Origin of the sequence: Amphritea sp., from assembly GCF_048266285.1 — a bacterium.
GTDB lineage: Bacteria > Pseudomonadota > Gammaproteobacteria > Pseudomonadales > Balneatricaceae > Amphritea.
This window is the reverse complement of the sequence record NZ_JBLWZV010000025.1, coordinates 1-55,597: the sequence shown is the minus strand read 5'-3', so window position 1 is coordinate 55,597 and position 55,597 is coordinate 1. Positions and strand designations below refer to the sequence as shown.

47 protein-coding genes and 1 pseudogene are annotated in these 55,597 nt (G+C 47.8%); 14 read left to right on the top strand and 34 right to left on the bottom strand.

Annotation, left to right across the window (positions count from 1 at the left end):
- Positions 1-111, top strand: a pseudogene (locus tag ACN0T0_RS18265) (IS5/IS1182 family transposase); the annotation flags it as partial.
- Positions 112-445: 334 nt separating this feature from the next.
- Here ACN0T0_RS18265 and ACN0T0_RS18260 read toward each other — a convergent pair.
- The gene (locus tag ACN0T0_RS18260; RefSeq protein WP_417228170.1) at positions 446-1,024 is read right to left on the bottom strand and encodes a DUF2179 domain-containing protein; all 579 of its coding nucleotides are present in this window, start codon (positions 1,022-1,024) and stop codon (positions 446-448) included.
- Between the two features lie 274 nt (positions 1,025-1,298).
- Entirely contained in the window at positions 1,299-2,186 is an 888-nt protein-coding gene (locus ACN0T0_RS18255) for a LysR family transcriptional regulator (protein WP_417228169.1), read from the bottom strand.
- Between the two features lie 121 nt (positions 2,187-2,307).
- Here ACN0T0_RS18255 and ACN0T0_RS18250 point away from each other — a divergent pair, with 121 nt between their 5' ends.
- Complete coding sequence (locus ACN0T0_RS18250; protein WP_417228168.1) at positions 2,308-3,876, top strand: carboxylesterase/lipase family protein; 1,569 nt, start codon at positions 2,308-2,310, stop codon at positions 3,874-3,876.
- 88 nt (positions 3,877-3,964) lie between these two features.
- Here the strand turns inward: ACN0T0_RS18250 and ACN0T0_RS18245 are convergent, their stop codons facing one another.
- From ACN0T0_RS18245 to ACN0T0_RS18210, 8 genes are all read right to left on the bottom strand, one after another.
- Entirely contained in the window at positions 3,965-4,495 is a 531-nt protein-coding gene (locus tag ACN0T0_RS18245; protein WP_417228167.1) for a DUF3299 domain-containing protein, read from the bottom strand.
- Positions 4,496-4,500: 5 nt separating this feature from the next.
- On the bottom strand, positions 4,501-5,760 hold the full coding sequence (locus ACN0T0_RS18240) for an ABC transporter permease (protein ID WP_417228166.1): 1,260 nt from the start codon (positions 5,758-5,760) through the stop codon (positions 4,501-4,503).
- Positions 5,757-6,452 (bottom strand): ABC transporter ATP-binding protein, encoded by a 696-nt coding sequence (locus tag ACN0T0_RS18235; protein ID WP_417228165.1) that lies wholly within the window; start codon positions 6,450-6,452, stop codon positions 5,757-5,759. Before ACN0T0_RS18235 ends, ACN0T0_RS18240 begins: the two co-directional genes overlap by 4 nt.
- A 19-nt stretch (positions 6,453-6,471) precedes the next feature.
- Positions 6,472-7,080, bottom strand: coding sequence for a DUF2796 domain-containing protein (locus ACN0T0_RS18230; RefSeq protein WP_417228164.1), 609 nt, complete (start codon positions 7,078-7,080; stop codon positions 6,472-6,474).
- A gap of 137 nt (positions 7,081-7,217) precedes the next feature.
- Entirely contained in the window at positions 7,218-8,225 is a 1,008-nt protein-coding gene (ansA, locus tag ACN0T0_RS18225) for an asparaginase (RefSeq protein ID WP_417228163.1), read from the bottom strand.
- 76 nt (positions 8,226-8,301) lie between these two features.
- Complete coding sequence (pyrC, locus tag ACN0T0_RS18220; RefSeq protein ID WP_417228162.1) at positions 8,302-9,336, bottom strand: dihydroorotase; 1,035 nt, start codon at positions 9,334-9,336, stop codon at positions 8,302-8,304.
- Positions 9,337-9,462: 126 nt separating this feature from the next.
- Positions 9,463-9,735: a GIY-YIG nuclease family protein gene (locus ACN0T0_RS18215; protein ID WP_417228161.1), complete on the bottom strand. Its 273-nt coding sequence runs from the start codon at positions 9,733-9,735 to the stop codon at positions 9,463-9,465.
- Positions 9,735-10,583, bottom strand: a complete 849-nt coding sequence (locus ACN0T0_RS18210) for an alpha/beta fold hydrolase (RefSeq protein WP_417228160.1) — start codon at positions 10,581-10,583, stop codon at positions 9,735-9,737. Before ACN0T0_RS18210 ends, ACN0T0_RS18215 begins: the two co-directional genes overlap by 1 nt.
- 520 nt (positions 10,584-11,103) lie before the next feature.
- Here ACN0T0_RS18210 and ACN0T0_RS18205 point away from each other — a divergent pair.
- A complete protein-coding gene (locus tag ACN0T0_RS18205) occupies positions 11,104-11,538 on the top strand; it encodes a hypothetical protein (RefSeq protein WP_417228159.1) in 435 nt (144 codons plus the stop codon).
- 55 nt (positions 11,539-11,593) lie between these two features.
- Here the strand turns inward: ACN0T0_RS18205 and ACN0T0_RS18200 are convergent, their stop codons facing one another.
- Complete coding sequence (locus tag ACN0T0_RS18200; protein ID WP_417228158.1) at positions 11,594-12,508, bottom strand: LysR family transcriptional regulator; 915 nt, start codon at positions 12,506-12,508, stop codon at positions 11,594-11,596.
- Between the two features lie 106 nt (positions 12,509-12,614).
- Here ACN0T0_RS18200 and ACN0T0_RS18195 point away from each other — a divergent pair, with 106 nt between their 5' ends.
- Positions 12,615-13,601: a zinc-dependent alcohol dehydrogenase family protein gene (locus ACN0T0_RS18195; RefSeq protein ID WP_417228157.1), complete on the top strand. Its 987-nt coding sequence runs from the start codon at positions 12,615-12,617 to the stop codon at positions 13,599-13,601.
- A gap of 70 nt (positions 13,602-13,671) precedes the next feature.
- Positions 13,672-15,033 (top strand): MATE family efflux transporter, encoded by a 1,362-nt coding sequence (locus tag ACN0T0_RS18190; protein WP_417228156.1) that lies wholly within the window; start codon positions 13,672-13,674, stop codon positions 15,031-15,033.
- 186 nt (positions 15,034-15,219) lie between these two features.
- On the opposite strand, the gene ACN0T0_RS18185 is transcribed toward ACN0T0_RS18190, so the two are convergent.
- On the bottom strand, positions 15,220-16,047 hold the full coding sequence (locus tag ACN0T0_RS18185; protein ID WP_417228155.1) for an SDR family NAD(P)-dependent oxidoreductase: 828 nt from the start codon (positions 16,045-16,047) through the stop codon (positions 15,220-15,222).
- 345 nt (positions 16,048-16,392) lie between these two features.
- On the opposite strand from ACN0T0_RS18185, the gene ACN0T0_RS18180 reads away from it, so the two are divergent.
- Positions 16,393-16,881 (top strand): acyl-CoA thioesterase, encoded by a 489-nt coding sequence (locus ACN0T0_RS18180; RefSeq protein ID WP_417228154.1) that lies wholly within the window; start codon positions 16,393-16,395, stop codon positions 16,879-16,881.
- Positions 16,882-16,955: 74 nt separating this feature from the next.
- Here ACN0T0_RS18180 and ACN0T0_RS18175 read toward each other — a convergent pair whose 3' ends face one another.
- Positions 16,956-17,885 carry a LysR family transcriptional regulator gene (locus ACN0T0_RS18175; protein ID WP_417228153.1) on the bottom strand — a complete coding sequence of 310 codons (930 nt, stop codon included), beginning with the start codon at positions 17,883-17,885 and terminating at the stop codon, positions 16,956-16,958.
- A gap of 118 nt (positions 17,886-18,003) precedes the next feature.
- Here ACN0T0_RS18175 and ACN0T0_RS18170 point away from each other — a divergent pair, with 118 nt between their 5' ends.
- The 3 genes from ACN0T0_RS18170 to glcF are packed head-to-tail and all read left to right on the top strand — an operon-like array spanning position 18,004 to position 21,793.
- Positions 18,004-19,485 carry an FAD-linked oxidase C-terminal domain-containing protein gene (locus ACN0T0_RS18170; protein WP_417228152.1) on the top strand — a complete coding sequence of 494 codons (1,482 nt, stop codon included), beginning with the start codon at positions 18,004-18,006 and terminating at the stop codon, positions 19,483-19,485.
- 1 nt (position 19,486) lies between these two features.
- Positions 19,487-20,548, top strand: a complete 1,062-nt coding sequence (gene glcE / locus ACN0T0_RS18165; protein WP_417228151.1) for a glycolate oxidase subunit GlcE — start codon at positions 19,487-19,489, stop codon at positions 20,546-20,548.
- Positions 20,549-20,572: 24 nt separating this feature from the next.
- The gene (gene glcF / locus ACN0T0_RS18160) at positions 20,573-21,793 is read left to right on the top strand and encodes a glycolate oxidase subunit GlcF (RefSeq protein ID WP_417228150.1); all 1,221 of its coding nucleotides are present in this window, start codon (positions 20,573-20,575) and stop codon (positions 21,791-21,793) included.
- 59 nt (positions 21,794-21,852) lie between these two features.
- Here glcF and ACN0T0_RS18155 read toward each other — a convergent pair whose 3' ends face one another.
- Positions 21,853-22,317 (bottom strand): Lrp/AsnC family transcriptional regulator, encoded by a 465-nt coding sequence (locus ACN0T0_RS18155; protein WP_417228149.1) that lies wholly within the window; start codon positions 22,315-22,317, stop codon positions 21,853-21,855.
- 162 nt (positions 22,318-22,479) lie between these two features.
- Between ACN0T0_RS18155 and ACN0T0_RS18150 the strand changes: the two genes are divergently transcribed.
- Together ACN0T0_RS18150 and ACN0T0_RS18145 are read left to right on the top strand one after the other, a co-directional pair.
- Positions 22,480-24,585 (top strand): alpha-ketoacid dehydrogenase subunit alpha/beta, encoded by a 2,106-nt coding sequence (locus ACN0T0_RS18150; RefSeq protein ID WP_417228148.1) that lies wholly within the window; start codon positions 22,480-22,482, stop codon positions 24,583-24,585.
- A gap of 13 nt (positions 24,586-24,598) precedes the next feature.
- The gene (locus tag ACN0T0_RS18145; protein WP_417228147.1) at positions 24,599-26,173 is read left to right on the top strand and encodes a 2-oxo acid dehydrogenase subunit E2; all 1,575 of its coding nucleotides are present in this window, start codon (positions 24,599-24,601) and stop codon (positions 26,171-26,173) included.
- Between the two features lie 71 nt (positions 26,174-26,244).
- Here ACN0T0_RS18145 and ACN0T0_RS18140 read toward each other — a convergent pair whose 3' ends face one another.
- Complete coding sequence (locus ACN0T0_RS18140) at positions 26,245-26,880, bottom strand: DsbA family protein (protein ID WP_417228146.1); 636 nt, start codon at positions 26,878-26,880, stop codon at positions 26,245-26,247.
- Positions 26,881-27,062: 182 nt separating this feature from the next.
- Positions 27,063-27,941: an MBL fold metallo-hydrolase gene (locus ACN0T0_RS18135; RefSeq protein ID WP_417228145.1), complete on the bottom strand. Its 879-nt coding sequence runs from the start codon at positions 27,939-27,941 to the stop codon at positions 27,063-27,065.
- 116 nt (positions 27,942-28,057) lie between these two features.
- Between ACN0T0_RS18135 and ACN0T0_RS18130 the strand changes: the two genes are divergently transcribed.
- Entirely contained in the window at positions 28,058-28,960 is a 903-nt protein-coding gene (locus ACN0T0_RS18130; protein WP_417228144.1) for a LysR family transcriptional regulator, read from the top strand.
- A gap of 7 nt (positions 28,961-28,967) precedes the next feature.
- On the opposite strand, the gene ACN0T0_RS18125 is transcribed toward ACN0T0_RS18130, so the two are convergent.
- From ACN0T0_RS18125 to ACN0T0_RS18115, 3 genes are all read right to left on the bottom strand, one after another.
- Positions 28,968-29,876 (bottom strand): helix-turn-helix domain-containing protein, encoded by a 909-nt coding sequence (locus ACN0T0_RS18125; RefSeq protein WP_417228143.1) that lies wholly within the window; start codon positions 29,874-29,876, stop codon positions 28,968-28,970.
- A 377-nt stretch (positions 29,877-30,253) separates the two neighbouring features.
- Positions 30,254-31,099, bottom strand: a complete 846-nt coding sequence (locus ACN0T0_RS18120; RefSeq protein ID WP_417228142.1) for a class III extradiol dioxygenase family protein — start codon at positions 31,097-31,099, stop codon at positions 30,254-30,256.
- Positions 31,092-31,493 carry a protocatechuate 3,4-dioxygenase gene (locus tag ACN0T0_RS18115; protein WP_417228141.1) on the bottom strand — a complete coding sequence of 134 codons (402 nt, stop codon included), beginning with the start codon at positions 31,491-31,493 and terminating at the stop codon, positions 31,092-31,094. The genes ACN0T0_RS18120 and ACN0T0_RS18115 overlap by 8 nt, the downstream gene beginning before the upstream one ends.
- 160 nt (positions 31,494-31,653) lie before the next feature.
- On the opposite strand from ACN0T0_RS18115, the gene ACN0T0_RS18110 reads away from it, so the two are divergent.
- On the top strand, positions 31,654-32,535 hold the full coding sequence (locus ACN0T0_RS18110) for a helix-turn-helix domain-containing protein (protein WP_417228140.1): 882 nt from the start codon (positions 31,654-31,656) through the stop codon (positions 32,533-32,535).
- A 90-nt stretch (positions 32,536-32,625) separates the two neighbouring features.
- On the opposite strand, the gene ACN0T0_RS18105 is transcribed toward ACN0T0_RS18110, so the two are convergent.
- The 10 genes from ACN0T0_RS18105 to ACN0T0_RS18060 all read right to left on the bottom strand — a co-directional run bounded on the left by ACN0T0_RS18105 (position 32,626) and on the right by ACN0T0_RS18060 (position 45,717).
- The gene (locus tag ACN0T0_RS18105) at positions 32,626-34,014 is read right to left on the bottom strand and encodes an efflux transporter outer membrane subunit (RefSeq protein ID WP_417228139.1); all 1,389 of its coding nucleotides are present in this window, start codon (positions 34,012-34,014) and stop codon (positions 32,626-32,628) included.
- Positions 34,015-34,030: 16 nt separating this feature from the next.
- Complete coding sequence (locus ACN0T0_RS18100; RefSeq protein WP_417228138.1) at positions 34,031-36,058, bottom strand: MacB family efflux pump subunit; 2,028 nt, start codon at positions 36,056-36,058, stop codon at positions 34,031-34,033.
- A gap of 5 nt (positions 36,059-36,063) precedes the next feature.
- Entirely contained in the window at positions 36,064-37,287 is a 1,224-nt protein-coding gene (locus ACN0T0_RS18095; protein WP_417228137.1) for an efflux RND transporter periplasmic adaptor subunit, read from the bottom strand.
- 88 nt (positions 37,288-37,375) lie between these two features.
- Positions 37,376-38,047 (bottom strand): YbhB/YbcL family Raf kinase inhibitor-like protein, encoded by a 672-nt coding sequence (locus tag ACN0T0_RS18090; protein ID WP_417228136.1) that lies wholly within the window; start codon positions 38,045-38,047, stop codon positions 37,376-37,378.
- A gap of 86 nt (positions 38,048-38,133) precedes the next feature.
- Positions 38,134-39,561 carry an ATP-binding protein gene (locus ACN0T0_RS18085; protein WP_417228135.1) on the bottom strand — a complete coding sequence of 476 codons (1,428 nt, stop codon included), beginning with the start codon at positions 39,559-39,561 and terminating at the stop codon, positions 38,134-38,136.
- A gap of 9 nt (positions 39,562-39,570) precedes the next feature.
- The gene (locus ACN0T0_RS18080) at positions 39,571-40,254 is read right to left on the bottom strand and encodes a response regulator transcription factor (protein WP_417228134.1); all 684 of its coding nucleotides are present in this window, start codon (positions 40,252-40,254) and stop codon (positions 39,571-39,573) included.
- A gap of 236 nt (positions 40,255-40,490) precedes the next feature.
- The gene (arsB, locus tag ACN0T0_RS18075) at positions 40,491-41,513 is read right to left on the bottom strand and encodes an ACR3 family arsenite efflux transporter (protein WP_417228133.1); all 1,023 of its coding nucleotides are present in this window, start codon (positions 41,511-41,513) and stop codon (positions 40,491-40,493) included.
- 669 nt (positions 41,514-42,182) lie between these two features.
- Entirely contained in the window at positions 42,183-43,052 is an 870-nt protein-coding gene (locus ACN0T0_RS18070) for an alpha/beta fold hydrolase (protein ID WP_417228132.1), read from the bottom strand.
- A 39-nt stretch (positions 43,053-43,091) separates the two neighbouring features.
- Positions 43,092-44,036 (bottom strand): 3-carboxyethylcatechol 2,3-dioxygenase, encoded by a 945-nt coding sequence (locus ACN0T0_RS18065; protein WP_417228131.1) that lies wholly within the window; start codon positions 44,034-44,036, stop codon positions 43,092-43,094.
- Between the two features lies 1 nt (position 44,037).
- Positions 44,038-45,717, bottom strand: a complete 1,680-nt coding sequence (locus ACN0T0_RS18060) for a bifunctional 3-(3-hydroxy-phenyl)propionate/3-hydroxycinnamic acid hydroxylase (RefSeq protein WP_417228130.1) — start codon at positions 45,715-45,717, stop codon at positions 44,038-44,040.
- A gap of 811 nt (positions 45,718-46,528) precedes the next feature.
- Here ACN0T0_RS18060 and ACN0T0_RS18055 point away from each other — a divergent pair.
- Positions 46,529-48,253, top strand: coding sequence for a sigma 54-interacting transcriptional regulator (locus tag ACN0T0_RS18055; protein WP_417228129.1), 1,725 nt, complete (start codon positions 46,529-46,531; stop codon positions 48,251-48,253).
- Between the two features lie 97 nt (positions 48,254-48,350).
- Here ACN0T0_RS18055 and ACN0T0_RS18050 read toward each other — a convergent pair whose 3' ends face one another.
- The 5 genes from ACN0T0_RS18050 to ACN0T0_RS18030 are packed head-to-tail and all read right to left on the bottom strand — an operon-like array spanning position 48,351 to position 55,417.
- Positions 48,351-48,908 carry a hypothetical protein gene (locus tag ACN0T0_RS18050; RefSeq protein WP_417228128.1) on the bottom strand — a complete coding sequence of 186 codons (558 nt, stop codon included), beginning with the start codon at positions 48,906-48,908 and terminating at the stop codon, positions 48,351-48,353.
- Between the two features lie 32 nt (positions 48,909-48,940).
- Positions 48,941-51,340, bottom strand: a complete 2,400-nt coding sequence (locus ACN0T0_RS18045; protein WP_417228127.1) for an efflux RND transporter permease subunit — start codon at positions 51,338-51,340, stop codon at positions 48,941-48,943.
- A 26-nt stretch (positions 51,341-51,366) separates the two neighbouring features.
- Positions 51,367-52,419 carry a WD40/YVTN/BNR-like repeat-containing protein gene (locus ACN0T0_RS18040; protein WP_417228126.1) on the bottom strand — a complete coding sequence of 351 codons (1,053 nt, stop codon included), beginning with the start codon at positions 52,417-52,419 and terminating at the stop codon, positions 51,367-51,369.
- 53 nt (positions 52,420-52,472) lie between these two features.
- Positions 52,473-53,825, bottom strand: coding sequence for a DUF1329 domain-containing protein (locus tag ACN0T0_RS18035; RefSeq protein WP_417228125.1), 1,353 nt, complete (start codon positions 53,823-53,825; stop codon positions 52,473-52,475).
- A gap of 14 nt (positions 53,826-53,839) precedes the next feature.
- Entirely contained in the window at positions 53,840-55,417 is a 1,578-nt protein-coding gene (locus ACN0T0_RS18030) for a DUF1302 domain-containing protein (protein ID WP_417228124.1), read from the bottom strand.
- Positions 55,418-55,597: the final 180 nt, after the last annotated feature.

Genomic DNA, 55,597 nt, shown 5'->3' with positions numbered 1-55,597 from the left:
AGGAAAGCCATCTATCGAGGACTGGCTAAAAACGATAACAAGTTGGCGATGCTGTTTGCCTTAGCCAATGTGTTTAGAATTGACCAGATGATACGAGCCGCAAGGGGTTAATTCGTTCAAAATCCACTAAACAAGGCTAAATAAGCTTGTTTAGTGATGAAAAGCATCAAAACAAGTAGCATCCTGTGCTTTTTTATTCGAAAGAGGGGTTGAGTGTTTTGCGACCTCTTAATCGCATCTTCCCTAAAGACGTTTGCGCCAAAAAGTAGTTAACTTATCAGTCGCCATAGGACGATAGCGATCATCTGTTTTTCGATGATGAAAGCCATCCTAGAGAGGGGGGAGGAATATTTAAAACCAAAGTTGCTAATGTTTAGGTTATGAAACAGTAACCTATTGCAGCACGTAGAAAATACAACCCATTGCTTTAATGAGTACCCGATGATTAACGACGCTTGCCTGACAGCATAAAAGCACTGCCTAAAAAGCTACGCCGCGGTAACAGGTCTGGGCCTTCATAAACACTTTTTACATCCGAAATAGAATAAACAGCCGTTTGATCAAGTGCTTTAATCAACTGTATCAGCGCCGGAATACGACGTCTTTTTTCGATAATAAGGAGCAGCTCAACCGGCACGTCTGAGCCCATATCACCATCGAATGACACCACCTTATAACCCTGATGGCGAATGCTATCCGCCAGTACATCACGATTAAATGAGACACATCGAACCATTTCATCGCCAATAGCAAAACGCGCTTCTATCGAAATACCCACATAATTACCCACCGCAAAACCACTGGCATAGGCCAATGCTAGATACCATTGATCGAGGTTTGTTAACACCTGAGCGGCGGCCATTAACCAGATCATGATTTCAAAAAAGCCGATAAATGAGGCAAGTAATTTGTGTCCACGAAAAACGACAATGGTGCGAAATGTACCTAACGAAACATCAGCAACCCGCGCCAGAAAGATCAGCGGTATTAACAAATATGGATATTCAATAATGAGTTCTGTCATGACGGTTCCTTGTTCACGATGATTGAAGGGTAATACTCTGCTAAGTACGCTCTGCGTCACTTACCGTTACCAGTTACCTTTCTGACAATGATCTCTCGATAACGCGGTGAAAAACATGCCTAGAGGCGTTTTCAAAAAGATGACAATCAACAGCAACAGCGACTGCCACACCCCACAATACAGTAGAAAACCGTTAGCCGCTGAACAAGCGGCCAAAACCAAGCGGTTTATTCAATCAGGCTGAAACCCATAAAGCGCCACTAGTAGTTAGTATTCACTCACTAGATTCACAATGATGAGCACACCCATGAATAATCGTCGCAAGTGAGTGTATTGCTGGGCTACAGTGGTCGTAATCCATATAGATCAAATATAACGGAATTTTTCTCACCAAACCGACTTTCAGGGCCAGTGGTTGTAAGGTTTGTTGCTGAAGCAATGGCTCGATTCGATGCTTAGGCAACCAGCCCAAGCACAGCTCACTGCATACCGCTTCTATCGCCGTTTCTACGGTGTTCACCATCCAACGTTTAGGTGGCAATTCCAGCTTCTCGCTGGCCTGTTTATCATTGTGATTAAGATAAACTTGGGTGTAGTGATTCAGATCACTTTCAGACAGTGCAGTTTTCGTTAATCGATGAATCGGATGGTTTACATGCGCCACCGCGAGTAGCTCAACATCAAACAGTTTTTGCGCCATGATTTTGCCGTTGAAAGGCAGCCCAATAGCTAAATCGCAGCGAGAAACCTGATTGGTGGGCGCCAAGCGGATGACCTCTTTTAACTCAATCTGGGTATGGGGATATTGCTCGACAAACACTTTCAATGCGCGAAACAACAGTGGTTTAGGATACAGACTATCAACTTCCAACTTAATTTTAGCTGGCGCTCCGGACACCAATGCCTGCGCTTTAGTCTCAAGACTATTAAACTCTTTTAACAGCGGCCGCACATCTTCTAAGAGAGTCGCCCCTAACGGGGTTAAGCTGACTTTTCGGCCTTCAATCGCGACCACCTGAGCCTTGAGCTGTTGCTGTAAATTTTTAATGGCATAACTCACCGATGACTGACTTCGATGTAACTGCTCCGCGGCCGCAGTGAAGCCCCCAGTATCGATAACCGTTTGTAAAACATACCACTGATCTAATGTGACTCTATGCATTTATCCATCTAATTATTAGATTGTATTAAGTTAAAATTAGCGTTTATCAATTCATTTTTCAAATGCTAAAGTAATCTTAATAAACATCGCCCCTCGCGGTATGCTTAACGGGAGAACTCACATGAAACAACGACAACCGATTAGAATGCTACTCAACGGCGCAATAACCCTCGCCCTGCTGATGAGTACTGCGTTATTTGCAACACCCACCATGAACCAAACTAACCTCACGATCACCTCATCTTTAGGTCAGATTAAAGGCCTGGTGAATGATGACATCGCCACTTTCTATGCCCTGCCCTACGCCAAAAACCCGTTTACCGAAGCGCGACGCTTTCAGGCACCCGAAGCGATCGAAAGCTGGCAAGGCGTGTTTGATAGCACCACCATGCAACCGCCGGTGCCACAACCTAGCCGCGGACAAACAACTGAATTAGTCGGTGCACCGGGCGATTTGACCCTCAACATATGGACACCCACGGCATCGATAACATCGGCGCAAAAGCTACCGGTCATGGTCTGGATTCCCGGTGGTGCCTTTATTCGTGAAGATGCCTCAGAAGCCGTTTATGATGGCAGTAGTTTCGCCCGCAACGACGTAGTGGTGGTAACCATTAATTATCGAGTTGGCGTCGATGGTTTTATGCATCTTCCCGGCGCACCGGATAACCGCGGCATTCTTGATCAAATAGCGGCATTAGAATGGGTAAAAGATAATATCGCTGAGTTTGGCGGAGATCCAGATCGAGTCACCCTGTTTGGTCAATCCGCCGGAGCCGAAAGTGTGGCGATTCTCTTAGGAACGGAGAAAGCCAATGGCTTATACCACCAAGCTATTATCCAAAGCCCACCCATGCAAGCGATGACCCAAACTGAAGCTGAGCGTGTCGCACAGGCCTTCGCTGCACAACTGAATGTACCTGCCACCATTGCCGGGATCGCCAGTGTCCCCTTTCCGCAACTGGTTGCAGCAGTAACTCAGATGGGCAATGCCATTCAGAATCACGACGACTGGGGCATGCTGTCCTGGGGTGGTACTGCCTTTCTACCAGTGATTGATCGTACACTCATTGAACAAACCCCAATGGCTAACTTGGCCAACAATGCCAACCCGGATATCCCCGTCATTGTCGGTAGCACCGCACAAGAAGCGAGGCTCTATTTGGTGCCAGGGGGGATTATCGACCGTATTGAAGCAAAACAGACAACACAATTTCTCGATGATTTAAAACTCAACGATTCAGCATTAACGGTTTATTCAAAAGCAAACACGGAACAATCTGAGGGCGATATTTATGCCGCCATTCAATCAGACTACACCTTTAGAATGCCCGCTGTTCATATTGCCGAGCAACTGGTTAAAAACGGCAATACCGTTTGGCAGTATAATTTTGCGTGGCAATCACCAGCCTTTGGTGGCCGACTCGGTGCGGCTCACTTCGTTGATGTACCCTTTACCTTTAATACCATCGACCGTGATGCCGCGACGGACTTTGTCGGCGACCAACCACCGGCGGCGCTAGCAACCGAAATACATAATCAATGGCTACACTTTGCCAAGCAGGGTAACGCGGATTGGAGCACTTACCAACCAAATAAACCGATCTCAATGCGCTTCGATATTGATAGTGCGGAAGTCAGTAATCCTGACGCTGACATCCGTAAACTATGGCAGCAATACCATTTTTAATCCGCACGGATGAGACTCAAAAAATTAACGGCGTGCTATTCACACGCCGTTATAACAACGAGATAAACCTCATCGACTGGCCGTTTACTTACTCTTCGGTATAGGGCTCGATCTTATAGGCTTCCATGGTGTATCCCGATGTCCCCAGTTCATGGGCAACAGTAGCCACCTTTAACTCGCCGCTAATCCACACCGCATCATAAAGATTTTCGACCTGAGTGCCCGGCTCAAAGGTAACATGAATCATCTGATTAGAGGGGGGTGGCGGCACATGGATACAGGCGCCAAAATAAGGCACGAGAAAGAATTCAGTAACGGCCATCCCCTCTTCCACCAGCGGCACGACAAAGCCGGGAATACGGATCATCTTGCCATCCATCTCCTGCACAACCGGCGCCGAACTTAGGGCCTCCATCATCGCTTTTAATTTTATCTCTGCCAACGGATCATAATCATCCAGACTGCCAAACTGAGTCGTATCAAAAATAGCATCAAGAGAGTAATCCGCTGGCATCAGACTATCCCATTCCGTGTCCTCCACGGTTTTACCATTGATAGTCGCAGCCTGAAGGAAGCCCGCTAATGTCAGCATGGTGATAAAAAGCATCAAACGTTTCATGGTATTCATATCCGTACAGTCATGCCATCGGCTAAGGAGTATCGATAAGCACGATAGCCCGGAATCAATCCGACCAGCGTGCCCGCTAGCAGCACCAGCAAGAGTAGTTTAAGTTCTGGTAGTTGAGGTAAGGTTAGGGCTAACTGCAGGCCGTAATGCTGTTCTAGCAAAGGCAACCCCAATGCCAAACCACTATACAGCAGCAGCATCCCTAACATGATTCCCAACACAGTAAGCAGAGCGGTTTCCAGCACTAGTAACAGCATAATCTGCCATGGCCGAGCGCCAACCGAACGAAGAATCGCCAATTCACGTCGTCGCTCGTTCAGCCCGGTTAGCAGTACCGTTAACATAGTAAATAATCCCGACAAGACAACACAAGCGGAAATCAGCAATAGGGCATTTTCAGCAATCCCGATCATCCCCCAAAGCTCTTGCAGCGCTACGCCTGGTAATACCGCTTGTAATGGCTCGGCGCGATACTGGCTGATATAACGCTGTAACTGGAAGGTCGCCATTTTCGACTTCAGCCCCAAGAGAAAAGCGGTTATCTGATCAGGCTGTAGGTCCCGCTCTTGCAGCGGTGTTTTGCCGCCTGAGCCGGGAATATAGGCGCCACTTTTCCAATCCACATGAATCGCTTCAATCGCTTCTAAACTCACATGTAAGGTGCGATCTACCGGCGTGCCTGTCGGGGCTAAAATACCCACGACCGTAAAGGGCTGATCCTCATGTTTGCTAAAGCTCGTGTTGCCCATCCCGTGAGCAATCACCACCTGATCACCGAGCTGATAACTGAGTTTTTTAGCAACTTCAGCCCCTAAGACAACATCATGCAACTGTTGAAACTGTGCCCCTTGGTTAAAGGTTAGCGGGCGCTTTTTACCATAGCGATAGTGTTCGAAATAAGCCTGCGAAGTACCTAATACTCGATAACCCCGATGAGAATCTCCCAGCGAAAAGGGAATAGACCAAGCCACTTTGGGGTTGGCGGCAATATCTTCATAGCTCTGCCAGCTAACATTATTAGTGGCGTTACCGATACGAAACACCGAATACAACAACAGCTGCACAGACCCCGAGCGAGCGCCAACAATCAGGTCTGTGCCGGCAATAGTGGAACTGAAGCTCTGTTTTGCACCGTGACGTACTTTTTCTACACCCAACAACAGTGCCACACTCACAGCAATCGAGCAGATAATCATCAACGCCGTCATTCGGCGATTAAACAAACTTTTATAAGCCAGACTCAGCATCAGTTTCATGCACTCACTCCGGCGACATTCAGTTGTTTCAGGTCGATAATACGAGAGAAATGGCCTGTCAGTTGGCGGTCGTGACTAACAAATAGCAGGGTAATACCATGTTGGTCACACTCTCGAATAAGTAATTGAATAAAGCCTTCCCGATTATCACTATCCAACGATGAAGTTGGCTCATCAGCAATCAAGATTTGTGGATTACCGATTAAAGCCCGCGCCGCAGCAACCCGTTGTTGCTGCCCAATACTAAGATCAGTGACGGGATGGTTCAGATAGTCGGCAAGCCCCAACTCTTGCAATAAAGCCTGTGCTGCGGCCTCTACCGAGCCGCTCTGCTGGCGAGCCTGCGCCGCTCTTAACGCAGAAAATTGGCAAGGCAACAACACATTTTGCAGTACTGAAAGGTAGGGTAGTAGATTAAACTGCTGAAAAATAAGACCGATATGATCCGCCCGAAACCGGTCTCGGGCGGCGGCGGATAGATCATTCAGATGACAGCCGTTCACTGAAATACACCCACTCACCGGCCGGTGAATACCGGCAATCAGGTTGAGCAGAGTAGACTTGCCACAGCCGGAAGGCCCATGCAAAAACAGCTTTTCACCGGCAAATATCTCCAAGTGGGGGATATCCAACACAGGCCTATCGGGCTGCCAGTGAAATGTAAGCTGCTGCAGTTCAATCAGTGAACTCATTTAGACAGATGTCCTGTGACTAGAATTTAAATAGCGGCTGAGTCGGGCTGAGATGTTGTACCCCCTGGCCTGAACCTGACTCAAGAGGGACAATATATTGTACTTCAAGTTCCTCTAGCAGCGGAAAATGGCTGAAAAGCTTAACATCCAATTGTTTCAATGCATCGATATTGCCACATTCAAAGGCGTAGCCCAGATCGAAATCACTATGCCCTTCCTCATGATCGGCATCACCTACGGATTCATCATGATCATCATGCTCGTGCTCACCTTCATGGTGATGATCAGCAGCGTCATGTTCGCCAGCCGCCTCATCTGGCAGCGAATTCTCAACCGATACCATCGTCACATGACACTGTGCCGCAGCGGGCAGCACAACCACATTATCTGGATTGCCTAATAGCGTTTCAGCGCTGTGCACCGCTTGATGCTGTGCCTCGCTGGTTGGCGCGTGCTCAAAACCCACAATATTCATCGCGGGGGTTTCAATCTGCAACTGCAGTGCATCCTCTTCAATCACCAGCCGCATGGTTGCAGCACCATGCTCATGGCTTTCATGTTGCCGCTCGTACGCCATAGCAGGCACCGCTATGGCTGTTGCCATTAACGCCAACCAATACTTATTCATAAATACAAACTCTCTAGGGATTATCAAAGATGTTATGTTATAACAAAATTTGGCAAGAAAGAAAGCCTACACTCATAAAAAAGCCCCAATCGTAAAACGACTAGGGCTAGTTGCAACATACTGGCAAACTCAACTCTTCATGCCATCTCACCGCACAAAGGCTTAACCATCAATGCCCCAATATGTGCTTGAGGCTCGGTGGCGATAAGGTAGTGTAACTTGGTAAAGGCCGCCTCCAATGTCAGATCACTACCGGCAATAACACCCAGACGATTCAGCGTTGCGCCGGTCGCATAAGCGCCCTGATTCACCTCCCCCTGCAGACACTGAGTAACATTAACGATGCTAACACCTCGCTTAATAGCCTCTTCTAATACCCGCATTAATTCGCTGTTAGCATCCGGTGGATTACCTGCGCCGTAGGTCTGCAAGACACAACCTTTAACCGCGTTATCATTGAGTATCGCCTTAGCTACGCTGGCGGACATGCCCGGATAGACCGGTAACACCACCACGGCATCAGGGTTTAACTCTGGAATATTGAAATTTGCACGACCCACCGCTAATAGTCGTTCGGCATGCAGGGTAATATTGATACCAGCCTGCCCCAAATGACCGTAATTTGGTGAATCAAACGCATCCAGCGCCGCACTCTTTAACTTGCGTGATCGGTTGCCTCGCAGTAAACGCCCATTAAAGCAGATACACACTTCGGGAATCGAATATTGTCCTGCAAATATCAGTGCCGTTAACAGGTTATCCAGCGCATCATTGCGTAACTCAGCTAAGGGAATCTGCGAGCCCGTCACAATCACCGGCTTATCGATGCCCTGCAGCATAAATGACAACATTGATGCGGTATAAGCCATCGTATCGGTGCCATGTAATAAGACAAAACCATCGTACTGCTGCCATCGCTGCTGGATAATACCAGCCAGCTCACACCAATGATGGGGTTGCAGATTCGAACTGTCGATCAATTGATCCAATTCCAGCATATCAAATGCCGGTAATTGAGCCGCCCGCTCATCGTTCAGTTGTTGACGCACCTGTCGTTCAAAACCGGCAACCGGCACATAACCCTGCGCCGATGCCTGCATGCCGATAGTGCCACCGGCATAGATAACCAAAATTTTTTGCTTCATAAACGGCTTAAGCTCTGCAAGGGAACGATCAAGAGAGTCCTAGACAGCAAATCAAACCGCCTAGGGACTCATCAAATTAGGCCTGAAGTTTCCAACTGACATTTTGGCCCGCAAAAAATGGCACGATGGGACGGCCATCCGGCAAGATAATCTCATTGGGTAGAGTCCACTCTTCTCGCACCAACGTAATCGTAGCTTCATTACGTGGCAGGCCATAAAAGTCGGCACCATGATCGCTGGCAAACCCTTCCAACTTATCCAGTGCTCCCAGTTCTTCAAAAACATGGGCGTACAACTCAATGGCACTCCAAGCACTGTAACAACCGGCGCAACCACAGGCATTTTCTTTCGCTTCTTTGGCGTGAGGTGCCGAATCAGTACCGAGGAAAAACTTAGGTGAGCCGGACTGCACCATCTGGCGCAGCACCGCTTGGTGCGTATTACGCTTTAACACGGGTAAACAAAAGTTATGTGGCCGCACCCCACCCACCAGCAAGTCATTACGGTTCAGCAACAGGTGTTGCGGGGTAATGGTGGCAGCGACATTATCGGAGGCCTCATTAACAAAGTGTGCCGCATCACTGGTGGTGATATGTTCAAAGACAACTTTAAGCTGCGGAAAAGCGGCAACAATTGTGCTCATCTTTTGATCGATAAAAACTTTTTCCCGATCAAAGATATCAATATGATGATCAGTCACTTCACCATGAACCAATAACAGCATCCCCTGCTCGGCCATCACCTCAAACACGGGATACATCGCCTCAAGGTCAGTCACTGCGGCGGCAGAGTTGGTTGTCGCCCCGGCAGGATAAAGCTTAGCCGCGACCACGCCCACCGCTTTAGCATCGATAATATCCTGACCGGTGGTGGCGTTAGTCAAATAGAGCGTCATCAGTGGCTCAAAGGTGGAGCCAGCCGGACGTGCCGCCAAAATTCGCTCTTTATACGCCAGCGCAAGGGTAGCATTTACCACCGGCGGTGCCAGATTCGGCATCACGATTGCCCGTTGAAAGCAGCGCGCCGTCGCCGGTACAGTCTCAGTCAGCATATCGCCATCACGAAAATGCAGGTGCCAATCATCGGGGGTACGGATGGTCAAAGTTGTCATAGAGAGGGAATCCTAAGCGCTGAGGTGATAACAAAAAAGTTGTCAAACATTATACAGATGCACAACCAGAGCGGGAAGCAAAGCCGAGAAGCAACGCGCATGCGCCGATTGAGCGTTACTAACTAGTTACTGATTGCAGCTTAATTGCAGTAGTTTTAATTTTGCCGGACGGGACATTTTTTTAATTTCAGCTTCCCGCTTACAAGCAGCGGAGCGATCGGCGCAGGCTTCTTGAAAAACCAAGTTTACAGGGCGCCGTGGACGGGTATATTTAGCCCCTAATCGATCATCAAAATTATGTTCATTCAAGCGCCGCACCGTATCGGTCGTCACGCCAGTATAGAGTGAGTCATCCGCACAGCGCACGATGTACACAAACCAAGGTAACGCCACAGACATCAGATCAAATCCAACTGACTCACATCAAGATCGACACCATCGGTAGCCGCCAAAAAATTAATCAGCAACGGGTTCACCTGGTCCGGCTGCTCTAATGTCACCATATGACCGGCATTTTTAATCACCGCCAGTTGGCTACCCGGCATCTGCCGGTGCATCTCTTCAATCTCTTGTTGCGGCCGAGGAATATCATGTTCACCGGCAATAATCAGTGTCGGGCAACGAATATTAGCCACTTGATCCAGCATCGAACGACGCCTGAATACCTGTTTGCCCAGCGCCATAATGCCGTTCACCTGTTCTGGTGTCAGGAACATCAGATCAAAACGGAAGGTTTCAGCCAAGGCGGGATTCGCCATTTGAGTCTCGGGGCTAAAAAGAATCTCGACGATAGAATCCACCACCCGCGTGGGCAATGTATCCAACTGCTCAACAATGTTCAGCAGTTCAAGGTAATCAACCTCACTCTCTTCGGTTTCACTGCCTAGATAGCAGGCGATCAGCGCCAAACTAGCGACTTCTTGAGGATACGTCATCGCCAACTTCGCGCCCCACAAGCCACCCGTCGACATCCCCAAAACACTGTAACGATCAATACCTAACTGCTGCATCAGCTGATGGTGATCTTCAGCCAGTTGCTCGATCCCCAGGTCACCCTCATTGATCGGCTGAGAACGCCCATGAGACCATAGGTCAGGAACGATGCAGCGAAAATGCTCCGACAAAAAGCGCAGTTGAGTATCCCACACCCGGCAATCCCACAGAAAACCATGTCCCAGCAAGAGAGGAAACCCCTCTCCCTGATCTAGGTAATGCATTTCCCGATCATTGATCATACAGCTGGGCATAATGTTCCTCTTAGGGATAAGCGTCAGTTAAAGTGAAATGTAAAAGTATGTAAAGCGCATACACTCAACCACTTTTTAAGTATATATTTAAACGTTCAAATATAGAGACACCTCACCCATAACAAAAGCATTGCCGCCATAAAAGAGCATATACACTACCCAAAACAGGTAATACAAAGCGCTATATAGGATAAAAAACGGTTGCACCTTTTTATCGCGATCATTTCAACTGGGCCAGTCTCTCATATACCCCCCCACCACCAAACATGCCTATTTATTAATGCTCACACTTATTTAACCGCCGACATGGCCAACAAACGCTACCAATTACAGCTAACAACCCCTTCTTGCCCGGTTGATAAGAAGTGATTGCCTTCGCCGTCTGTCGCGATAAACTGTACTAACAACACGATCTAGGTAGTAAGGCTATGTTTAAATGAGTGTCAGTTATTAACCGGCTAACACACTCATCATCCTACTAACCTTTATATCTATAACTATAGCAGGCCTTTGGATACCCATGAGAAGAATCAGCATACTCACCTGTGGTTTATTGGCCCTTCTGCTGACCGGCTGTGCGAGTTCTCAAGCCCCCGAGTTACCCGAATATCAAGGGGCTGGCGGTATGACTCAATGGGATATCCAACCTGAAGCCTATCTTTACCATTACAAACATGGCTTTACCGGCGTTGACTCACTAGGTTATAACCCCAAGCTACAAAAGGTCTGGTCCCGCTTAGGGGCAGCGATCACCTGCCGTATCAATTATGACAAAGCTCATATGATTCAATTATTAATACAACAATTTGGCAAGAAAGCGATTACCCATGAACTCAACGGCATCGGCTTCCATCACGTCCAAAGCCGTAAAGTCCCGCAATTCTGTAATTCATGGCGCGTCAACGAGATCAACGCAGCACTGCAGCGCTATCAACAAGGCCGGTTCAACTCATAGTGTGAAGCGGCTATCGATGCACGTCGACTGCCACTAGCGCTACATCTACAGCCGTCTACGATGCATCATCGCTAGCGCCCTTATCCCAATACAACGGCGCGCTGAAGCACTGAGAGTAGTAATCTATAAACGCCCTCACTTTGGGGGCCAGTAGGCGCGAACTGGGGTACACCGCCCAAACGGCAGTGTCGGACATTAATGGGTAGTCCTCCAATATCTGCACCAACTCGCCTTTTTGCAGTTGCTGATAGACACTCCAAGTCGAGCTGATCGCAATACCGATACCATTCGTACAGGCATCTCTGACGGCTTCGCCATTATCGGTACGAAAATGCCCCTGTACTTTAACGACTTGCTCGCCGCTCGGGCCTTTAAAACGCCAATGTTCTAAGCCCAATAAACTGATACAGCGATGATTGATTAAGTCTTGTGGTGATGTGGGTTCACCATACTGCTTAATGTAGTCGGGCGAGGCACAAATAATGCGGTTGTCAGGGGCCAGCTTACGAGCTACCAAGGTTGAATCTTTCAACTCGGCAATACGGATCGCAATATCAAAGCCTCCTTCCACCATATCAATAATGGAGTCGGATAAACGTAGATCGACATTGAGATCAGGATAACTGGACAGAAAACCTTTCAACGCAGGCACTAGATGCATACGTCCAAACGATGCCGAGGCCGACACTCTCAGGGTGCCGGACGGTAAGCTATTGCCCACGCCCACCGAAGCACAGGCAGCATCGACACTGGACAAGACATTCTCGGCATAGGGCAGGAAGTCTTTTCCCTCCTCGGTTAACGACACTTTACGGGTTGTTCGGTGAATCAAACGCACCCCAAGCCCTTCTTCCAGCTTATTAATATGGGCACTGGCGACCGCAGGCGACAAGCCTAACTCGGCGCCTGCCTGACTAATATTATGGCTCGCCGCGACCCTAATAAAGAGCTTCAGATGTTCAATATTCATCGTTATTATCAATATAATCTATAAACAGATTGAGCATTATTGCAGATTATCATCACTAACAATAAGGAATAAAGTACAACTCATCAACTAAACAGAGGTTTCCCCCATGAAAGCAATGATTGTCCGTGAATTTGGTGCACCTGAAGTATTCGAGCTTGCTGAGATCCCAACACCGGTGGCTAAGCCAGGTGAGGTTTTAGTGCGTATCGAGGCAACCAGTGTTAACACCGTCGATATGATGATTCGTCAGTTGGGCCCAGAGTTACCACTCTCTCCCCCAGCGCCAGCAGTGCTGGGTATGGATTTCGCAGGAACAGTCGTCGCTTTGGGTGAAGGTGTCACTACGTTCGCCATCGGCGATGAAGTCTATGGCTGTGCCGGTGGCCTCGCTGACCTTCAGGGAGCGTTGGCTGAGTATATGCCCGCGGATGCCCGCCTGATTGCTCACAAACCAAGCAACCTTTCGATGCGTGAAGCCGCAGCCTTACCACTCGTTGGCATCACCGCTTATGAAGGCTTACTTCGTGCAGGCATTAGCGCCGGTCAACGGGTGCTGGTACATGGCGGTTCAGGCGGTGTTGGCCATGTTGCCGTACTACTGGCCCGTCACTTTGGCGCCGATGTCTATGCGACCGGTGGCGGCGAGAAACAACTCGCCCTGATCGAAAAGCTTGGCGCCAAAAGCATCAACTACAAAACCGAAACCGTTGCTGATTATGTTGCTAAACATACGGATGGTGCCGGCTTTGATGTCGTCTTCGATTCGGTAGGTGGCGCTAATTTAACTAACTCGTTCGAAGCCGCAGCGTTAAATGGCCAGATTGCTTCAACCGTTGCGATGGTCGAACTCGACCTATCCGTTGCGCACTTTAAAGGTCTGTCACTGCATGTTGTCTTTATGCTGATTCCGATGCTTCATAATCATGAGCGTGCGGCCCATGGTCAGATATTGACCGAGATAGCCAAGATCGTTGAAGCCGGAAACCTGATGCCAGTACTCGATGAACAACGCTTTACGCTTACCGAAGCCGGCAAAGCACATGCGCGTCTAGGAAGCGGTCAGGGCATGGGTAAAGTCGTTATCGATATTTAACCTGCCAAGCCAACGGGCCAAGGAAGGCCTGGGGTTAGTCCAAAACGGGATCTAAATAAAGAGAGCTAGCGTGAGCACACAATCGACCCCGTTGAAACAACAACTATTTCATATGACATGGCCAATGTTGATCGGCATGCTGGCCATTAGCAGCGGTCAATTGGTTGATAGTGCCTTTATCGGTCAACTGGGTGCCGAGCCACTCGCAGTGGTGGGTTTTTCAATGCCTATTTATCAACTAATCATTGGTATCCAGGTCGGCCTCGGCATCGCCACCACGGCAGTCATCTCAATGGCGCTTGGCGAAGACAAAACCGCCTACACCAAACAACTAGGGGCACTCATTATTGCCACCGGTTTTGTCCTTATATCGTTGCTCTGCTTATTGCTCTGGGCGACACAGTCTTCTATTTTTTCGTTACTGGGAGCCGATGCAACACTGCTGCCGTTAGTTCGGGTTTACTGGTTTCCTTGGCTAATCAGCTGCTGGCTAGGCGCCATGCTGTATTTCGGCTTCAGTCTTTTTCGTGCCTATGGTCAAACTCGCTTTCCGGGCATTGTGCTGGTGCTTACTAGCCTGATTAATATCCTACTCGATCCACTATTTATCTTTACCTTTGATATGGGACTCGCGGGAGCGGCTTGGGCTACCGTCGGCGCGTTTGGTCTAGGTTGTATGATCATTTTTGTGGCTATTTATCGGCAACGCTGGATTCTACTACCCAACACCCTAGCGACCATCCGCCACGGCTTACAACGGCTCTTTAGCTTTACCGCACCGGCGATGCTCAGTCAGTTTCTGCCACCACTAACGGCCCTGATCGCCACCGGGCTGGTTGCCAGTCATGGTAATGCTATTGTCGCCACGTGGGGGTTAGGTAGCCGGATAGAGTTTTTCTCTATCATCATCGTACTCTCACTGACCATGTCGATGCCTCCGATCATCGGCAGGCTGAGAGGTCGTCAGCAGTTTGCTCAAATTGATCAGCTGATGCGTATCGCCATCGGCTTTGTTATCGTTTTTCAACTGTTTGTAGCACTCATGATTTTGTTCGTGTCAGCCCCCCTTAGTCACCTCTTAACCAGTGATAGACAGACCGCCGACCATGTTCATCAATATCTGTTATTAGTGCCGCTAAGTTATGCAGGGCTTGGGATCAGTATGATCACCATCTCTGCCTGCAGCGCCATCGGGATGCCCGCTCAGGCCGTTATCATTTCTGTCATACGTTTATTTGGCTGCTATCTGCCGCTGCTTTGGATAGGCTCAGTATTGGCTGGGCCGACCGGACTCTTTAGCGGCGCAATGCTCGGTAATATGTTGGCGGGCTATCTAAGCTGGCTGCGCTATCAGCAGCAGTTCAAACGGCTTATTGCCCAATCCCATGATGATCAAGATACGCAGATAAGTGAGACAGAGGCATTGTGTTAATACCAAAGTTAACGCCACTGTTAATACCGTAGGACACTTTTTTAATAGGGCAGTAGGGGCCAGATACGCAATACTGGCGGCGAATAACGCTATCGCACACCGTCAACGAGCCTCAGGTATAAAAAAGGAGGACTGATAACATCAGCCCTCCTTTTCGATATGCTCACTTCAGCTGTCGTATCGCGGCTATGACGGTTTTGCCGCAAGATTCAACTGATCTAGTCGAGCATCGATCGCCTGCACAACAGCATCGTTTTTCAGTGGATCAAGAGCATCCATATGCGGCGCGCCAAAATCGCCAGCATCATTATCGAAATACAATCCTGTAGCGCTAGCAAACTCATCATCAAGGGCCGCGCGGGTGAGTATTTTTGCCCCCTTGCTCAGATCGCCCCCGGCAACACCAAATGCATTTTTGACCATTTTACTGCCCAACATCGAACCGGGATTAACGGCGATAATAGCCGGACCGGTGTCACCCAAGGCCAGCGCTAGATGCCGCGACCACATGGTCAACGCCAGTTTACTCTGAGCATAGGCAGAGAAATCATCCACACCATTAACCGGCCCCGCTAACATCTCAAGATCGACCGGAGCCTGCGCGGCAGAAGACAAATTAATCACCCGTCCCGATGCGCCTAGCAATGATAACAACCGCTGCGTTAACACAAAGGGTGCTAGCGTGTTAACCGTAAAACGGGGGTCAATCTCATCGTTGCTAACGCTAGCCGGCAGATTATAGATGCCTGCATTGTTGATCAGCACATCCAATGATGCAGTCTGCTGAGTAATCTTATCGGCCAACCCATAAGCCTGCGACAGCTGCGATAGATCGGCGATAAACCCCTCAACCTTCCCTTCCCCCGGCAGTGCCGCGAGTTGTTTTTCAACCGCGGCCAGCTTCGCGGCATTACGCCCGTGAAGTAAAATATGATGGCCTAAAGAACGCAGCATTTTAGCGGTTTCAAAGCCGATACCATCGGTAGAGCCGGTAATCAAAATTGTTTTTTGCATGTGTAAGCCTTCGTGACTCAAAAGTTCTCGCTAAATGTTGTTAGTCTGTCGTTGCTGATATGACACGGACCATTGTCTTTCCTCATGCCCAAAGCAACGCGCCTCTCAAACTAGCAGCCTTGGTTAGACTAACAGCCTAACTATTGATTAATAATCCCTATCGATCATGAATAAGTTTAAACAAAATATTGATAATCGAGCATCGGCTAAGCAATTCTGATGCCCCTTTTAACAGTGCACTCAGCTGGGTGACTCAATTTGTAAATCATCTTGGCTAAGGATGTCAGTGATATCTGTGTGCGCGTCAACCAGAATGCTATTTTCGTTTCGTTACAGGCCAGCCACATGAATCTCTATCTACGCATGCTTTATCTTTTAATTGCTTCGGTATTCAAGCCAAGACTGTCGATCCATCACCCAAAAAACACCTTATCGCTTCGCGTCTTACCCAATGATATCGATATTAATCGCCACATGAATAATGGCCGTTTTCTCACTATCTGTGATCTGTCACGGGTGGATATGTTTATCCGCACTGGACTGGCCAAAACTATGATGCGTGAAAATTGGATGCCGGTTGTGGCAGAGCAAACCATGGTCTACAAACGGCCGTTAAACCTGTTTCAAAGCTATGATATTGAAATGGAAATTACCGGTTGGGATGAAAAAACCTTTCATATGACGCACACCTTTATCGCCAATAGCAAAGCGTCTAAAGGCCGAATCCTAGCGCAGGGCACATCGAAAGGTTGCGTACTCAGCAAGCAGGGAGTCATCCCTCCCGCCGAGGTTATCGAAAAAGTACAGGCCCGTTTAGCCCGTCGCCAAGCTTGAGCCTATTGGTAGGCGCATGCTTTTATAACAATTTCATCGATCGCTAACGCTCAATGCGCCTGAAAGCGACCGGCTCATGGCAGTAACAGCGTCCCTCGTAACTGCCCCGAGGTATGCAGGCTTTGAATCACCTCTTTTAGAATACTCTCCACCGCCCGGGCAGCCCTAGTTTTCGGTCGCCCTTTAAGGGATACGATCGCATGGACACGCTTAACTTCTGGGCTGACAATTTTTAAGGCATCGAGCTGATCACCCCGCCACTCTTGCGTTACCACATCATAGGGAGCAATCGCTTTGGCCAAATCACTGTTAACAATACTGCGAATAACATTGGCAGAGTTTTGTTCATAACGGATATTCAGCGGCCGCCTAGCCTCCAATGCTTTCTGTTCGAGTTGCAGACGCATGCTATGGGGCTTAGCGGGCACCACCAAAGGAAACTCACATAGCTGTTCAAACTTGATCGTTCCCTCATTGGCAAAGGGCAGCAACGCTTTGCCAAATAGATAAAGGTTCTCTTGGTAAGCCGAAATAGCATCCACTCCATCAATATCCGCCGCGTTGGGAATCAACCCTAAATCCACCTTACCCTCTTGCACCAAAGCCGCCGCATCGACACTCATCGCATCGCGCACCTGCAACTGAATATCCGGATAGCGGGTTTCACATAAAGACAGCAGATGGGGAATCAGGGCAAACGCTTTGGAAGAATCGATCACAACCGCTACTTCCCCTCTGGGGGCTAATTCATCGGAGATAAGGTCCGATTTGGCCTTATCCACCTGCCGTAAAATCAGTCTCGCGTGATGTAAAAAGCTTTCACCGGTCTCGGTCAGCTTTACCCCTTTAACACTGCGGGCAAAAAGTTTTATCGATAGCTCAGTTTCCAACGCCGCTATCTGATGGGTCAACGCCGGCTGAGCGACAAAAATAGCGCGAGAAGCGGCCGAAAAGCTTCCATGTTCAGCGATCTGGACAAAATATTCCAACTGCTTCAGATTCAAACCATCACCCGCTTATAAACCATTAAAAAACACGATGGTTAAGTATATATAATATGTATTTTTTTAATATCATCACTCCCCCTAAACTCCATCCAACGGGACAATTTAGGTATCGGCCATGTGCGACGTTCAACCAACACGAGAACAGCAGCTGCAACGCATTCTTACGCCACTGCAACGCTTCATCAAAGCGGAGAATATCGTCACCAGCGTTGAAGCCTTGCGGGCTTACGAGTGTGATGCCTTCACCACCATGCGTCAGTTGCCACTGCTCACCGTACTGCCTGACACCATTGAACAGGTACAGCAGATCATGCGCCTCTGCTATGAATTGGATATCTCGGTGGTTGCTCGAGGCGCAGGCACAGGGCTAACCGCAGGTTCCATGCCGGTCGAAAACGGCCTGTTGCTGAGCATGACCAAATTTGATCGCATTCTCGATATCGATATTGCCAATAAAACCGCCCTGATTGAGCCCGGTGTACGCAACCTAGCCGTGACTCAAGCCGCAGCACCTTACAATCTCTACTTCGCACCGGACCCATCATCACAACTGGCCTGCTCCGTGGGTGGTAACGTGGCCGAAAACGCCGGCGGTATTCACTGCCTCAAGTATGGCCTGACCGTACACAATATTCTTGAGCTCGACGTGATCACCATTGAAGGCGAGCGACTCACCCTTGGCGGCGCTTCGTTAGATGCCGCAGGATATGATCTCACCGCACTGTTTGCGGGATCTGAAGGGCTGCTCGGTGTGATTGTCGGCATTCGAGTTAAACTGCTTGCCAAACCCGCCAGCGCCCGCGTGTTGTTATGCGGTTTTGCCAGTATAGAGAATGCCAGCCACGCCATTGCACAGATCATTTCGGCCGGTATTATCCCCGCCGGTCTAGAGATGATCGACCATACCGGTATCAATGCCATCGAAGAGCTGATGCATGCCGGTTACCCCGTCGATGCGGCGGCCGTCTTAATCTGCGAACTCGATGGCAGTGTTGATGAAGTAGAGGACGAGCTCACCCGGGTGATTTCACTATTGGAAGCACTGGATGCCACGAATATCCAAATATCCAATAATGAGGAAGAGAAGACACGTATCTGGGCGGCACGAAAAGCGGCTTTTCCCGCGATGGCGAGGCTAGCACCGGATAACTACATTATGGATGGCACCATACCGAGAAGAGCCTTGGCCGATGTTTGGCAACGCATCAATCAACTCGCCGATGAATATCAATTATTAGTGGTCAATGTCTTCCATGCCGGCGATGGCAATATGCACCCCTCTATTCTGTTCGACGCCATGGATGCCAACCAACACCATCGGGCCGAAGAACTCGGCACACGTATTCTAGAACTCTGCATCGAGGTGGGCGGCACCATTTCGGGAGAGCACGGCATCGGTCTCGAAAAGATCAATCAGATGTGCCTGCAGTTCACCGAAGCTGAGCTCCAACAGTTCCACGATGTTAAAGCCGCCTTCGATGCCAAAAACCTGCTCAACCCGGGTAAACAGATACCAACCCTCGCCCGCTGCGCTGAATTTCATGCGATGCACGTACATCAAGGCGAGATGCCTTTCCCCCATCTGGAACGTTTTTAATATGCTCGATATCCAAGATTTAACGGCACAGGTACAACACGCGGCGGCGACGAAAACCCCATTGCAGATTCAGGGTGGCGGCAGTAAACATTTTTATGGCGCAGCAACGGCGGGAACACCATTAATAATGGCCGAGTACCAAGGCATTATTAACTATGAACCCTCTGAACTAGTCATCACCGCTCGGGCAGGTACCCTCTTAAAAGAGATAGAGCAGTTGCTGGCACAGCAAGGGCAGATGCTTGGCTTTGAGCCACCACGATTTTCTGACCATGCCACCCTCGGTGGGACTATCGCCTGTGGTTTGTCAGGCCCACGGCGCCCTTACGCCGGAGCGGTTAGAGATTTTGTTCTTGGAGTCACGCTGATCAATGGTCAAGGGCAGCGCCTTAAGTTTGGCGGTCAGGTGATGAAAAATGTCGCCGGTTATGATCTATCCCGTTTGATGTGTGGCGCACTAGGCACATTAGGGGTTTTGCTGGATATTTCTCTAAAAGTGATACCTAAACCTCATTATGAAGAAACCCGAGTACTCAGCGCCACTTTTCCACAGATGCAGAGTCTACTAGCGGATATTGGCCGCCAACCCGTTCCGGTTTCCGCTACCCTACAGCATGAGGATCAACTCTATATCCGTTTATCCGGTGCACAGGGTGGCGTTAGGGAAGCCATACAACGGATCGGCGGTGATACACTGGCCGATTCTGATAGCCTCTGGCATAACCTCAAAGAACAGCAACATGGCTTTTTCCAGCAACCCACACCGCTGTGGCGCGTCTCGCTACCGCCGATGGCCGCCGCTATTCCAGACAGCTTATATGATGGCCAAATATTGACCGAGTGGGGTGGCGCCCTTCGCTGGCTCTATAGCCAGCAGGGCGAGCAGATTCAGCAGTGGGCCAAAGCCCAGGGTGGACACGCCACCTGTTTCAGAAACCCCATGGCAGGCACCCATATTTTCACCCCGCTGCCCGCGCCGTTACTGGCACTGCATCAACGCCTCAAAGCCCGTTTCGATCCCGAGCATATTTTCAATATTGGCCGCATCTACCCTGACCTTTAATCCGGCACGCCAGAGACCTCCACCATGCAAACGAACCTAGCAGATTTCATCAAGGACACCCCGGAAGGCCAGGAAGCCGATGCGATTCTACGCAAGTGCGTACACTGCGGCTTCTGTCTCGCTACCTGCCCCACCTATAACGTGCTGAATAATGAGTTAGACAGCCCCAGAGGCCGTATCTATCTGATAAAACAGATGCTCGAAGGGCAGCCAGTGACATCTAACACACGAGATCATCTTGATCGCTGCCTCCAGTGTCGTGCCTGTGAAACCACCTGCCCATCCAATGTTGAGTATCATCGGCTATTAGATATTGCTATTCCATTAGTGGAGCAACAAGCCCCCCGCAATGTTAAACAAAGACTGCTGCGTACTGCGATCGTCAATGTGCTGCCCTATCGCTCGCGGTTTCAATCGTTACTGAGACTAGGACAAACCCTTAAACCGTTGCTGCCTTCACATCTGAAAATAAAAATACCCGCATACGAGAAAAAAAGCCCCTGGCCTAACGATAGCCATGCCCGCAAAATGCTCGTGCTAGAAGGCTGCGTGCAACCGGGCCTTGCACCGGATATCAATGCGGCCAGTGCCCGTGTTTTTGCTTACCTTGGCATATCCCTGATCACGGCCCCGAAAGCGGGCTGTTGTGGCGCCGTCAGCTATCATCTTAATCGGCAAGCCGACGGACTGGATTTTATGCGTCACAATATCGATGCCTGGTGGCCTTACATCGATGCGGGCTGCGAAGCTATTGTAATGACCGCCAGTGGTTGCGGTGCAACAGTGAAAGAGTATGGCGAACTGTTAAAACGAGATCCGGCTTATGCAGACAAAGCCTTCAAGGTTTCATCCTTAGCCAAAGATGTTGTCGAAGTCTTAACCCATGAAGAGCTACATCAACTACCACTGAGCCCCAAGACCAAAATAGCCTTTCAATGCCCCTGTTCGTTACAACATGCACAGGGCCTATCCGGCGAAGTTGAAAGAATCCTCACACGACTGGGCTTTGAAACCACCTTTGTGGCGGATAATCATATCTGCTGCGGCTCGGCAGGCACCTACTCTATCTTTCAGCCAGAGCTAGCCCAGGCATTAAAAACCAAAAAACTTAACAACCTCATGAGAGGGCAACCTGAGGTGATCGGCACCGCCAATATCGGCTGCATGACCCATTTAAACGCAGCCGCAGAAGTACCGGTAAAACACTGGATACAGATCGTCGACCAAGCTATCCAGCAAACTTAGTTATGATGGAAGGCGGTCATCCGATGTCGGGCATTTTATGTCGTTCGAACAGCCGCTTATCAACAGCCACTCAAAGGTAACTCGCGGGTTATTTTTGGCTGTTTCATCGAGAACATGGTGCTGGTAGAGCGAATCCCCTCGGCCGGTAATAACATATTACTTAACAGTGCTTCGTAACTCTCCATATCCCGGGTAATAATCTTGAGAAGGTAATCACAAGAGCCACTGACCGAATGGCACTCCTGTATCTCGGGACAGGCCGCCACCATCGACAGAAACGATTTCAAAGTTTCAGGGTGGTGGTTATCCATTGAGATCTGCGCAAAAGCGACCACATTTAAGTTGATTTTTTTAGGCGATAACACCGCCGTGTAGTGTTCAATATAGCCCTCAGCCTCTAGTCGCTTAAGCCGTCGCCAACAGGGCGCTCCCGACAGACCGATGGTTTCGGCCAATTCACGATTGGTCAGCCGACCATCTTTCTGCAAAGACGCCAGTATCGCTACATCAAAGCTATCCAGCATAATTTGTTTCCTTTATCTGCCAATAGAAGAAATCATCTTGCTTATTATCCCTTAAACAAAGCTTCTTTAGAAAGATAATTTCGTCACTAAGGCACTAAAATAAATAGATTGAATAACACAATAAAAAGCTGGGAAACAGCTCATGCTGAGGTCGACTAAGTCATGAACAAGGTAACGTTAGAAACCCCGAAAGCGACATCGCTCATCGATATCCCTATTAATCTCGACTGGCTGCACATCGCCGAATTGATGCTTGCATCACGCGCACTCGACACCATCGAAGAGCAAGAGTTAGTGCCTGCTAAGTTAGTCTTTAATCAGTTTTCTGCCCGTGGCCATGATTTTGCTCAGATTATTCTCGGCTCACTGTTGACCCACCCCCATGATGCTGCCACTGGCTATTATCGCTCCCGCCCTTTCGTGATGAGCCTCGGTATCGATTTAGATGATGTGGTTGCATCGCCGATGGCCACAGCCGGCGGCTATAGTGATGGGCGAGATATCGGGGTTGTCTGTAATTACCCTAATCCAAACCGCACCGGCGCGATGCTCTTTCCGATGTGTGGCGGTGTCGGGGCACAATACTCCCCCATCGCAGGCTGGGCGCAATCGATCGTTTATCATCGGGACCAACTAAAGGATAGCCATTATAACGGCGCTATCGCTGTATCGATGGGAGGCGACTCTTCGATGTCCACCAGCGGTTTCTGGGCGGCATTAAATATCTCCACCACCCATAACCTACCCCACCTATTTTATATTGAAGATAACGGCTACGGCATCTCCGTTCCCCAGACGGAACAGACCCCCGGCGGCGATCAGGTAGCAAATCTAAAAGCCTATAAGAACCTGCACATTATTGAAGGTGATGGCACCGACCCGGAGCAAACCCCAGCGCTAATAAAGGAGGCTGTCAACTATGTCCGTTCAGCTAAAGGCGCCTGCCTGTTAAGACTGAAAGTGCCTCGCTTGTGCGGTCATACCTTTCAAGACACTCAAACCTATAAATCACCCGAATTTATCGCCGATGAGATGGCCCGTGATCCGCTGCCGAAATTACAGGCCTTTATGCTGCAGCAAAAACTCATCACCGCCGCTGCTTGGCAGGCGCTCGAAACAGCGAGTGTTAACAAGATTCAAGCATCCGTAGCGCGAGCAAAAGCCCGTCAGCAACCAGAGCCTGGCAAGCTCACCCGCTTCGTCTATGCCGAACAGGGCCAGACACAACTCCGAGGAGGCCTCGCAGCAGACAACCATCGTTTTCCGGCACAGAGCAGTACACCTAACCCCACAGGTGCACGGCTCAATATGCTCACAGCGATTCGTAAAACCTTAGATTATGAGTTGGAGACCAACCCCAAAGTGATCGTCTTTGGAGAAGATGTTGGCCCTAAAGGGGGCGTGCATGGAGCCACCTTAGGCTTACACGAGAAGTTTGGCCGCCACCGGGTATTCGATACCAGTTTATCTGAAGAGGGTATTATCGGCCGTTCAGTAGGCATGGCGTTGAGTGGATTGATGCCGGTGCCTGAAATTCAGTTCCGGAAATATGCCGAACCCGCCGCAGAACAACTCACCGACACCGGCATTATGCGCTGGCGAACCAACAATCAATTTGCCGCGCCGATGGTCGTTAGAATCCCCGGCGGTTTTGCTCGCCGAGGCGATCCATGGCACTCCATGAGCGATGAAGTCGAATGGGCCCACAAGGTTGGCTGGCAACTGGCAATGCCCTCCAATGCCGAAGATGCGGTCGGTTTACTGCGCTTTGCTTTGCGGGATAATAACCCCACCATTTTCTTTGAACACCGTTTCTTACTGGATCACAGTTGGGCTCGTCGTCCTTACCCCGGCGATGAGTTTGTCATTCCCTTTGGTCAGGCCAAGCGCTTAACCTGTGGAGACAAACTCACGGTTGTCTGCTGGGGAGCGATGGTTGAACGCTGCGAAAGCGCTGCGAAACAGCTCGACATAGGCATCGAAGTGATCGACCTTCGCACCCTGCAACCTTGGGATAAAGAGGCCGTCCTCAGTTCGGTAGACAAAACTGCTCGCTGCTTGATTGTCCATGAAGACAATAAAACCGCGGGCTTTGGTGCCGAGATCGCCGCCACCCTATCAGAAGAGTTATTTTTTAGCTTAGATGCGCCGATTCAACGACTCACCATGCCGGATATCCCCAGTCCTCACAATATTCACCTGTTGGAAAACGCACTTCCCAGTGAACAGCGTATTGCTCAAGCCATGCAAAACCTGATCGCCGTCTAAAGAGGAGCCCGCCATGCAAAATTCAATATCAATTACCCTACCCGCCGATGCGCTAGAAGGCACTGCGGCAAAGGTCGCTGAGTGGTTAGTCACAGAGGGTCAACAGGTGACCAAAGGGACTCCTCTACTGGAGCTGGAAACCGATAAGGTCACGATGGAGATCTGTGCCGAAGCCGATGGCGTGATGAGCCAAATACTGGCAGTTCCCGGCACTGAAGTCGATGAAAATACGCCGCTTGGCCTCATGCAGAGTAGCACCGTTAGCGCCATCGAGCCGATTAAAGCCGCTCAGACTAAAACAGCATCCAGCGCAACATCATCCGTTCCTAGGATAGCCAACAACGCCGAGCAGCTCGATATCACGCTACCTGCCAATCAATTAGAAGGCTTGACCGCTAAAATCGCTCACTGGCTAATCGATGTCGGCGACCCCGTTGAACAGGGAGCCCCACTATTGGAATTGGAAACAGACAAAGTGATTCTGGAAGTCATTGCGCCTGCTAACGGTGTACTCTTGCAGCAGGATAAACAGCCCGGCGATGACGTCGAAGAGGGCTGCCTGCTGGGTAAACTGACTCAACATATCGATTCCTCGATGAAGACAACCGACCTCTCTCACGCGATAGCTTCAACGGATCAAGCGAACGACCATCAACCGGCGAGCGATGCGCGTAACGCCCGCCATCTAATCGGTCCTGCGGTACGACGCTTATTGGATAAGCACGGCCTCGATATCAATTTAATCAACGGCAGTGGCCGTGGTGGCCGAGTCACCCGAGATGATGTACTGGCCTACTTAGATGCTCCGATAGATGCTCAGTCAGTCACTCAAGCCACAGCAACGCCAGTGACTTCAGCGATAACGGACCTCACTTCAATAACGGAGCAAGCTAGTCGACTGGTGCCCCATTCGCCGATGCGTAAATCGATTGCTAGCCATATGGTTAAGAGCCTGCTACAGACTGCTCCCCATGTCACCAGTGTCTTTGAAATGGATATGGGGCGCATCATCGAACACCGAAAACAGTGTCAGTTAGGGTTTACCGAAGCCGGTGTAAAACTGACCTACACCGCGTACTTCCTCGCTGCCACGGTCAAAGCGATGCACGCGGTACCATCGGTTAACGCTCGCTTTCATGAAGAGGCATTAGAGATATTCAGCGACATCAATATTGGTATTGGCACCGCACTGGGTGATAAAGGGTTGGTTGTGCCCGTCGTCAAACAGGTGCAAAACAAAAACCTATTTGAAATCGCCTCAGCACTGCAGCAACAAACAGAAAAAGCCCGACTAGGCAAACTCACCGCTGCCGATATGAAAGGCGGCACCTTTACTCTATCGAATCATGGTGTCAGTGGTAGCCTATTTGCGGCACCGATCATCATCAATCAACCCCAGGTAGCGATACTCGGGATCGGTAAACTGGAAAAGCGAGTCGTCGTTGAAGAGGTCGATGGTGAGGATATTATGACCATCCGCCCCAAATGCTATGTTTCACTGAGTATTGACCACCGCGCCCTCGATGCCTATCAAACCAACCTGTTCTTAACGCAGTTTGTCGACAGCATCGAAAACTGGGGTAAGTAGTCACGCAAGGTTGGCTGCCACTGGCTCGCCAACCCTCATCGCAATAATGAGTTGGACAGGATATACACTGACTAACGGCTAAGGATCGCCAAAAGATCCGCCCGCCACGGCTCAACCTGACCATAGTAACCACTTATATCGAGTGGCGTCATTTGCCCTCCTCGTTCCAGCACAAGGGTCGGAAAACCTCCGCCACCGGCGCCAGCCAGTCGTGCTCGACTGGCAACAATATGCTGCTCAACCGGACCGCTTAATTGTTGTGCCAATGATTGCCGAAAAACCCCGGCCTCAATACCTTGCGCTATGGCTAACTCCAGCAACACAGCTTGATCCACAATTTTACGGCCAGCAACAAAGTGTGCTTTCTGCAGAGCCACCAACATGGCATAACCATCCGCCCCACAGGCTTGCGCCGCCAAAATAGCGGCGATGGGAGGCAGCGAATCAAACACCGCCGTTTCATCCAGCAACAAACCATCAACGTAATCCCGGCCAAATCGCTGGCCACTGATTTTTCCGATGCGGGCATCATTCGCCATCACAAAGCTGCGCAGTTCGGCTGTCACGGAGCGGCCACTCATTAAACCGCCACCATGCAATGTCAATGTCACGTTATCTAGCTCATGAACGCAAGCCAGCAAGGGGGCCGCACCATAGCACCAGCCACACAGCGGGTCATAAATATAATGGAATATCGGGGTGTGCATTAAGTTGTCCTTAAAATAATTTGCGCGAGCGGAATCTTATTCCGGACGCGCTCGGAGGTAGCTCACTTCAGAGCCAACCAAAAGGCTTTTGATTGACGAGCAAAGGATAGAATCTCTGATCAGCAACTAAGCCCTAACATGAGGGCGTTGTTGATTAACCCTCAGCATCCATCAAGCGTGGATTACCATTTCATCTCGCCCTTATTCACTTTGGCACCAATCTCCAAAGCGGTCCCTAAACCGAGCGTTGGGTAAAGCTGGTTCATACGCTGGATTAGACTCGCAGCATCGGCCGCTTCCTCTAAAGATGACTCAAAACGACGCAAATAAGTTTTGCTAAACTCAACCGCCGCCAGTCCAGTTGGTGCGCCACTGTTGGCGTGTCCGGGGATAACCGTATCAGGCCCGAGCGATTCGATCCCTTCTAAGATAGAGAACCACGCGGCCCGCTCCGCAGAGGTTTGGCTATCAGCAGTCCACAGATGCAAGCCACTGAACACATTTACCCCACCGACAACCGCTTTGATTGAAGGAATCCAGACATAGCTGCGGCCGGGAAGCTCACCATCCAAGCCTTTTATCTCTAGTTTTTTACCTTCCAATATCAAACCTTCAGCGGGTAATTCGCTAGGGATAATAGGCTTACGCGGTGCATTGGCACCCATTTTAGGTCCCCAAAAACCAACTTTCTTTTGCACTGTTTGTTTAATCCAGGCAATGGTCGGTTTGCTGGCAACGATCTTCACGTCGGGAAATTCAGCCTTGATCACTTCAAGCCCAAAATAATAGTCCGGATCGCCATGGCTAACATAAACGGTTGTTAGCCTCTTCTGACTCTTTAAAATCTCCGCCACCAGCCGATGCGCATCAGCGCGGGAAAACTGTGCATCAATCAGAACGGCATCATGCTCTCCTGTCACTAACACCGAGTTCACATGGAAGCTATTGCCATCGGCGTTATAGACTTTCAAATTAAGAGTATCGCTGTCGTTGGCCCAAGTTCCATTCGTTAAAGAGACCGATAGTGCAGCAGTTAGCAGTAGTGACTGTATTGTTTTCATGTAAACCTCATTGCGTTAAATTCGAGATCACTGTAGTGATTGAGATAGAGGTTACGTGCTTCATTGGTTCAGATATATATGCAATAATTGACTACTTTATTTCAAAAAGTGAACATATGGATCGTCTACAGGCTATGCAGGTTTTTACCGAAGTGGTTAAACGGGGGAGCTTTACCGCCGCGGCCGACCATCTCGATATGAGCCGCGTCAAAGCAACACGTTTTGTGTCTGAATTAGAAAAGTGGCTGGGAACGCGGTTACTGCAACGCTCGACTCGCCGGGTCTCACTCACGGAGGCAGGTCAAGCTTGTCTAGTGCAGTGTCAGCAGATGCTAGAGTTAGAAAATGGTCTACAGGCAACCATCGGCCAGCGTGACAGCTCGCCTAAAGGGCAACTGAGGATTACCTCTAGCAGCTCGTTCGGTCAGCTACATCTGGCAACGGCGGTAACGGATTATCTGCAACGCTATCCGGATGTATCTGTCGATATGATGATGCTCGACCGAACGGTCAATCTGATTGAGGAGCGTATCGACCTAGCCATAAGAATTTCAGGTGAACTCGATCCCGGTTTAGTCGCCCGCCGTCTAGCCCCATGCCGCTCGGTTATCTGCGCCTCGCCAGCCTATCTTGCAGCGCACGGCACACCGACAACACCAGAACAGCTAGCTGAACATAACTGCCTTACCTATTCCAATTTTGGCAAGGGCGAGTGGCGTTTCCAGCATCCCCAAACTGACGAAATTGGCGTACCCGTCAGCGGTAATCTCAGTGCTAATGAAGTTGGCGCTCTCACCGCCGCAACCTTAGCCGGTGCCGGAATCGCCTTACAACCCACCTACCTTGCCGGCCCTTACATTCGAAGTGGCGAGTTAACCCCACTATTGGAGGCCTGGCATCCGCCGGAACTGGTTATTTGGGGCGTGTACCTCTCTCGACAACATGTTCCGGCGGCACTAAGAAGTATGCTCGACTTTCTGGTTGAGCGTTTCAGTGAAACACCCTATTGGGATCGCTAGGATTCTCTCAGGTATCCCGCTGATTACGAAAAGCACCCGGGGTTAACCCGACCCGTTTCTTAAAAAAGCGCGAGAAATAAGCTGGATCTTTAAAACCCAGATCATAAGCAATCAATGATGCTGGTGCGGCGGTGTAGATTAGAAAGCGCTGGGCTTCAAGAATCAATCGATCCTGTAACAGCTCGCTAATAGTCTTGCCCACCACAGCCGAACAAGCCCGATTCAGTCCCATGGGCGTGGTATTCAACATCTGCGCATAATGATCCGCCGATAGATGATCGCGATAATGCATTTCGATCAACTGACACAGCTCTTTATAGCGCTGCTCATAGCGTGAACCCGATTCACTACTGCTATAGGCGGAGTGTAATTTGCGACCGATACGCACCAGTAACGAATACAGCAACCATTCAAACATCACCACTCGCCCTATCTGGTTATCACGATATTCACGGGTCAGATTGGCAAACTGCTGATCGATCAAGGGTTGGTCCGGATCATTCTCGGTTAACTGAATCACCAACGCTTTACTCAACAGCTCCTCTTTAAAGGGAAAGCGGTGCTGAAACTGCTCATCCTGCACCAATAATTGCGACACGGTGACCACCGAACCTTCGGTATTTTCTTTATAAAATTGGAAACCATGCACCACCCCTGGAGGAATAGTGATCAGACAGGGAGCAACCTCCTCCTGCTCTAGGCCGTCGATATGGATTCTCACCCCGCCCTTGCGAACATAGATCAGCTGAAACATCTTCGGGTGGGTGTGAATATTAATCGTCCAATCAAACAGTTCGGCCCGGGTGCGAATATCTTCAATATGGATAAACTCTGGATCTTCCCGCGAAGGCTCTTCGCTATACAGTGCGTAGGTGGAGATTAACGCTTCACCCTTCCGTCGATTTTTTTTACTCATAGCGGACAAGGCCCCATCGCCGTGTGTTGGTATGCTTTAGGGTAAAAGTACAATTCTTTGGCTGGAAAATCTATTCATAATAGGCAAAAAGAGAGAGGTGTTAAGTCGTATAGCGCTATGATGAGCTATCGATATCGGTGTCGAAAACAGAAAGAACCCCATATCGACTAAATATCAATGTAGTATCGCATATTCAGTAAAGCGAACGGGCGAAAGATTGCCGCTAAAAACTACTGTTTAAAAAGTGCAATTAATGAAAAAAACAATGAACGAGGAGATAATCAGTAAATACTGACCCGAGCTTATAGCCCTAAAATGTAACCATTAAACGCGCTCAGACTCGCCCTTAAGCCAGCCTGAGCACACAACGCAGACGCTTAATCAGTGCCATCCGTCAGCAAAACAACACCAGCACCGGTATTTGAAATCGGTGCATGGTAGTGCTTATGCAGCACATTAACGTTAGGCGATAACGCCCCTCGCATCACCATCCACATGATCACTTCAATTCCTTCAGTGCCCGCCTTTTCCATGATTTCAGCGTTAGAAAAAGCGGTCATTTTTTCCGGGTCATTAATGATGTAATCCATACACTTCAGATCAAAGTCTACATCGATAATACCGGCCCGCTCACCCTGTAACTGATGCGACATACCACCGGTACCAAAAACCGCCACCTTGGTATCTTCAGGATAAGACTCAATCGCGATCCTTAACGCTTTACCCAAATCATAACAACGCTGGCCACTTGGTAATGGATGTTGCACGGTATTAACTGCCAACGGAATCAGTTTACATGGCCATTCAGGCAGGTGACGGAACATCAGTCCCATCGGCACAACACAACCATGGTCAACTTTCATTTCCTGACACATGGTCATATCAAACCCCTGATTAATCAGGGACTCAGCTAAATGCCAAGACAGTTGCGCATCCCCCTCAAATGAGGCAGTCGTGGGAATGCCCCAACCTTCATCATCATTCTGATAGGTATCGGCGCAACCAATTGCAAAAGTCGGCACGGTATCCAAAAAGAAATTCAAACCATGGTCGTTATACACGACGATTACTACATCAGGCTTTTCCTCTGCTAACCAAGCTTTTACCGGCTCGTAACCGGCGAAAAAACGCTGCCAATACGGGTCATTTTCCTGCTTGTTCGCCATCGCATTGCCGATTGCCGGAATATGAGACGTTGTAATACCACCAATAACCTTACCCATTCCAGTAACCTCCACGCTGTTGTAACTTCTCATCAAAACCTTCGGCATTGTTTAGCAGCACTTGCTTAAACTCATCAGTGGTAATGTTATGGAAGGACGCACCGGCATCCTGCACACTCAAACCATGGAAAATGGCAATTTTTGCTAGATAGTAAATATTGCCACCGAGTTGTAACAGCTTAAGAAAGTTACCTTCCAACACCGCGATACGCTGCTCATCCGGGAGGTTAAACTTACGACAGTAAGCATCCATATCGGCTGCAAACTCTTCGCGATTTGCCGCACTATTGAAGCTATACGCCATCTTATTCAAGTTATAGGCAGAGTGGGAACGTTTTCCATCAAACACATAAGTGCCTGGGATATCGTCATAATCATGCTTTTGCCAAACCATGCTGATTGCCCTTTTATTGTTGAGATTTATATCTGAGATCAGCGAGTGACTTCGCTATCTATTGTTTATGTATTTTTATCTAAAAAACGCACATAATTAAGAGATAAAATGATATAAAAATTGTACTTTTCGAATATCAGCAGCGAGAGTAAATTGTCCTATGGGTCAATCTTCCGAAATACTTACCGTACAGTTTTACGGCGATCAAGAGCAGTATGTCACCCCGGACCTGCTCCACTGCGAGCCACTCATCACCCGCAGCCGAGCCCATCAATTCACCATTCGCCCCCATCGGCACCATGGTTTGAGTCAGATATTCTATCTACAGCGGGGCAGCGGTGAAGCCAATTTAGATGGTGACACAACCACCATCAAAGGCCCCTGCATCATTGTTATTTCAGAGATGTGTGTACACGACTTTCTTTGGTCGGAAGATGTTTCGGGGATGGTGCTGTCGATTGCCAGCCCGTTATTAGAAAGAGTCGAACAAGCCGTGCAGAAAGAGCAACCGGTGATTAAATCGACGCTCATCATGACCGTGCGACGTGAACAGACGCAACTGGAATCGATCCTCAATCTAATTCAGCATGAGTATTCCCAACCCATCATCAGCGGACGATCAGAAGCCCTCGGATCACTGGTGCAATTATTGGGCATCTGGTTGGAACGCAACGCCGTTCATCGGCACTATTTGGGTAACCATCAAGATCGAAAAAGTGAATACCTCAACCGCTTTACCGATCTCATCAATCGGGATTTTGCCCAGCATCGAAAAGTGGAAAGTTATGCCGAAGAACTAGGCATTACCGCACCTTATCTCAACAGTTTGTGCCAAAAACTCATCCAACGCAGCGCCCTGCAATTGATTCACGATCGTCTGCTGCTCGAAGCCAAACGGCATTTGATCTACACCGTCACCAGTATTAATGAGATCGCTTACGAACTGGGGTTTAACGACCCCGCCTACTTTAACCGCTTTTTTAAGCGACTCGCCCAACTGACGCCAAAACAGTTCCGCTCACAGAATGTGAATAACCGTTAGCGGTTCTTTTGCTGTACCGACAAAAACAGCAGGCGTTACAAAATTGAATCAGCGATCGATCAACACCACTGTATGAGCAGTGTATTACCCTCAAGCCTCAGGTGCGATATCGCCACCACCGAGTGACTGATAAAGTTTTGCCTGAATGACAAATTGGTTATAGCGGTTTTCCAACAGTGATGTTTCGATACTACGTCTCGATTCCATCGAGCTAATCCAATCGATGATATCACTCTCCCCATGCTGATATCGACTTCCGTAGATCGCCTCAATCGCTTGCGCGTTAGTATACTGCGCTTGATAAATATCGCCCTGATAACCGAAGTGTTGTTTAGCCGTCAACAGGTTCGCTACCTCTTCAAATGCTTGATAAATCGTATCTCGATAATCCACTACGGCCAGCTGATAGTCGACTTCAGAAATATCTTTGTTTAATGTCATCTCCTGCCACTCTAAGAAGGGCAAAACAATACCGCTACCCAACGTAGCAACCGGGTTTTGCAATAAATTCAATAAGCTTGAAGATGAGGTGTTTAGCGATCCTGTTAGAGTAAAGGTCGGCATATAGCTGGCATCTAACGCATCTTTAGACGCTAGCGTGGATTTCAGGGCATACAAACTGGCTTTAACATCCGGTCTGCGCAACAGCAGATCCGCCGGAATCCCCGCCTCAATATCAGGGATAAGTTGGGCCGGTAACCGGTCGACGTTTATACCAACGTCTTGCAAAGGCTGATTAAGCAGAATGGAGATCGCATTTTGCGTTTCTGATAGCGTTTGTTGCAATTGACTCAGTTCCACCCGCTGGTTATACAGCGACTGGGTTGACTCTAGCACCGCCAAACGGCTCTCTGCGCCAACCTCATATTTGTTTTGTGTCAGCATAACGACCCGTTCGGTATCGGCGATGGTCTGCTCCCTAAGCGCAATCACCTGATTCAGATAGGCGACTTTCCAATACAGCGTCGCCGTTGTTACGACGAGGTTGTGGGCGGTATTCTCACGATCTTCATAACGGGCGTTGGCGGTCCATTCAGCAGCATCAGCCACCGCATCCACCCGTCCCCAAAGATCCAGCTCATAGGCTAGAGATAAACTCAAACCAAAACGGCTATCGGAGGTCTCCGCGTCAAGGTCATATTCCCGTGACGAAGACTGCGAAGCGCTGATGCTTGGCACTTTGTTATTTTCACTGACACCGGCCTCCAGCCGTGCTCTCTTTAACGTCAGCGTCGCTTTTGCCAAATCACTATTGGACGCCAATACCTGATCGATCAACCGATTTAACTGTGGGTCTCCAAATAACGTCCACCAAGCGTCAGGGCGCGCCACGGTTGCGCTCGCTTGCACTTGAGACTGGGACCAGCTTTCTGGAACATCTAACACCGGTGGCTGATACTCACTGCGCATTGAACTACACCCAGATAACCCAAGTACGCATAACAGCATGACGGTAGAGATTTTGTTGACAATTTTCATTTTAATATCCTTCACCCTAATCTCGGGAAAGTGCCTCAATAGGGTTAAGTCGTGCGGCATTACGGGCAGGCAGATAGCCAAACAGAATGCCAATTAAGGTCGAGCAGGTAAACGCCGCCACGATAGAGGTACCGGAATAGATCATCTGAAAATCGCTACCGCTATAGCTAAAGATGATACCAACGAGATAAGCCAGCCCGATCCCTAACGCACCACCACAAAAGCACACCAGCACCGCTTCGATTAAAAACTGCCACATGATATCGGTCTGCCTAGCACCGACGGCGATACGTATACCGATCTCCCGTGTTCGCTCGGTAACGGAGACCAGCATAATATTCATCACTCCAATGCCGCCCACCAGCAGCGAGATGAAAGCGATAGCCGAAATAAGCATGGTCATGGTATCCGATGTTTTCTCAATACTTTTGCGGATGGTATCGGTATTGATCGTAAAGAAATCCACCGTGCCATGACGCATCGTTAGTAAGCTAATAATTCCCTGCTCTGCCACCTCACTCTCGACATTTTCATCCACTCTGACGGTGATATCACTGACATAGTTTTGCCGGAAAATACGCCCCGATACGGTGGTATAAGGCAACCAAACATTCAGTTCATCACTGTTACTAGAAACACTTTCAATGGGCTGTGTTACGCCAATCACCCGGACCGGCAGGCGACCAAGAAAGATAACGCTACCCAGTGCATTCCCTTCAGCAAAAAGCGCTTGCTCCGTATTCTCGTCAATGACCGCCACCTGCTCCATCGCGACGACACTGTCTTCCGCAAAAAACTGTCCCTGCGCCAAGCTATAACCGCGCACACGGAAGTAATCCGTGCCCACCCCCTGCACTGACCCGGTCACCGTTTCACTGGAATAGCGAATCGCCACATTGGCTCTCACCGTTGGGGTAACACTATCGACAAAAGACAAGGTTTTCAGCGCATCGGCATCCGCTGCCGTTAGTGTACGAATCCGCCCAGAACGCCGATCACCGCGACCAGTCCCGGGCTTTATCTCAATGGTGTTGGTCCCCATAGAGGCGATATTATCCATAATCGACTGCTGCGATCCGGCCCCTAGTGCAACGACCGACACCACAGAAGCAATACCAATAATAATGCCGAGCATGGTCAAAAACGTACGCAGACGGTTATTCGACATCCCAATCAACGCCATCTTTAGCGCTTCGAGATAACGGGACCAGTTAATCGTGCGCGCCAGCCTGTGGTGTTTAATCGCTGGCGGCTTAATTGTTTGTTGATCGACTTGTGGCTTATGATCGTCAAGCGCGATTGCAGGCTGCGATGCGTTCTCTACCCCGCTGCCACTCGATTGATCGCCATTGAGTTTAGTATTGAGTGTATCGCCAATGATCTCGCCATCTTTGATCTCAATAACACGATCGGCAAACTCGGCAATATGCGGATCATGTGTTACCAAAATAATGGTGTGGCCATCACGGTGTAGCTCACGCAGCAGCTTCATCATCTCTTCGCCGCTGCTGCTGTCTAACGCACCGGTCGGCTCATCCGCGAGGATCACATCTCCGCCATTAATCAGCGCCCTTGCGACACTCACCCGCTGCTGCTGGCCACCACTCAGTTGATTTGGCTTATGCTCTAAACGATCGCTTAATCCCAACCGAGTGAGTAACTCGGTCGCTTTTTTCTGCCGCTCATTAGGCCCTTCATTCGCATAGAGTGCCGGCACTTCGACGTTACCCAAGGCGGTTAAATCGCCCAATAGATGATAACGCTGGAAAATAAAGCCGAAGTATTCACGCCGTAGCGCCGCCAACTCATTTTCATCCATCGCCGAGGTATCTTGGCCATTGATGAAGTAATGTCCTTTATTGGGTTTATCCAAGCAGCCAAGGATATTCATCAAGGTCGATTTTCCCGAGCCAGAGGCGCCGATAATAGCCACCATCTCGCCGCGATTAATCTGAAGATTAATCTCCTTCAAAACCGTCAGTTCGTCTTCTCCGGCAGAAAAGCTACGGCTGACACCCACCACATTTAACAGTGCTTCAGTCATGGCTATTACCGTCTACCTGAGCCGGGCCGAGTTTGCCCCATCAACCCACTCGCAAGGCCGCCACTAGCGCTACCGGCTCTAGCATTGTTGCCGCTGGACGACTGACCGATAACAATCTCATCTGCTTCATTAAGACCTGACAAGATTTGCGCGTAGACTTTATTATTGATGCCCACCGTCACATCGCGGTATTCCACCTCATCCTTGTTTTTCACCAGCACCTGATAAGTATTCTTTGAGCCCCGCTTGGCAACTAACACCTGCGAAGGCACCAACAATGCATCCTCTGCCCGCGCTAAAATAATAGAGACCTGCGCAGTCATACCGAAGCGCAACAAATTGTCGGGATTTTCCACATCAAACAGGGCGTTGTAATAGATCGCCTCATCATCGCCAATCGTTAGATCGCTATCATCACCGCTGAGCAAGGTAGGACCGGGTTCAATCGCTCGTAAAACACCGTGATACTTCTTATCCGTCGCCCCCAAGATGGTGAAATAGACCTCCTGCCCGGCAGCCACATTAATGATGTCGGCTTCGGACACCTGCGCTTTGATGGTCATCACATCCAGCTGTGCCAACTCGATAATACTGGGCGTCCCCTGATTGTTATTAACGGTCTGGCCCTCTTCGACCGAGACATAAACCACCGTGCCATCAATGGGTGATGTAATGGTGGTGTAGCCTAGATCAAGCTTGGCATTATCCACACTGATAATCGATTTTTCTTTCTCGGCGCTCAGTTGGTCCAGTTCTGCCCGATAAACGGCCAATAATGATTCCGCCGTATCGTATTCCGCTTGCGAAGTAGCGCCATCCACCAGTAGTTTTTGCTTACGTTTAAACTCGGCTTGCGCGGCTTTAATCTGCGCTTGTTTTGCTTTGTATTGAGCATTAATGCTCTTGAGTGATGCTTGCGCTTCCTTCAGCGCATTTTGCTGTGTCAGGTTATCGATCTGAGCAATAAGCTCACCCTTTTTTAACGTATCACCCACCTGAACATCGATTTTTTCGATCAAGCCAGACACCTGAGAACCGACACTGACCAATTTTGACGGATACAAAACCCCGTTGGTCAGTACCACATTTTCAATGCTGCCTCGCTTAACAACATTGGTGATAAAAGCAGGCTGAACCTGCTGTGCCTGAATGTATTTATAGCCAACTCCGATGGCCACAACCACGATCAGAAGTAGGACGATCAATGTGTTTTTCATCTTCTTTTTCATGTCAATCTCTTGAGAGCTTGTGACGATTTATCTTCAGCGAACACAAACAGGTTTATACAATAGCAACGGTTGATTCGCGCAACGGTTCTCAATGAACTGGCTGTTGCGTTTGCCCATAGCGTTCAAAACTAACGGTGAGGGAACCAGACCCCAGCACCAAGCCTCGCATCTTGTTTCGCAACACCGCAGCGGACACATTATCGGACTCTGGCAGCGCTAAAAACGCTGACAATGCATAAAGGTGGAAGCTGTAGTTCTTCACTCCAGGCCCTTTGGAGCAGGGTGGTGCGTACTCACTTTTCCGATTCACAACATTGCTGCCCAATGCGCCGGCAACTTGTCCAGCTTGAATACCCGATACCGTGGCGGGCACGTTGTACATCCCCCAATACCAACGCAATCCTTCCGGCTTGTTTGGCTTATGTGAGGGAAGAGGAGCGGGAGTGACCTGTGCGGGATTGTTTTCATCATGACCCGCCTGAGAGTCTGGGCTGCCGGCTGGGTACTTGGCCACTTTAGGCTCAGATTTAGACATCGGCATATGATCCATAATAATGACCAAAGACTGGGTACCCTGTGGCACACCACGCCAACTTAACGGTGGCGATATACCCTCGCCTTCACAGGTAAACTTAACGGGTAGCATTCCTCCATCAACAAACTCAGGGCTGCTTAGTTCAATGGATTCACGGGCCTGAGCACCAGACACCAGCAGTATCGAGGTTACGAGAGTCAATAGAGCAATTTTTTTCGTCTGCATGGCTAATCTCTTTAGTCATCAAGGTAACGATTTAAGCAGTTAACTTAAGTCTAACGATTAGACGGCTGGGATGGATGACAATGCTGTCATTTAACCATGGGTAACACTAATTTCATCACCACAACATCTTGCGCGCTGGGCTCAAGTAAAAGATCGCCATCGTGGGCACGGGCGATCTCACGTGCCAAGCTCAACCCAAGACCACTACCAGAAGCACCTTGAATCTGTGCGGATTCGCCACGGTAAAAACGCTCGAATAGCTGACTTCTGACCTGCTCTGACAGTGGTAAACAGGCGTTGCTGATCACCACCTCAATGGTCGAGCCGTTTTCGCTGGCGTTAATCATAACGCCTTTTTCTGGCAGGCTATAGTGCATCACATTAACGAGTAAATTATTCAGTAGCTGCGTCAGCAAGACACTATCGCCTTTTGTTATTAGGCCTCGATCGATCGAGCAATGCAGCACTAATGCCTCGGACAACAGCTCCATATCGGCGGTTAGTTCATCTAATAGATCGGTCATATTGATCGGTTCCAGATGAAGTGCCATTGAGCCGGAATCTGCTTGTGACAAAAGCAACAATTTACGCGTGATCGCCGAGAGGTGCCCGACTTCATCAAGAATGGCATTGAGGTCTAACTGCGATGAATTTTCAGCGAGCACCGCTTGTTCCAGCTTGCCTCTTAAAACGGTCAGCGGTGTTTTTAATTCATGAGCGGCATCGGCGGTAAAGCGTGAGATTTGCTGAAAGCTATCCTCAAGCCGATCGAGCATTGTATTGTAAGCTTCGATTAAGCGTTGAAACTCTTTGTCTTCTTTATGTTCAGGCAAGCGATGGCTCAGATCTTTCTCGGTCACCCTATCCATGGAACGATGCAGACGATTGATCGGCCGAAGGGTATGACTCGCGATCAGCCAAGAGCCCAACAAGCTGAGCAAAAAAGAGAATGGAATCACAACGACCAGCGCTTCACGTAGGGTGCTTTTTAACTCCCGGGTGCTGGCTGCCACATCAATGCCGATAAAGCTCTGATAGTCTCGAACCTTTAACAGCGCACCAAGCCATTGCTTCTCTTCATGTTCAAAAAAGGCTACCCGACAATAGGCTTTGGCTTGGTTTTTATCGGATAATTCTAACTGATCAGCGCTACGCCAATTGATGTTATTAATAATAGTGTTGATATCAACACCCTCAGATGTTCTCACAACACCAGCGTCACCAGCACCGAGATAGATCATGACCTCGTTTGGTGAGCTAACTCTTAGTTTATTGACTAAGTCAGCAATAATCTGACTATCTGAAGGCTTTCCCGCACTTGAAATCGGTCGATAACGAGGAGAACCATCGGCATCAAACCGTGGAATCAGTCGCCTTGCTTCCATACACAGTCGGTCATCAAGGCGATTAAACTCGACTTGCATAATGCGTGACCAGCTCAAGGTGATCACAATCGCCAGCACTGCGCTCACCGTTAGCAGGGAGATGGTAATAATCCGTGTGCGAAAATACATTCTAGCCCCTCAGCCTGCGCTTAAACGATAGCCCGTACCGCGCACGGATTCAATCGCGCCCACCATCTTGCCGGCCCCTTCCAATGATGCAATCTTGCGACGAATGCGCTTAATACAGACATCCACTACATTGGTGCAGGGATCAAAATCGTAACCCCAAACATGTTCCAACAACTGGCCCCGCGTTAAGACTTGATTGGGCGAGCGCATCAAATATTCGAGCAGGCTAAATTCACGGCTGGTGAGTTCCACCGATTGCCCCTGGCAATGAAGACTGCGATTGATGCAATCCAATTGCAGCGAACCAACTTCCAGCAGATGCTGTGCTCTGCCGCTATGGCGTCTCAATAACGCCTGAATCCGGGCATTCAACTCTTCCACATAGAAAGGTTTGGCCAAGTAATCATCGGCTCCCATCTCTAAGCCCTGCACACGATCACCCAACTCATTTCGGGCCGTCAGCAGAATAACCGGCGTCTCAACCCCGATCTGTCGAAGGGAGGCAAGAATATCTAGGCCATCGCGGCCCGGCAGCATAATATCAAGAACAATAACGTCGAAAGCCTGACTGCTCGCAGCCTCGTATCCCTTATGACCATCGGCACAATGGGTAACGTGGAAGTTTTTTGCCCGCAAACCTTCACAGATAAAATCGGCAATTTTTTGTTCATCTTCGACTAGCAACAGGTTCATTGAGACTCATCCTTAAACGACTCAAACCAGTATCTCAGCTGAGCCGTCGCAACCGCAATCAATATGACAACTTTGTCATTTTCGCTAGCACGATAAAGCGACGGCTCGTATGCTCACTTGAATGCTGTTGTATTTTGGGGATTACAGTCTCACCAATGTGTAACTGACCTGAACTAAGGCGTCATTCAGCAGCACTATGTATAAACCTTAGATGACAGCCTTAGCGTAAAAAATCGTTATACTGCCCCAAACCAATGCCGAGTTCGGTTAGCAAACCAAACCAGACTCAGCATCACCGGCACTTCAACCAACACCCCGACAACCGTTGCTAACGCGGCACCAGAATGTAATCCAAACAATGAAATAGCCACCGCAACGGCTAACTCGAAAAAATTGGAGGTACCAATCATGCATGCTGGCGCGGCTATATTGTGGGGCAAACGCATTTTCCTAGCGACCCAGTAAGTCATCGCAAAAATACTATAGGTTTGAATCAACAATGGAATAGCAATTAACACAATCGCTTGCGGCTGAGCCAATATCGTCTGCGCCTGAAAACCAAACAGCAACACCACCGTCGTCAGCAGCCCAATCACAGACCAGGGTTTGAGTGTCGCTAGTAAGCGCTCAAGTGCCGAATGATCATCGCTACGATCAACCTGCTTGCGGGTGATCGCCCCTGCCAGCAATGGAATAACCACATACAGTACGACCGAGAGCAGTAGAGTCCCCCAAGGCACCGATATATCCGTGACCCCCAATAGAAATCCGGCAATAGGCGCGAAGGCGAAGATCATAATAATATCGTTAACCGATACCTGTACTAAGGTGTAATTGGGGTCCCCTTTGGTTAACTGACTCCAAACAAATACCATCGCCGTGCATGGCGCGACGCCTAATAAAATCATCCCGGCAATATATTCACTCGCGGTTTTCGGATCGACCCAATCGGCGAATATTCCTTTAAAAAACAACCAACCTAAGAATGCCATCGTGAAAGGTTTAACCAACCAATTGACCACCAGCGTCAGTAATAAACCCTGAGGTTTTTTACCCACCTCTTTCAATGAGGAAAAATCGATCTGCACCATCATCGGGTAGATCATTAACCAAATCAGCACCGCGATAACCACATTTACCTGGGCAAATTCCCAGGAAGCAATCAACTCAAAATATTCAGGTAAGCGATTCCCCAGTGCCACCCCGCAGACAATGGCTATAGCCACCCATACACTAAGATATCGTTCAAAACTACCCACGCAAACTCTCCTTGGCTATGCCTTAACTAACATATACTCAATCGATCTTGATCGCCGATCAGGCCACTATTCCTATGCCTTATCCAATCAACAAATGACGGTCGCTAACAGCAAAAAGCCTGCGTCCGCTCAAGCCGATGCCCTATCGCCTCAAACCGCCATAACTCTCTATATAAAGACACTTATAAAAGTGTAAGGGAGACATTGCCATATTTATGTAAACACATATGGATAAAGGTATATTCAAACAAATATATATGGATAAACATATATGTCAAGATAGCTAGCACTGACCCCGTGTAATGACACAATACATTTAGCCACCTAAATTGGGATAACCAGCTTCACTTTAGTTAGCAAGAATAACAAAAGAGTCTCCTGCATAGTTCAGGCATAAAAAGCCCAGTCGTTAAACTAGGCTCTTTCATGCGCAGATTTCATTCAAAGGAGTATCAATCTCAGTCACTGCCTCATAAAGCATCGGTACAAGCTATTCTGTCGCTGGAGTACCTGCTTCAACACTCCCGTTACCCAGCAGCGATCAGCAGAAGACCTAACCGACGCAGTGTGAAAGGTTTCATCTTCAATAACACTGGTTTCAAGCGCACTCGGAACTAACTCCTGATTCTGAAACGCAAGACTCGCTGGCTTTATGCACCAGCTGACAGCTTACTTAATTCCGTACTTGAGGAAATCCAACACCATACGATTGAACTTGTCAGCAAATTCCCACTGTACCCAATGACCACAGCGGTTGAATATATGCAGCTCGGCACGCGGCAAGCCATTCACTAGACGAAGACCCGTATCCATGGGTACGAAGCGATCATCCCGTCCCCATAAGATTAACGTTTCGTTAGTAATCTCATTAAGACGATGGCCCACGTCCGGAAATTGTTTGGGATTGACTTGGATACTCTTCACAAAGTTTTCCAAATGATCCTTGCGGGCTAAGATGTTATCCAGACGAGTCTGGAAAAGCTCTTCTGTCATACTGCTGCTGTCATAGACGAAGATATCCATCATCTCCTTAAGATTATCCATGGTCGGTTCGCGATACAGCTTACCAATACGCTTGATACCTTCGGCTGGCATTGGCGTGAACATGCTACCGCCACCGGTGCCGCCTCCCATCAAGATTAGCTTATCGACATACTCTGGATATTCCAGGGCAAAAGCGACAGCGCTGTGCCCACCCATAGAGTTACCAATAATGTTAATTTTTTTCAGGCCTAAGCCGTCAACCAATCCCTTCAGGACTCGGGCGTTAAGGTGAGAGCGAGAACCGTCGTTAACGATGCTATCACTCTTGCTCCAGCCAGGGCTGTCCATCAGAATTACGCGATAACCTGCGTCTGTCAGTGGTTGGATGTTACGATTAAAATTGGCCCAACCACTCGCACCCGGCCCAGAGCCATGTAGCATCACCACAACTTGATCACCTTTCTCGGTGTCGTTGTAGTGGATGTTCAAATCAGCATCGCCTTCCTTGATAGAAATAAATTTACTGGTTCCTGCTTCAGTCCATTGCTGTGACATTCTCAAATACCCCTAGTTTTAAAATGTGTTATCCCGAGATTAACTGACTGCCGAAGCGGTCAATGCGCCATAACCGGCAATCCACTCAGGAATCGGGAGATAGTAGCGAGACTCCTCCCGGTAAGGCCCGAAAGCAGCCATCGCTGCAGCCGCAGCTACCCAGTTCTTTACCTCGTGAGCGGACTTACCCGCCTTTTCGGAAACGTCCTGATTGCTTATGGTATCCAGCTCACTCATCTGGCCAGTAGCAAGTAGATCCAAGAACCACTGATCCCACTCTGGATTCAAAGGGAGCAGTGAGTTCTGATCGTTGACAAAGCCACGAGCTGCGTCGATAACCCTTTGGGTACGAGCTTCCCGTTCGTCTGTCGGCAGGTTACGGCCACTACCAAGCATCCGATCTCTCATGTGTGCATTGACATTGGCCAGTTCCGGCACAGGCGGCTGGTGTGACAGGCCGCCGGAACCGATAATAAGTACTCGCTTGTTAAGCGAAGCGGCATAGCGACCTAAAGCATCACCCAGCAAACGAGCACGTTCAAAAGACGGCAATGGCACCGCAACCGAGTTGATAAATACAGGAATCACCGGAACCTTATCCAGCCCGCCCAGTAGAAACTCAAGAGGCTGGGCAAAACCATGATCCACCTGCATTTTATGCGACAACGCAGTGTCGACACCGGCGTCCATAACAAACTGAGCAGCCGCTTCGGCTAGATCAGCGGGCACAAGTAGGTCGCCTTCTGCGGTTCCAAAATCACCAATCGCATGGGCAGCAGTGCCGATGCAAAATGACGGCATAATGTCATAGAAGAAACCGTTATAGTGGTCTGGCGAAAACAGCAATACGAGTTCCGGAGCAAAAGCTTCGATACGCTTACGAGCAGTAGCCACGACACCGCTGACCTCATCCAGTATCATTTGTTCGGGATCCACGAGCCCGACCAAAGGGGTATGAGACAAACATTGTAATAATGCTGGCATATCAAGCTACTTCACGTTTATGTGGCGCAGATATATCCTCAGCACAAACCGGCGTAGCCTGCAGCACCCGTAGATAATCCTCAGTCACCTGACCTAGAGTCTGGGGAATGGCAACCGCTCCAACAAAGCGGTCCGGGCGAATAACAGCAATAGAGGCTGGATACTGACCAAACCAATCCTTCAGACGGCCCTGAACATCTCCCACACGAATCACGCCATCCGCCACCTCGCAGCCATTCTTCATCTGAACGTCTGGAAGCACCTGAATGAAATTAGCCCCGAGCGCTTTCCAAGCCTCAACTTGCCTATCGTTCAACCCCCAAGTTGGATCTGCTCCCCAGGCAATAACAGCAAAACCAGTACCGATCACTTCATCAAGTAAAACTATCGGACCTTGTTCCGTCAGCACCTTCGGCTGAATGAACATTTTACCAACGGGCGACCCCTTGATATTTTCTTTCACTTCAACCAATGCACCCTGATCGTACTTTGGCATAGGCTTGAAGCGCATCTCTAGGAAGTAACGCTTCACCGGAGGCACAAAACCCATCACCCAGGAGAGTCCATCACGCAGTGTACCCTGCCAGCGTTTAGGAGGCGCCAGCACATGCCCAGCCAATACCGATAGGTCAATCATCGCTTTGGCATGATCCCGTCGTTCGACCTCATAACTATCTAGCAACTGCTCACCGGCACTTCCTTGAACAACCAGTGCTAATTTCCAAGCCAGATTGAACGCGTCACGCATCCCGCTGTTGTAACCTTGCCCCTGCCATACCGGCATGATGTGAGCAGCATCACCTGCGAGCAACACACGACCTTTACGAAATTCACCAGCCAAGCGGGCATTGTGGGTATAAACACGGCTACGAATCAGCTCTACGTTATCCGGGTTGGGTAGCACCTTCGCCAGCAACTTGCGCATATTTTCCGGCTGGCTCAACTGCTCCTCCGTTTCACCCGGCATCACCATGAACTCAAAGCGTCGTGTCGCATGAGGCAACGCAGCAGATACATAGGGGCGCTCAGGATCAGCACATAGATAAACGTTTGGTGTCGCCAATGGGTCGTTGGCTATATCAACTACAATCCATTGATTCGGAGCCGTCTTTCCATCAAAGCTAATGCCCAGAGAGCTTCGCACGTAGCTATTACCACCATCGCAGGCAACCAGATAATCGGCACGAATGGATTCTTTCTGACCTTCCGGGCCGTCAGCATGAATTGTGACGCCTTTGTCATCCTGTTCGAACGCTTGAACATTCCGCGAGAACATTACTTTCACATTCTTAAAGCGGCTAAGACCACGATACAATACGGCATCTACCTGCGGCTGGATAAATGCATTCCTGCGCGACCAGCCAAACTCATCAGTCATCGGTTGAATATCAGCGAAGCAACGTCCTTTCGGTGTGAGAAAGCGCATAGCATGATGTGGCGTGGTATGCGGCAGAACTTCATCGATTAGCCCAACAGACTGAATGGTGCGTAGCGATTCATCATCAATACCAATGGCACGAGGGTAATCAATCAGCTTGTCGAGCCTTTCTAGTACGATGACATCAACACCGGCTTGGCCAAGATAATTGGCAATAGTCAAACCAACAGGTCCAGCGCCTAGAATGGCTACTTTACAGAGATAATCGGTCGATACATCATTGGTCTTATTGTCGGCAGTCATGCAAGCACCTTGTTCGGGAGAAGTGTGTAAACGCTGGATAAACCGTCTGTCATCTAACACTAGGAAACCAAATCTGTGGCTTATTCAATGACACAGATCAGACATTATTATTTGTAATTTTCGCGATCACTATATCAATTACGTTGAATAGCCCTCAATAAAAACCAACTGCATCGTGCACATAGTGCACCATTTATGCGAATCATTAACTCGCAAGAACATGGAAAAAACTGCCAATAATAAGGTCATCTGCGAGTTGAGCTGGGGATTGGAGGTACTAGACACAGAAGCGAGAGCCTTTAGGGCTATCTCTTTGTAGCCTGTAAAACTGGGCTATATCTACAGCCATAAGAAATGTTTTTTCGTTAGACATTAGGTCTTCTGCCGACCTACAGGCGACCTGCGGGATAACTGTAAAGATACAAGAATCTTGACCACCGATTAGCGGTAATAAACTCACCTTAGCTAACTAAGTACAAAATGGCTTTGAATCACTCCGCCGGTTGATTCATCCTAAAATCAATTAATTTCACTTATCTTCTATCGATAGCTCATGAGTGTTATCCATTAGAATATCTTGTTGAAATCATTCTCCGCTGCTATGGTTAACAATTAAAAAATTGACCTACAAATATATAGTGTGCAAAGCGCTTCACCTGTCTATAATTCATATTGAGCGCCTAAGTTGAAACCAATTTGACAACTACGTATGCCTGCCAATATATCTACAGACTCAACTATATATCATCAGAAATATTTAGTAGCACAATAAAGTGGCTTTCCTATAACAATAAGTAGAACAGAAAATTCAATGGTTCCTAACGCTGAAAATACAGAATATTCAGATGTAAATTTAAAAACCCCCGAAGAAATTCTTACCCATTTCCCTTATCTTGAATCTCTGACAAGGGAATTACGTTTTTTCCCTAATGAAGGAAAAATCTGGTTTGGTAATGATCGTGTTACCTTAGTCCATTTAAAAACACTGAGTAAGTTACGAACACAGTTGATTGACAGCCTAGGAATAGAAGAAGCGAGGGGAATTCTCACTCGGTTTGGTCACCATATTGGCTGCCAAACAGCTATGATTGCCAAAAGACTTCAGCTATCTCATAACACTACAGACTCATATTTGCTGGGACCGCAGCTTCATACCATGACGGGCTTAACACGAACTGAGCCTCTAGCGATCGCTGCAAATTACGCAACAGGTGTATCAGAAGCGAAAGTCATACTTCATGACACAATGGATGCCAACAGTCATCTCGAAAACTTTGGTCTGTCGGATGAAGGTGTTTGTTGGATTCATACAGGTATGGCCTCCGGTTATACATCAACTTTCCTAGGAAGAGTCATGGTGTTTAAAGAAACTCAATGCCGTGCACATGGTGACGACAACTGCGTAATGGAAGGCAAATTACTTGAAGAATGGCAAGACGATGAAATTCAAAACGAGCTCAATGCGCTGAGAACCCATTTTTTCAGCAATAAACTCGATCAGGTTGGGGAGAAAAATTCATCGCACGACAAATCAATAAACAGTCGTATGATTGGGGTTTCTGCTGCCTATACTTCAGCACGCTACCTTGCGGAAAAGATAGCAAACTCACGTACGACCGCCTTGTTGCTGGGTGAAACAGGCACAGGTAAAGGACAGTTTGCGAAGCTTATACACGAATTAAGCGACCGTTCCAGCAAACCCTTTATTTCACTAAATTGCTCGGCGATACCGGAAAATCTAATCGAAGCGGAACTGTTTGGAGTAGAAGCCGGTGCCTATACTGGCGCAAACCAAACACGTTTGGGTAAATTCGAACGCGCACATAAAGGAACACTATTTCTTGATGAAGTAGGCACACTAAGTCTATCAGCACAAGTTAAGTTGTTACGGGTCTTACAGGAGCGAGAAATAGAACCCATCGGTAGCGTTCACGTCAAAAAAATTGACGTCCGAATTATCACAGCAACCAATGTTGATTTAAATCAGGCGGTCAAAGAGGGTAAATTCAGAAAAGATCTTCTGTATCGACTCAATGTTTTTACAATTGATATTCCCCCCTTAAGAAACAGGAAGGAAGACATCCCACTACTGATTGATTTTTTCCTGAAAAATTTTTCAAAAAGCCACAACAAAAAAATTCATGGTTTCACCGATATGGCCACCGATGTTTTATATCAATATGACTATCCCGGTAACATTCGAGAGCTTGAAAATCTGATCGAACGAGCAGTCATCATGACCGAAGAGGGAAAACTTATTGATATTGAGCATCTATTTGTCGATGAGAATATTCTTGAAACAGCCCTAATGGAAGTTGATCCCACCGGCAATTTAAAAAGCAAAAAAATCATCGCGTCTGAAGATCCAACCATGAACCAGTTAATTGATAATAAAATTACTTTTTCAGATTTCGAACAAGGTATTATCCAGTCAGCTATCCGCCAAGCCGATGGCAACATAACAAAAGCAGCAGAATTGTTAGGTGTAAAAAGAGATTTTATTCGATATAGAATTAATTCACAAAAAAATAATTAATACTCATCTACTAAAACGTTAACTATCAACACAAATAACCTGAGATAAAAAATAAGGTTTATCATCAGGTTATTTTTATATATTTTACAAAAAATCCTTAAGAAATCCGCCAAATAAAGAACTCATCTGGACTCTCCAACGATTTTTTATGAGAAGAGATAAGTTGTATGGTAGGCTGATTTTCAGCAAAAAACTTTTCCGAAACTAACTGCTTAGCCAATGCACTACCCCATTCGAAAGAGGGTTCTACACCCAGCTTATGCAGAGGACTTCCCTCTGGGACTTTATGCAGTAGACCATGACTCCGATATTCATGAGCGGATACATATAACGGTGCTGCACCCTCGCCAAGAAGAAACTGCTCTAAAATAAAATATTCAGCAGGACGAGATACACCAACAATTTTATGTCCATTATTAAAGGCTGGAAGAATATCACTAAACCAAACAGTAGAGATATCATGTTTAAATGAAATAACCTTTTTATTAGGGCCGCTTAATGTACGGACTAAACCATCACCCTCTTCAAAGCGTTCATCAAAAACCGTTAACAATGGGCTATCTACGTTTGTGCTATCCATTGCAAAACTCATGTCTGGGATCGCTAAAACTGCAGTACCTGCACCGAATATTTTTATAAAATCACGTCTATTCATTTGAAACCTCGATTTAATACTGTAGAAAAAACTTAAACAACGTTATTTTTTCTTACAAGAAAGAAGCGCGACAGAGCAGGAACTAAGATCAAAGCACCAAGCATATTCCAGAGGAACATAAATGCTAACATGACCCCCATATCTGCTTGAAATTTAATATCAGACATTTGCCATGTTATAACGCTAATAGAAAGCGTGAAGCCTGTTAGCAGAACCACTTTGCCAGTAAAAAGAAGCGTATGATAATAAGCATCAGATAGACTATCTCCACTTTTTAATCGGGCCTGCAGAACCACGATTAAATAAAGTGAATAATCAATACCAATCCCCACCCCTAGAGCTACCACTGGTAAGGTTGCAACTTTAACTCCCATGCCTAGTATTACCATCAATGCTTCCGCTAAAATTGACGTCAACATAAGAGGCAAAACAGCGACTAGAACCGCTCTCCAAGAACGGAACGTTATCAAACAAAGCAGCGACACCACACCATAGACCCAAAACAACATAATGTGATTTGAATGTTTAACGACGATATTAGTCGCCGCCTCAATGCCAGAATTACCGGCCCCTAAGATGAAACGAACGTTCTCGGTATTATTTTCAACGGCAAACGCTTCAACCGTTGAGACAATGCGCTTAAGTGTTTCCGCTTTATGGTCTTGTAGATAAGCATTTACAACAAGCAAATCGCAATTCTGGTTAAATAGATCTCTCGGGGTGTAATTGATAATGCCGTTCAACACCCTCTGATTCGGCACTAACTCAAACCACTTAAGATTCCCTTCATTTAATCCAACTAATGCCGCCTTCCCTTTTGACGCCATCGACTCAACCGAATCAACGCCAGATAACTGACGTAATCGCCACTCTAATTCTTCGGCTTTAGACAGCGCTTCAAAACTCCCGCAGAAACCACTCTGAGTCTCAACTAACACTGTAAAAATATCACTACTAACAGTGAAGTTATTCGTTATGAAAGCATTATCTAGGTTATACCTAGAGTCGCCTCTTAGCTCAGGAGCCCCGGGGTCTAAATCACCTATTTTTAGGTCTTGAGCGACATAGAGGCCGACAATACCCAACAAACAAGCCCCTGTAATGGCTCCTGCAGCCCATTTCCTTTGCGTAAAAAGATCAAGGAAGGCCCACATCTTATGCTTGCTATGTTGTTGATCCTGCATATCAATCACATCATCTTTAACCGCACGGGTAGCGGCACGAGGAGATACACCGGTATAACTGAGTAAAACAGGAATGACGGCCAGGTTAGTAATAACCAAGATCCCCACCCCAATACTCGCATTCAACGCAAGCTCTCTAATCACACCAATATCAATCATAAGTAACACAGCAAAACCAAAAGTATCACTGATTAATGCTGTCATTCCCGCCATAAACAAGCGGCGAAAAGTATATCGAGCCGCAATAAGCTTATGGGTGCCTCGACCTATATCGATAATAATGCCGTTCATTTTTTGAGTACCGTGACTCATCCCGATGGCAAAAACGAGAAAAGGTACGAGTATCGAATAGGGGTCAAGTTCTAGCCCCATGATAGACAGAATCCCTAGCTGCCAAATGACCGCCGTTAAAGAACAGCCCACTACGATCAAAGAGCTTCGAATACAGTGAGTAAAAAGAAATACAGCGAAACCGGCAACAATAACAGACATGACAAAGAAGAGAATCACTTCTTGTAGGCCTGCGATGAGATCACCCACCACTTTACCAAAGCCAATAATATGTATATCCACGCCCTGCGCTTGGTATTTTGAACGCAACTCTTCAAGCGCTACGGAGAATGCGCCATAATCCAACGCCTCTTTAGTTTTAGGGTTAATGCCTAATAGAGGAAGTTGAATAATACTTGAGCTGTAATCATTAGAGACCAGTCGACCAACTTCCCCTGACCGCTCTACGTTGATCCTAACCTGCTCAAGTGAACTTTCAGATCCATTATAATTACTGGGAATAACCGCCCCGCCATCAAAACCAAACTCGGTAATAGCCGTCCACCTAACCGATGGCATCCACAACGATTTAACATAGGCTCGATCAACCCCTGGAAGCAGATATAATTCATCATTAAGTTGACGTAATATAGCTAAATATTCAGAAGTAAATATTGATTTACCTTTGTTCGAAACAGCGATTCTAAGTGTATTCCCACTGCTCGATAAATCGCCTTTATGTTTATTGAAGTTCTGAATAAACGGATGATTAACAGGGATCATCCGTTCATAGTTTGCATTCAATTTTAAATTAAATAACTGAGCACCAAAAAACACAGTTAGTGCTAAACAGATCAGCAGAATAATTGGTCGATTATTGAATATAAGGCGTTCAATCAAAGGGCCTGATTTATGATCAAAGCTAGCTAAAGAGCTAGACCCATCATGATCTTTAGGATTAATTTCTTCAGGTATCATTTTTATTATCTCTTATAGCTGAGTATTTATTTTTCTTTTGAAATTGAAATATTTTTTATGCCATTCAATCCAACAGCTATAACTTTTGACGTGTCAATTTGCTCTAGCCCAGCAGTAAAGACACTGCCGACACCCAATGCTTTAAACCGACATCCATCACTTTCACTAATCAGTAAACGACCATTAGCAGCGGCCAGCAACACGCGTTTATCATCTAATTCAATGGCGGTATTAATCGTTGCTTCGGTTGGAACATTACATTTTTCCCAACCTAAATGGATCTTTTTGAAAACATTACCCATTAATCCATAAACAATGGCCCCACCCTCTTTAAGACTTATCTGCCCAAAAAATGTGCCTATATAAGGGCTATCTTTTGCTACAAAATTCATATCATCCGTTTCGGCCACGTAAATACCACCCTGCTCACCCGATATCAACACAGAACCATCTAGGAGCCGCGAAATCGAATAAAAATGAAACCCAAAAGGATTTTCAACTTTATGAATCAGTGAGTCCCAGGTTAAACCTCCATCTTCTGTCATAAAAATAAGTCCATACGAGCCGACCACAAAACCTCTATCGGGGCTATCAAACCAAAGATCAAAAAAGGGCCGATCTGCACCATCACCCGATAAACGCCGCACGGTTTCAGCAATGGACGAATCAATATCACTAGGCAGTTGATCGAAAGCTAATTTTGATGCTGTTTTGCCATCCAAAACCTGAACCCAATGTAGGCCAGCATCTTCCGTTTTAAGTACTACACCACGATGCCCCGCAGCGTAACCGACGGTTGCTGTAGGAAACGCCACCGATGTCAAACCATAGCCGATGGGGCTGTTGGCTAAACGCCAATTCAGGCCTTGATCATCACTCAAAAGAATATTACCTCGCTCACCGACAGCAACTAACCGTTGACCAGCCGTTGCAATATCTAAAACGAGTGAGTGTGTCGCTATTTCCAGTGCTTTTTCCGCAGCAGTATTGGCTTTAGCTGAACTAAATGAAATAGCCATACTAACCAACATCACAAAAACGGTTATCCGCTTGGATACTTTTTTAAAAAAATTTCTCATAAATAACCTGAGGTATAAATAGCCGGGAGGAAACTCCCGGCATAGTACGGACGTTATCTCAAACTACGAGAAGCCAAAGCTTTAGGGGTAAAGTAACGCTCACTTTTAGGCTCAGTAACACTCATTTGTGCATCGCCTTCATTCAACTGACCGTTGACTAGGTAGCTTCCCTTAATAAAGTCATAGGTTCCCCAAGGACGAAACACGACAAATTCACCTTCCGGTATAACGATAGGTAGCCCATAGCTCATCCGCCATAACTCACCATTGCTATCCCAACCATCAACAAGTAAGGCTAACCATGTATCTTCATCTAGGTATAACTTACGCTTCGCAACAGCATGACGTTGACCCTCAGCAAGCGTCGCCTCCACTTCCCAAACACGATGCAACTCCCAGCGAACATAATCAGGATTCAAAAAGTGTTTACCTATCGTTTGATCGTCAGAATGCTCTAAATAACCGTTATTGTTATAGGGAACATACAGCTCTTTTTTGCCGACTAACTTCCAATTAAAACGATTCATTCCGCCAGAGAAAATATATGCTTCATCAAAAAAAGCACTACCGGATGTAACAAAGTCTGGCGTATCGTAACCTAGACTAGGCGTGCGCCTTACACGACGTTGTCCCGCCATATACTGCCAAGCTTTACGGCCATTAATTGAATTATCCAACGTCTCATATACCAACATCGCCTCACCTACTTTGTAGCTAGGCTCCAAGTTTTCAAGAGCCGCCTTAGCAAACGCGTTGCCATCGAATGAACCTTCACCATAGTAGGGATAAATCCAGTGTTGGCTCGTTCCTGAGGCTAAAACTTTCTCGCCATTTGGTGGAACGACATAAGTTCTGAAATAATCGTGGGTACTTTTACCTCGATAGGAAGTTAGATGATTCCACATAGCTTCTAAACCGGTTGACGGTATCGGGAATGGAATCCCACCGATAGCGTTTTCGAGCAGATAACCATTGTGGCTAGTCGTTGCCGTTATCGCATTTTTTTTGGTCGCCTCATAAACTTCTTGCGGTGCCATACCGGTTCGGCGAGTTGGATAAATATCCATCCGAAAATCATCGTAGGTCTCAAATAACTTAACAATACCCGCATTCAACTTATCCAGATGCTCCTTATAATTCGATGACGTAATTACCAAGCGAGGCTTATCTTCTGGAAATAAATCTTTACGAGGCTGGCCGGAAACATAGCCTTCGGGGTTGCCTCCTTTATACCCTCCAGTCCAAGCAGGGATAGTGCCACTTGCATTACCCGCTTTTTCGGCACCTAATGGTGTTAAATCTTGCCCTAAACGCGCCGCTTCTTGTTCTGAGACAGCAAAAGCAGTAGAGCTACAGGTCAGCGCAACAGCCATTGTAAGAGCGCTATTTTTAATTATTTTAATCATATTCGCGTTCCTGATTAGAAAGTTCGATTGATATTAAATGAAATAAAATCACGGTCGATCAACGCTTGTTCTGACACATCATCACCGTAGTAATGGGTATAGCTAACCCCTCCTTTCCAATAACCTTGATAAGTAAAATCGACCCCTAAAGAGACATCGCCAGCACCATCACCAGAACCCCCGTTAAACTTAGGATCAAGCTGAGAATACCCCTTAAAGTTATGACCAACGGACAATGGCGTTTCAATATCAAGACCTGGGAGTACTTGGTATACAGCGGGAATAAACTGGAATCGCGTGCCCAATACTTCATTATTCATACCGGGCCAAAGGTATGCTTCATTCTTTGTTACATCGGTAACCTTATGGCCACCAATTTCTCCGATAAAGGTAAAACTATCCCAAAAAAGGTGTGGACCACCGATATAAATACCGGAGATCTGGTAATGGAAGCTATCGCCATACGGCTGCTGACTTGGCGGAGAAAAAGGACTAGCAAGCAATGGCGTATCTTTACGCACGCTGATCTCACCCGCCACGTTCATAGTCCCGACAGTCGTACTCGCGCTCAGACCAATCATCGTAATATCTTCAGGGAACCAGAGACCATAAGAACCAGGCACAATGGTTGAAGGAGGTACAGGGGCAACCGTGGATAAATCAAAAAAGTTATCGGTTGCTTGATTGTAGCCAATTTTTTCATGGTAATTCATATAGTAAAGACCAAAGTCGGTATCAAGCTCTGGCGAAAAATACTTAAAAGCGATACCCCATTGACCATCATCACTAGCTTCATAATCCTCTCTAGCCAAATTACCGTAACCAAGATCAAGGCTGCCGCCTTTATCCATAAAGTTGGTATCTGAGAAATATGAACCAGCTCCGGGAATACGAGATTTTTCCCACTCAAATTGATAATAAGCTTCAACCTTGAAGTCATCCGTCGGCTGAACGCCCATCGATATCTGATTAACCGGGAGGAATAGTTCCTTTGCTTGGGTATTCGGTACAGCCAACGCTTTAGCTAGATTCAATGGGCCATTTGCATAAGCCATGCCATTGGTGGCAAGAAATAAACTTTCTCCCCACACCAAAGAATGTCGACCTAGACGAACCGAGACATCGGTTCCACCAAAGCTAGTTTGACCGTAAAGAAAAGCATCCAGAAGCTCTGCATCTGATCCATGTTGATCTTCAACGTCGGGATGAAAGGATGTATTTTGCTCTGTCTCTTTACTGTATACATCGTCATACCATGCAGCACCGCTAAGGCGAAAGCCAATATCGCCAGCTTTAACATCTAGCTCCGACAGAAGATCAATACGATTGGAAATTAACCCTCGATCAAAGTTGTCATAACCATCATTTCGAAACTGTGCGGCAAGCGCCGCAGATGTAGCGTTATCTTTCTTGGCGACACTACTTGCAGCACTATATTTAATATTATTATCCCAGCGTATTGAGACATCATCTGACTGATATAACTGCACCGCTTCAGCGTTAGCAGCAATGACAGCGAGTCCTAAACTGGATACTACTCTTAAGGAAAGAGCACTCTTCTTTTTATTGTATGAGCATTTATTATTATTCACTAAGGCATTCCTCATTTATCATGACCTGCTGTAAGGAATAGCAAAAACAACACCAAAAATAATAAATCTGTTTAATATCATATAGATAAAAATATATAAGATACTTTTATGACAAAAACAAAATAAAAAATTTATATTATTTACAACTTTAAAATAAATAGAAAAATAATATGAATTCAA

What these genes read in the sequence shown, in the direction of transcription:
- ACN0T0_RS18260 (WP_417228170.1), bottom strand. Translation starts at nt 1,024, where the DNA reads ATGACAGAACTCATTATTGAATATCCATATTTGTTAATACCGCTGATC.
- ACN0T0_RS18255 (WP_417228169.1), bottom strand. Translation starts at nt 2,186, where the DNA reads ATGCATAGAGTCACATTAGATCAGTGGTATGTTTTACAAACGGTTATC.
- ACN0T0_RS18250 (WP_417228168.1), top strand. Translation starts at nt 2,308, where the DNA reads ATGAAACAACGACAACCGATTAGAATGCTACTCAACGGCGCAATAACC.
- ACN0T0_RS18245 (WP_417228167.1), bottom strand. Translation starts at nt 4,495, where the DNA reads ATGAAACGTTTGATGCTTTTTATCACCATGCTGACATTAGCGGGCTTC.
- ACN0T0_RS18240 (WP_417228166.1), bottom strand. Translation starts at nt 5,760, where the DNA reads ATGAAACTGATGCTGAGTCTGGCTTATAAAAGTTTGTTTAATCGCCGA.
- ACN0T0_RS18235 (WP_417228165.1), bottom strand. Translation starts at nt 6,452, where the DNA reads ATGAGTTCACTGATTGAACTGCAGCAGCTTACATTTCACTGGCAGCCC.
- ACN0T0_RS18230 (WP_417228164.1), bottom strand. Translation starts at nt 7,080, where the DNA reads ATGAATAAGTATTGGTTGGCGTTAATGGCAACAGCCATAGCGGTGCCT.
- ansA (WP_417228163.1), bottom strand. Translation starts at nt 8,225, where the DNA reads ATGAAGCAAAAAATTTTGGTTATCTATGCCGGTGGCACTATCGGCATG.
- pyrC (WP_417228162.1), bottom strand. Translation starts at nt 9,336, where the DNA reads ATGACAACTTTGACCATCCGTACCCCCGATGATTGGCACCTGCATTTT.
- ACN0T0_RS18215 (WP_417228161.1), bottom strand. Translation starts at nt 9,735, where the DNA reads ATGTCTGTGGCGTTACCTTGGTTTGTGTACATCGTGCGCTGTGCGGAT.
- ACN0T0_RS18210 (WP_417228160.1), bottom strand. Translation starts at nt 10,583, where the DNA reads ATGCCCAGCTGTATGATCAATGATCGGGAAATGCATTACCTAGATCAG.
- ACN0T0_RS18205 (WP_417228159.1), top strand. Translation starts at nt 11,104, where the DNA reads ATGAGAAGAATCAGCATACTCACCTGTGGTTTATTGGCCCTTCTGCTG.
- ACN0T0_RS18200 (WP_417228158.1), bottom strand. Translation starts at nt 12,508, where the DNA reads ATGAATATTGAACATCTGAAGCTCTTTATTAGGGTCGCGGCGAGCCAT.
- ACN0T0_RS18195 (WP_417228157.1), top strand. Translation starts at nt 12,615, where the DNA reads ATGAAAGCAATGATTGTCCGTGAATTTGGTGCACCTGAAGTATTCGAG.
- ACN0T0_RS18185 (WP_417228155.1), bottom strand. Translation starts at nt 16,047, where the DNA reads ATGCAAAAAACAATTTTGATTACCGGCTCTACCGATGGTATCGGCTTT.
- ACN0T0_RS18180 (WP_417228154.1), top strand. Translation starts at nt 16,393, where the DNA reads ATGAATCTCTATCTACGCATGCTTTATCTTTTAATTGCTTCGGTATTC.
- ACN0T0_RS18170 (WP_417228152.1), top strand. Translation starts at nt 18,004, where the DNA reads ATGTGCGACGTTCAACCAACACGAGAACAGCAGCTGCAACGCATTCTT.
- glcE (WP_417228151.1), top strand. Translation starts at nt 19,487, where the DNA reads ATGCTCGATATCCAAGATTTAACGGCACAGGTACAACACGCGGCGGCG.
- glcF (WP_417228150.1), top strand. Translation starts at nt 20,573, where the DNA reads ATGCAAACGAACCTAGCAGATTTCATCAAGGACACCCCGGAAGGCCAG.
- ACN0T0_RS18155 (WP_417228149.1), bottom strand. Translation starts at nt 22,317, where the DNA reads ATGCTGGATAGCTTTGATGTAGCGATACTGGCGTCTTTGCAGAAAGAT.
- ACN0T0_RS18150 (WP_417228148.1), top strand. Translation starts at nt 22,480, where the DNA reads ATGAACAAGGTAACGTTAGAAACCCCGAAAGCGACATCGCTCATCGAT.
- ACN0T0_RS18145 (WP_417228147.1), top strand. Translation starts at nt 24,599, where the DNA reads ATGCAAAATTCAATATCAATTACCCTACCCGCCGATGCGCTAGAAGGC.
- ACN0T0_RS18140 (WP_417228146.1), bottom strand. Translation starts at nt 26,880, where the DNA reads ATGCACACCCCGATATTCCATTATATTTATGACCCGCTGTGTGGCTGG.
- ACN0T0_RS18135 (WP_417228145.1), bottom strand. Translation starts at nt 27,941, where the DNA reads ATGAAAACAATACAGTCACTACTGCTAACTGCTGCACTATCGGTCTCT.
- ACN0T0_RS18130 (WP_417228144.1), top strand. Translation starts at nt 28,058, where the DNA reads ATGGATCGTCTACAGGCTATGCAGGTTTTTACCGAAGTGGTTAAACGG.
- ACN0T0_RS18125 (WP_417228143.1), bottom strand. Translation starts at nt 29,876, where the DNA reads ATGAGTAAAAAAAATCGACGGAAGGGTGAAGCGTTAATCTCCACCTAC.
- ACN0T0_RS18120 (WP_417228142.1), bottom strand. Translation starts at nt 31,099, where the DNA reads ATGGGTAAGGTTATTGGTGGTATTACAACGTCTCATATTCCGGCAATC.
- ACN0T0_RS18115 (WP_417228141.1), bottom strand. Translation starts at nt 31,493, where the DNA reads ATGGTTTGGCAAAAGCATGATTATGACGATATCCCAGGCACTTATGTG.
- ACN0T0_RS18110 (WP_417228140.1), top strand. Translation starts at nt 31,654, where the DNA reads ATGGGTCAATCTTCCGAAATACTTACCGTACAGTTTTACGGCGATCAA.
- ACN0T0_RS18105 (WP_417228139.1), bottom strand. Translation starts at nt 34,014, where the DNA reads ATGAAAATTGTCAACAAAATCTCTACCGTCATGCTGTTATGCGTACTT.
- ACN0T0_RS18100 (WP_417228138.1), bottom strand. Translation starts at nt 36,058, where the DNA reads ATGACTGAAGCACTGTTAAATGTGGTGGGTGTCAGCCGTAGCTTTTCT.
- ACN0T0_RS18095 (WP_417228137.1), bottom strand. Translation starts at nt 37,287, where the DNA reads ATGAAAAAGAAGATGAAAAACACATTGATCGTCCTACTTCTGATCGTG.
- ACN0T0_RS18090 (WP_417228136.1), bottom strand. Translation starts at nt 38,047, where the DNA reads ATGCAGACGAAAAAAATTGCTCTATTGACTCTCGTAACCTCGATACTG.
- ACN0T0_RS18085 (WP_417228135.1), bottom strand. Translation starts at nt 39,561, where the DNA reads ATGTATTTTCGCACACGGATTATTACCATCTCCCTGCTAACGGTGAGC.
- ACN0T0_RS18080 (WP_417228134.1), bottom strand. Translation starts at nt 40,254, where the DNA reads ATGAACCTGTTGCTAGTCGAAGATGAACAAAAAATTGCCGATTTTATC.
- ACN0T0_RS18070 (WP_417228132.1), bottom strand. Translation starts at nt 43,052, where the DNA reads ATGTCACAGCAATGGACTGAAGCAGGAACCAGTAAATTTATTTCTATC.
- ACN0T0_RS18065 (WP_417228131.1), bottom strand. Translation starts at nt 44,036, where the DNA reads ATGCCAGCATTATTACAATGTTTGTCTCATACCCCTTTGGTCGGGCTC.
- ACN0T0_RS18060 (WP_417228130.1), bottom strand. Translation starts at nt 45,717, where the DNA reads ATGACTGCCGACAATAAGACCAATGATGTATCGACCGATTATCTCTGT.
- ACN0T0_RS18055 (WP_417228129.1), top strand. Translation starts at nt 46,529, where the DNA reads ATGGTTCCTAACGCTGAAAATACAGAATATTCAGATGTAAATTTAAAA.
- ACN0T0_RS18050 (WP_417228128.1), bottom strand. Translation starts at nt 48,908, where the DNA reads ATGAATAGACGTGATTTTATAAAAATATTCGGTGCAGGTACTGCAGTT.
- ACN0T0_RS18045 (WP_417228127.1), bottom strand. Translation starts at nt 51,340, where the DNA reads ATGATACCTGAAGAAATTAATCCTAAAGATCATGATGGGTCTAGCTCT.
- ACN0T0_RS18040 (WP_417228126.1), bottom strand. Translation starts at nt 52,419, where the DNA reads ATGAGAAATTTTTTTAAAAAAGTATCCAAGCGGATAACCGTTTTTGTG.
- ACN0T0_RS18035 (WP_417228125.1), bottom strand. Translation starts at nt 53,825, where the DNA reads ATGATTAAAATAATTAAAAATAGCGCTCTTACAATGGCTGTTGCGCTG.